The sequence below is a fragment of the Pseudomonas sp. LRF_L74 genome (assembly GCF_965644255.1).
Taxonomy (GTDB): domain Bacteria; phylum Pseudomonadota; class Gammaproteobacteria; order Pseudomonadales; family Pseudomonadaceae; genus Aquipseudomonas.
The window spans coordinates 115,344-173,014 of record NZ_CBFFRH010000010.1; the positions used below are offsets into that span (position 1 = coordinate 115,344).

Below are 57,671 nucleotides of genomic sequence, written 5' to 3' on the forward strand. Positions count from 1 at the left end.
GACCAGACAACGATGTACAAGCTGAACGTCACCGACCTGCACAAACGCTATGGCGACCATGAAGTCATCAAGGGCATCAGCCTCCAGGCCAAGGCTGGCGACGTGGTGAGCATCATCGGCTCCAGTGGTTCGGGCAAGAGCACCTTCCTGCGTTGCATCAACCTGCTGGAACGCCCGCACCAGGGTGAGATCAGGGTGGGCGACGAACTGCTGCAGACGGTGCGCGATCGCCGCAGCGGCGAGCTGATGGCACGCGACCCACGCCAGTTGCAGCGCATTCGCGCGCGCCTGTCGATGGTGTTCCAGAACTTCTGCCTGTGGTCGCACATGACCGTCCTGGAGAACGTGATGGAGGCGCCGATGCATGTGCGTGGCCTCAGCCGAGCGCAGGCCCGCGAGCTGGGCGAAAGCTGCCTGGCCAAGGTCGGCCTGCCGGTGAAAAGCTTCAGCCAGTACCCGGCGCACCTCTCGGGCGGCCAGCAGCAACGCGTGGCCATCGCCCGGGCCCTGTGCATGGAGCCGGAAGTGATGCTGTTCGACGAGCCCACGTCGGCGCTGGACCCGGAACTGGTGGGCGAAGTGCTCAAGGTCATGCAGACCCTCGCCGAGGAAGGCCGCACCATGGTCGTGGTCACCCACGAGATGGGCTTCGCCCGCAACCTGTCGACCCAGACCCTGTTCCTGCACCAGGGCCTGATCGAAGAACAAGGCCACCCGCAGGAGCTGTTCGACCGCCCGCGCAGCGAGCGCTTGCAGCAGTTCCTTTCCGGCCGCCTGAAGTGAGTGACTGAGCGATGAGCGCCGTCAGCCTGGACCGCATCGACCTGGCCATTCTGGAAATCCTGCGCCGTGAAGGCCGGATCAGTTACCAGAAGCTGTCCGAGCGCGTGTACCTGACGCCACGCCCTTGCCAGGAGCGTGTGCGCAAACTGGAACAGGCGGGCGTGATTCGCGGCTACAGCGCCCTGATCGACGAGCAGCGCATCGCCCCCAGCCTCAACCTGCGCCTGCTGGTGGCCCTGTCGAACCAGAGCGGGCGTACCGCCCAGCGCGCCTTCGAGGCGTGCATCCGCGACTGCCCGGAGGTGGTCGAATGCCACCTGGTCAGTGGCGCGTTCGACTACAGCCTGCGCATGCAGTGCCGGGACATGAACCATTACCTGCAGCTCACCGAGCAGTGGCTCAACGACCCGGCCCTGCATATCGACAAACTGGTCAGCCATCCCGAGCTGACGTGCATCAAGTCGGCCACCGGCCCGCCGCCTGGCCGCACTCATCCGCTGTAACCGCCCGTACTACGACAGGATCGGCTACCGCACGAGGCCTTCAACGACCGGTTTGGTACCCGGCGCGTGGGCATGCTGTTCGCCAGAAAAACCAGATCGCTCGCATTTTGAAGCTGCCACAACACAACGAACATCAGAGGAATCGCGCCATGCAATCACCTTTCACGAAACTGCTCCTTGCCGCTGCGCTGGTTGTCGCAGGCAGCACTGCTTCGGCCAAGGATCAGGTCACCATCGCCACCGACGCCACCTTCCCGCCGTTCGAGTCGGTGGATGCCTCCGGCAAGCTGGTCGGCTACGACATCGAACTGATGGAGGCCGTGTGCAAGGCCGCCGAGCTGAACTGCAACATCATCGGCGCCGCCTGGGAAGGCATGATCCCCGGCCTGCTGAGCAAGAAGTACGACGCCCTGATCTCGCAACTGACGGTCACCGATGCGCGCCGCAAGATCATGGCATTCAGTGACATCTACGAGCTGCCGACCTTCCGTTTCGTGGCGCGCAAGGACAGCAACCTCGACACCAGCCCGGCCGGCCTGAAAGGCAAGACCATCGCCGTGCAGACCGGCACGCCGATGGACGCCTACATCACCAAGAACTACCCGGACAGCACCATCAAGCGCTACTCCGGCGGCAGCGAGCCGTACCTGGAACTGAACGCCGGCCGCGCCGACGTCCACCTGAGCTACGAGGCACAGATCATCCACAGCTTCCTGCGCAAGGACGAAGGCAAGGCCTTCGAACTGGTCGGCCCGCGCCTGACCGGCAAGGACGCCCCCGAGTTCGGCGAAGGCGTGGCCATCGCCCTGCACAAGTCCAACAAGGAACTGCTCGAACGCATCAACGCCGGCCTGGAGGTCGTCCGTGACAACGGCGAGCTCGACGCCCTCAACACCCGCTATTTCGGCCAGTAAGGGGCAACGGCGATGCTGAGCGACTACATCACCACCGTCCTCGCGGCGGGCTGGATCAGCCTGCGCCTGGCCTTCCTCGCCCTGCTGCTGGCGGTGGTGCTGGGGTTGCTCGGCGCACTGGGCAAGCGCTCGGGGAGCCGCCTGCTGCGCTGGCCGGTGGAGGTCTACACCACCGTGGTGCGCGGCGTTCCCGACCTGGTGCTGATGCTGCTGGTGTTCTACAGCCTGCCGGCCCTGCTCAACCAGGGCCTGGAAAGCCTGGGCTGGGACTACTACGTGGAATTCAGCCCGTTCGCGGCCGGCTGCGCGACCCTCGGCCTGATCTTCGGCGCCTACATGACCGAAACCTTCCGTGGCGCCCTGCAAGGTATTCCCCATGGCCAGATCGAAGCCGCCCAGGCCTACGGCCTCGGCCGCGCCCGCACCTTCTTCGGCATCGTCCTGCCACAGATGATCCGCCTCGCCCTGCCCGGCTTCACCAACAACTGGCTGGTGCTGGTCAAGGGCACCGCGCTGGTGTCGCTGCTCGGCCTGCAGGACATCATGTTCCGCGCCCGTGGCGCCGCCGAGGCCACCGGCAAGCCCTTCACCTTCTACCTGATCGCCGGCGGCTTCTACCTGGCGATCACCGTGATCTCGCTGCTCGCCCTGATGTGGCTGGGCAAGCGCTACTCGATGGGCGTACGGGAGCTGAGCCAATGAACTGGCAAGTGATTGCCGAAAATCTCGGCCGCTTCGCCGACGGCGCGCAGTTGACCCTGGTGCTGACCGTCGTCGCCCTGGGCATTGCCTTCGTCCTGTCGATCGGCCTGGCCCTGCTGCGCAACTCGCACAACCCGTGGCTGCGCGGCCTGGTCGCTGGCTACACCCTGGTGTTTCGCGGCACGCCGCTGCTGATCCAACTGTTCCTGATCTACTACGGCCTGGCGCAATTCGAGGGGCTGCGGCAGAGCTTCGTCTGGCCATGGCTGTCGAGCCCGCTGGTCTGCGTGCTGCTCGCCTTCGTGCTCAACACCACGGCCTACACCACGGAAATCTTCGCCGGCGGCCTGCGCCATCTGCCGCCTGGCGAGATCGAGGCGGCGCGGGCCTACGGCATGTCGCCCTGGGTCCAGGCCCGGCGCATCCTGATTCCGGCCATGCTGACCCGCTCGCTGACCCTGTACGGCAACGAGGTGATCATGATGCTGCACGCCACCTCGCTGGCCAGCACCGTGACCCTGATGGAGATCACCGGGGTCGCGCGCAACATCACCCTCAACTACTACATCCAGTTCGAGCCCTACGTGACCGCGGGGGCCATCTACCTGGCGCTGACCTTCATCCTGGTCGGCCTGTTCCGCATCGCCGAATACCGCTGGGCCGCCTACCTGCAGCCCCGGCGCGGCTGACTTCAACCTGCAGAAAGAGTTTTCATCATGAGCACTACACGTGGTTTCGATCTCTGGGGCGTGCCTTTCGACGGTGAATCCACCCTCGGCTGGCCCGGTTCGCGCTTCGCCCCGGCCAAGGTGCGCGAGTGCATCAAGTGGATCAACATGCGCATCCAGCAAGGCAAGGTGTACTGCCTGGAGACCGACAGTTTCATGGAGGTCGGCGACAACCTGCTGGACGACAAGGGCGACGTGGCGGTCATCCCGCACGACACCCAGAAGACCTTCGACGCCACCAGCGCCGCCGTGCGGCAATCGATCGCCAGCGGTCGCGTACCGATCGTCATCGGTGGCGACGACAGCCTGCTGTTCCCGGTGGCGCGCGGCGTGCACGACGCCCTGCCCGGCCGCATCGGCATCATCCACTTCGACGCCCACCTCGACCTGATGGACGAAAGCCCCAAGCAGGGCCGCTACAGCCAGTCCAGCGGCATGCGCCGTTCGCTGGAACTGGAGCGCATCCAGCCGGCCGACTGCGTCCAGGTGTGCGAGCGGCACTTCAACTTCCCCGCCTCGGGGCAGTTCAAGCACGACACCGGCCTGGTCCACATCTCTGCCCGCGAAGCCCTGCGCCTCGGCCCGGTGGCCACGGTGGAGAAGATCCTCGAGCGGGTGAAAGGCGCCGATCACCTGTACCTGTCGTTCGACATCGACGCCATCGACCCCTGCTACGCACCCGGCGCCGGCGCCCACGAGCCGGGCGGCATCAGTTCGGACGAAGCGCTGCAGATGATCGAGCTGCTCGCCCCGCATTGCGCGGCGATGGCGATCACCGAGGTCAACCCGACCACCGACGTCGGCACCATGACCTCGACCCTGGCGGCCTACCTGGCCTTCACCTTCGCCGTATACGGCAGCCAGCCGCGCACGTGACAGCCTGCGCCGATGAGCGTCGCTACCACGCCATCCGCAACAGAATCTGCGCCGGATCGATCAGCAGGTCCGGCGCCTTTTCCTCTGTCTCCTTGCAGCAACGCGCCAGCACCGCCTCCAGGCGTTTGTCCGGCATGGCGTGTTGGCGCAGCGCATGGGCGGTACGCTCGACGTATTCGCGGGTCGTGCCGGAGTGTCCGCAGGCCGTTGCCAGCACCTGTTCCACCACCTGGTCTGGCAGGTTGCCGGCGAAGCATGGCGTGTCTCGGCTGAGCACGAAGACCAGGGCGTTGACCTTGCGACCGTCGTCGAGGTGGCAGCTAAGCCATTTCGGCAGATAGGCCGAGTCGAGCATTTCCCGTTGCCACAAGGCTTGCAGGTGCTCGTCGAGCTTTTCCTGTGGCAGGCGGTAGGCGAAGCCGTTGCATGAACCGCCACGATCCAGCCCCAGCACCAGGCCAGGTTGGTCTGGCGTACCGCGATGGTTGTGCGACCACAGGTACAGGCCCCGATGGTAACCGTGCAGGCGCGCGCGACGCACCTCCACCGACGGACATTCCGGACGCCAGATCAACGAGCCGTAGGCGAACAGCCAGAAGGGCCGGTCCGCACATTGGCCACGGACCTGCGCCAGGGAAGTGTCATTCGCCGGACTGTCATCGATCTTCAGTACGGCGCTGCTCATGGCTGCGCCCTCCACGCCAGCTCAGGCGCCTCGCTGCCTGGTCCGCCACTCACGGTACGACGTTCGTTCATCCAATCTCCGCAATCACCAGCTGTAGCTCAGCTTGGCGTAGTAGAAAGCACCGCTGTAGCCATACGGCGAGAAGGTGCTGTATTTCAGGTTGCCGCCCGAGGAGTTGGCGAACAGCAGGCGCTCGGGCTTGACGTCGGTGACGTTGTCGCCGCCGACGGTGAGCTGCCAGTTGTCCAGGGTGTAATCCACGGCCAGGTCGAGCAGCCAGGCGGCGTCGAAGGTCTGGTCGAGGGCGGCGTTGGTCTGGTAGCTGGTGTATTTGCCGTAGCGCACCAGGTTGCTGCGCAGGGTCCAGTTACCCAGGTTGAAGTCGTTGCCGAAGGTGATCTTGTGCTCGGGCGTGGTATCGCCGAGCAGGCCCAAGCGCTCGCGACGATCCAGGCGCAGCAGGTTCAGGCCCAGGCTATCGAGTACCGCCGGGTTGGCCTTGACGTCGGTGACCTTGGAGTGGTTGTAGTTGTAGCCGAGGGTGGTGTTCCAACCCAGGCCGCTGTCGAAGCGGTAGCGGTAGTTGGCCACCAGGTCGAGCCCGGTGGTGCGGGTGTCGGCGGCGTTGGTGAAGTAGCGGGCGGTGGTGTAGTTGATATTGCCGACACCATTGGCCTGCAGATAGGCGATGGCGGCCGGGTTGAGCGTGAGGTTGGACGACAGGGTGATGCGATCCCGGATGTCGATGCGATAGACATCGGCGGTGATGTGCAGGTCGTCCACCGGATTGAGCACCAGGCCCAGGCTGTAGCTGCGGGATTTTTCCGCTTCCAGGTCTTCGGCACCGAGCAGTTGCGCGACACGCGAGTCGGCCGGAAATGTGCCGGCCTCCTGGATCACGTTGCCGACCAGTTGCGACGAGGTGTAGGTGAAATGCTGCTGGGCCAGCGACGGTGCCCGGAAGCCGGTCGATACACTGCCGCGCAACGCCACGCGCGGGGTGAACGCGTAACGGCCCGACAGCGCGCCACTGACGTTGGAGCCGAAGTCACTGTAGTCCTCATGGCGCGCGGCTGCCGACACGGAGAATGCTTCGGTCAGGTTGGTTTCCAGATCGATATACTGGGCAAGGTTGTGGCGGCTCCACGTGCCACTGTCAGCCTCGCGGAATCCCGCAAGCCCCGAGCTGCCGCCGCCATAGAACGACGCCGCATCACCGGCCTCGATCTGGTAGCGCTGGCTCAGGTACTCGGCACCGAACGCCACGCTCACCGGGTACGGCAGCCAGGACACCTCGACGTCCTTGGCCAAGTCGAAATTGAGCTGTTTCTGCTCGTTGCTCAGGGTGCCGTTGTAGAACGAACCGGGCGTTGATCCGGTCGCGCGATACAGATCGGGGTTGATGGTCTTGGTGTTGATCTCGTAGTCGTTGCGGCCGTAGTTGAGCGACAGGTCGTAGCGCCAGTCATCCACCCAGTCGCCACGCAGGCCAAGGGTCAGCGAAGCATCTTCGAGCTCGCCGCGAATCAGCGGCAGGTAACCGTTCGGGTTGAGTGCCGGGATGTTGTTGGAGGCATTGCTCGCGCGGTAGAACGCAGCGGTTTCGCCTTTACGCTTGCTGTATCCAGCGAATCCATACAGCTCGGCCGCGTCGCTGAAGCCGTAGCCGCCGTTGAGGAAGATCTTGCCTTCCTGGGTCTCCGGCTCGCCCTGGCGGAACACCTGCTGGCCGTAGGTGGTCGAGCCGACACTGGCGCTGCGGTAATCCTTCCCCGCGCGATTGGTGTAGTCGTTGTCGGCACCCTCGCCGCTGAGGTTGAGCCAGCCATTCTCGCCAAGCTCGACGCCGGTGTTGCCGCTGACCTGGCGCTGGATGCCGTCGCCCTTCTTGTACTGGCCGAACTTGGTGGCGACGCTGCCGCCGGAGCTGTCCTTCTTGAGGATGATGTTGATCACCCCGGCGATGGCGTCGGAACCGTAGCGCGCCGAAGCACCGTCGCGCAGCACTTCGATGTGATCGACGGCACTGAGCGGAATGGCGTTGAGGTCGGCCGGTGCCGAACCGCGCCCGGTGGCGCCGCCGAGGTTGACGAAGGCACCGGTGTGGCGGCGCTTGCCGTTGACCAGCACCAGTACCTGGTCCGGCGACAGCCCGCGCAATTGCGCCGGTCGCGCCAATTCGGCACCGTCGACCAGGCTCGGACGGGCGAAGTTGATCGACGGGATCAGCCGCGACAGCACCGTGCCCAGCTCATCGGAGCCGCTGGCGCGCAGGCTGTCGCCGCTGACGATATCGATGGGCGACAGCGATTGGCTGGCGGTGCGCTCCTGGGCGCGGGTACCGGTGACGATGACGTTCTCCAGGCGCGGTGCCTGGGCCGGGCTGGCACTCGTCGCGGCCGGTGCGGCGGCGCGGCCGATCACCACCTCGCCCTGCTGGCGGGAGAACTGCAGCCCGCTGCCGTTCAGGGCGGCACTCAGTGCCTGGTCAACACTCAAGTCGCCGTTCACCGCGGCAGCCTGGCGCCCCTCCACCAGCGCCGGGTCGAAGGAAATCAACTGGCCGCTCTGCCGGGAAATCCCCAGCAGCACCTGGCCCAGGGTGCCGGCTGGCACCTGGAAACGCTGGGTTTGCTGGGCCGCGCCGCTCTGCGCGAAAGCGGGCGTGGCGACGGCGCCGCCCAGGGCAATCATCAGGGCCAGATATGAGGGTTTGAACAGCGCTTCATTAGACATGGCAGATCACTCATCCGTGGTTTTGCCTAATGAGCGATGAGCGCGGAAAAACCTGCAGCCGCCGCTTGGATCGTTTCGGCATGAGCTTATGCATCCGGCCATATCCGCAGCGCGACACGGGGAGCCTCGCGGGACAGGCTGGCGATTGGGCGCGCGTCGATCCGCACCCAATAGTCACTGAAGCGGCGCACTTCGATCGGCAGGCTGCGCTCCAGCAAACTCAGCGCGCGCGGGCTGTCATCCAGCGGGAACAGGCCGCTGGTGCGCAGGTTCGCCGCCTCCCTGGAGACCTGCAGCACGCCGTGGTGATAAGCGCGCAGCGCATCGATCACCTGTGCCAGCGGCTGGTCATCCACCTCCAGCAGGCCATCCACCCAGGCACTGTCGCCAGGAACCACGCGCCCGATGCTCAGCACACGACCATCGGCGATACGCGCACTCTGCCCAGCCGCAAGCGGCTGACCATCGACCAGGCGTAGCGGCCCGTCCAGCGCCGCGACCTGTAGATGGCCATCCTGCAGGCTGCGCAGCGACAGGCGTCCCCCCAACGAGCCCAGGCTGCCTGCCGTGCTGTCGAGCCGGAACGGCTGGTTGCCGGCACGCACCTGCAGCAGCAGCGCGCCCTGGTGAAAACGCAGCCCACGCCCATCGAGCGGGCGCACGCGGCTCTGCGCATCCAACGTCAGGCTGCTGCCATCGGCCAGGGAGAAGGTCTGTCGTTCGCCAACAGCGGTGTACAGGTCGCCCGGCAGAGCCAGCCCATGCAGGGCGAGTCGGGTTCCCAGGGCGCCGAGGCCAAGCACCGCCAAGGCGCCGAGGCTGCCACGCAGGAATGCGCGACGACTGGACGGCGCATTGAGCGCCTCGATCACCTGGCCGTCCGACAACCCGTACAGCGGCGCCTGGCTGATACTGCGCACACCGCCCTGCATGCGCTGGAACACCTCGGCATGGCGCGGATCGGCAGCCTGCCAACGGGCGCAGGCCTCGCGTTCTTCCGGGCTGACCTCACCCGATTGCAAACGCATCATCCAGTGCGCCGCCTGCTCGATCAGTCGTTCGTTCATTCCGCCAAGGCTCCGTAGCAAAGCTTGAAGGCCTCGGTCATGTACTGCTGCACACGACTGAGGGAGATACCCAGCCGCCCGGCGATCTGCGCATAGGTCAGGCCGCCGATCTGGCTATGGATGAATGCGGCCTTGCCCTGGCCGGGCAAGGTGTCGAGCAGTTGGTCGATACGCAGCAGGGTTTGCAGAAGGATCTGCGCGTCTTCCGGCGATGGCTGGACCTGCTCGGGCATGCCCTGCAGCACGTGCAGGTAGGCCCGCTCCAGGTCACGCCGGCGCCAGCTTTCCTGGGCCAGCCGGCGCGCCACCGTAGTCAGCAGCGCACGCGGTTCGCGAACCTGGTCGGGATCGGGCATCGACAGCACACGCAGGAACGTCTCCGAGACGATGTCATCGGCCGCGTGGCGGCAGTTCAGCCAGCCGGCGAGTCGCGCGTGCAACCAATTGCGGTTTTCGCTGAACCATTGCGCGACCAGGTGTGAAGAGTTCGGTGTGCTCACGTGAGTCCCCTGCTGAGGGCTTCACTGTGCAGGAATCAGTCACGACTAAAAAAGAATAAAAAGTTAATTACTTATTCCTTTCAATGACGCGAGAATTCCCTATTGCCGGGCTACAGACCCTACTCACCTAAGCTTCGTCGTTTTTCTCATTTCTCATGCCCCTCGCCGATCAGTAGCGTGGCTCGCTCAGTCGGCGCCTGCGCGCCCGTTATCACGAGAGGAACCATGAGCCAGTCCCGCAAATCTTCCGGCAGAACCTGGGCAACCCGGTTGCTACTGCTGCTGACCCTGTCCGGCCTGGGCCACGCCGTGCAGGCCGATGAACAGGAGCGCCCCGACACCATCCGCATCGGCGCGCCGGCGCTGTCCGGCGATACCCAGGGCGTCTGGGGGGCGATGGGCGTCGCGCGGGCCAAGGGCTGGTTCGAGGATGAGTTCGCCAAGGACGGCATCAGCGTCGAGTTTCCTGGCTTCAAGGGTGGCGGGCCGATGGTTGGCCAGGCGCTGGCCAATGGGCAGATCGACTTCGCCGGCAATGGCGACATGATCTCGCTGATCGGCCGCGCATCCGGCATCAAGAGCCGGCTGATCCTGCCCACCGGCAAGATGGAGAACGCCTACCTGCTGGTGCGCCCGGATTCGAACATCCGCTCGGTGCAGGACCTGCGCGGCAAGAAGGTCGCCTACTTCAAGGGCAACTACATCCAGCTCCAGGTGATCCGCATCCTCGCCAGCGAAGGCCTGAGCGAACGCGATATCCGCAACGTCAGCCTGCGCGGCGCGGCAGCCGCCAGCGCCCTGCTCAACGGCAAGATCGACGCCATCTTCGGCGGTTCCGATTCGCTGGAGGGCGTGACGCGAGGCATCTTGCGCGAGGTCTACAGCACCCAGGGCAAGTCGCTGGCGCAAACCGCGCAGTCCGGGCTTCTGGTGCGTGAAGACTTCGCCGAGCGCCATCCCGAGCTGACCCAGCGGGTGGTCAACGTACTGGTGCGCGCCGCCGACTGGGCCTCCGAGCCGGGCAACCGCGACGAGGTGCTGGCCATCTGGGCCAAGGGCGGCAAGTCGGTCGCGGCCCTGGAGCACAACTATTCCGACCGGCCGCTCGCCGACCGCCTGAGCCCCTTGCTCGATCCGTTCTATGTCGGGCGCTACGCGGACACCCAGCGGTTGGTTGGCGAACTGGGATTGCTGCGCGGCCAGCCCGAACCTGTCGAACAGTGGTTCGACCGCCACTACCTGGATGCCGCGCTCAAGCAGTTCGGCCTGGAGGATCGCTGGGCGCCGCTGGATACCAACGGAGAAAAAGTGGTGCAGTGAATTGATTTCTGATCGTTCCCACGTCGAACCGTCCGCGTGGGAATGCCCTGCTCGTCACTCCCGCGAAGGCGGCCTCTTGTGGGTTCCCGCCTCCGCGGGAATGACGGTAGATCGAAACGCTCGCGCTCCTTGAGTCATGCGTTTGAACTGGAGCCTAATCGGCGCTTCGGCCAGTCCAGCCCCAGGTGTTCGCGCAGTGTCGTGCCCTCGTACTCGTGGCGAAACAGCCCGCGCGCCTGCAGGATCGGCACCACCTTGCTCACGAAGTTGCGCAGGTTGGCATGGCCGGTGGAGAGCAGGATGTAGCCGTCGGCCGCCGAGTACTCGAACACCTCTTGCAAGCGGTCGGCGATGGCTTCTGGCGTACCGACGAAGCCTGGCCGCGTGCCGGCGGCATGCAGGGCCAGCTGGCGCAGGGTCAGGTTCTTCTCGCGGGCGACCTTCTTGAAGTGCTCGGCGTGGGAACGGAAGCTGTCGTTGCCGATATCGCCCAGGTCCGGCAACGGCTCGTCCAGCGGGAACTGGCTGAAGTCGAAGAAGCTGAAGAAACGGCTGAGGTACTTCACCGCGTGTTCGATATCGATGTACTTCAGGCTTTCCTGGTACAGCTGCTCGGCCTCCTCCGGCGTATCGCCAACGATGGGCGTGATGCCTTGCAGGATCAGCACCTGGTCAGGGTTGCGACCATGGGCCTGCACTCGCCGCTTGACGTCGCGGTAGTACTCGGCGACGTCTTCCAGCCGGTCGAACTTGCCCAAGGTGTCGGCGAAGATCGCATCGGCATGCCGCGCCGCCAGGTCGCGGCCGGGTTCGGAGGCGCCCGCCTGGAAGCGGATCGGCCGGCCTTGCGCCGAGCGCTCGATGTTCAGCGGCCCTTGCACCGAGAAGAACTCGCCCTGGTGATTCAGGGTGTGCATCTTGTCGAAGTCGACGTACTGGTTGGTCTCGCGGTTGCGTACGAAGGCGTCGTCCTCCCAGGAATCCCACAGGCCCTCGACCACCTGCAGGTACTCCTCGGCGATACGGTAGCGCTTGGCGTGGTCGTAGAGTTTTTCGTGGCCATGGTTGCGGCCCAGCCCTTCCAGGGCGGAGGTGACGGCGTTCCAGCCGGCACGGCCGCCGCTCACCTTGTCCAGCGCCGCCAGTTGCCGGGCGGTGGTGAAAGGCTCGCTGAACGAGGTGGTCAGGGTGCCGACCAGACCGATCCGACGGGTCAGCGCGGCTACCGCCGACAGCGCCACCACCGGTTCCAGGCGGCTGAGAAAGGCCCAGGTCGAGTCGCGGCTGATATAGGCGGAATCGGCGATGAAGGCGAAGTCGAAACGCCCCTCCTCGCCGATCCGCGCATATTCCGCGTAGGACTGGATATCGGTGACCGCACCGTCCGGGATCGCCGGATCGCGCCAGTGGCCACCGCCTCCCTGGATACTGATGCCGAACTTCATCTGGCGGGGTGACTGGGGCATTGCGCGCTCCTTCGAATGATCAGTCGAGCAGGTCCGGGAACTGGCCGACGATGCTCTGGTAATAGGGTTGGAAGTTCAGCCACGACTGCTGCGCGTGGCTGCGTTCGGAAATACGTCGCGCGGTGACCTCGTCGATACGCCGCGGCTCGACGCCGGACGCCTCGACCAGCAGGTGAACCTGGCAGACCTTTTCCGCGAGGATGAACAGGTAGGCGGCCTCGTCCACCGACTGGCCGACGCTGAACAGGCCGTGGTTCTTGAAGATGATCAGGCGGTTGTCGCCCACCGCCTCGGCGAGCTTTTCCCGCTCGCCATCGCGGTAGGTGTCGTACAACGTGTGGCGCCCGTAGAACACCGCCGATTCGGCGCTGATCGGCTGCAGCGTCCGGTCCAGCGTCGACCAGGCACAGCCATGCACCGAATGCAGGTGCGCCACGGCGTTGAGCTGCGGATTGGCGCTGAGGATGCACACATGGGTGTTGATCCCGCCGGGGTGGACGAAGCCCTCACCCTCCAGCTTCTGCCCGTCGAAGCGGATGCGCAGCAGGTCGCTGGCCTTGATCCGGTCGAGGCTGGCGGCGAAGGGATTCATCCACAACTGGTCGGCGAACTCCGGATCGCGCACCGAGATATGGCCCATCACGCCCTGTTCGAAGCCATAGCGACCGGCCAGGCGCAATGCCGCCGCCAGCGTCGCCTTGCGCTGCTCGCGCTCGGCGGCGAAAGAGGTGAATGTCGGCGGCAGCGGCCGCGGCAGTTTGCTGGTATCGATCAGGGTCGCCATGGCTTTTCCTCAGGTCACAGGAACTGGTATTTCAGGCCCAGCGACACCTGGCGCTCGCGGTTGTAGAGCACGTTGTCGTAGCCGGTCGTGGCGTTGTAGGAGCCGGGCAAGGCGTAGTCGCGGTCGAACAGGTTCTTCACCGTCAGCGAGTAGGTCCAGCGACCGTCGCCCGTGGTGTAGTAGCCGCCCAGGTCGACGTAGGTCTGCGCCGGGCTCTTGGTCATCTCGCGGTCGGCGGAAACCGAGCTGTAGGATTCGTCCTCGTAGCGCAGGCTGGCGCCCAGGTCGAAGTCGCCGCCGCTCTTCAGCGGAATCCGGTAGGTGGCGTCCAGGCGGCCGCTCCAGCGTGGCGAGTTGGGCAGGTCATAGCCGACGAAATTGCTGTTGGCCGCGCCGGTGGGGTTGAGGTATTCGTCGAAGCGCGTGCGCAGGTAGGCCAGGTTGAACGCCAGCTCCAGGTTCTGCGTGGCCTTCAGCGCCGAGGAGAACTCGAAGCCCCAGGTATGCGCCTTGCCGGCGTTGACGATCACCGCGCCGGAAACCTGCTGGCCGTCGATCACCGCGTTGGTGACGCTGGCCTGGTAGTCCTCGTAGTCGTTGTAGAACAGCGTGGTGCTGGTACGCAGCCGGCCATTCCAGGCGGTGTTCTTCAAGCCCACCTCGTAGGCGGTGATCTTGTCCGGCTCGACCGGAACCAGGGCAATCGCCCGGCTCGCCGCCGCCGAGTTGTAGCCGCCGGCGGTGGAGCCCCAGGCGTAGGAGGCGTAGGTCAGCAGGTCCGGCGTCCACTGGTAGGCGATGGCGAACTTGGGGTGGACCTTCTCGTCGGTGTCCTTCAGGCCATTCACCGAGTAGGTGGTGGTCAGACGCTGGCCCTGTACGTTACTGCCGTAGGCCGCGCTGTCCATCTCGCTGATCTCGCGGCTGTAGCGCAGGCCGGCGGTGAGGGTGAGCTTGTCCACCGGGCGATAGTCGAGCTGGCTGTACACCCCATAGCTGGTCGACTGCACGCTGCTGTCGATGATCGAGAAGCGGTTGTTCGACCAGCTCAGGCGCTCGTGATCGAAGTCCTCGCGGAAGTAGATCAGGCCGCTGACGAAGTTGATCTTGTCGTATTCGCCGAACAGCTGGAATTCCTGGCTCTGCTGGTGCATGTCCAGGTCCTGGATAAAACCGTTGAGGTAGGTCGCCTTGCCATCCGTATCGGTCGGCATGCTCACCTGGCCATTGCGCACGGCGGTGATCGACTTGACGCGCAGGTGGTCGTCCAGCTCCTTTTCCAGGGTCAGCGAGCCGCCATAGACGTCGTTGTCCTGGGCCGGGTCGATATCCGAGTAGGTGGTGCGCTTGCGCGCATTGGCCGAGCGATAGGCGCTCAGGGCATACGGGGTTTCCGCCTTGAGGCCGTCCAGCGACAGGGTGGCCTTGAAGTCCTCGGTGGGTGTGAAACCGAGGATGCCGCGCAGTTGCTGGCCTTCGGCACGGTTGACCTTCTTGCCCAGCACCGGGTTGTCGGTGTCGGCATAGGTTTCGTCGTGGGCAAACGCCAGGCTGCCGTTGAGCACGCCAGGCACCAGCGCGCCAGCCAAGTAACCGCGCGCCTCGTTGGTCTTGTTGCCGCCGCCGATGCTGGCCCAGCCCACGGCCTTGTCGGTTGGCTGGCGGGTGACGAACTTGACCGCGCCACCGCCGGTGTTCTTGCCGTACAGTGTGCCCTGCGGACCGCTGAGCACCTCAACCCGCTCGATGTCCGGCAGCGCGCCGTACAGGCCGGCGCCGAACGGCCGGGCGATGTACACGTCGTCGAGGTAGATGCCCACCGACTGGTTACCGATCGGCCGGGTCGAGCCCACGCCACGGATGAAGATCGCCGGCGTGTAGGTGCGCGTGGCGATGGTCACGCCGGCAGCCTGCCCGGCCAGGTCGTTGATGCTGTGGATGCGCTTGCGCTCCAGCTCTTCGGCGGAGATCGCATGCACGGTGGTCGGGGTTTTCTGCAACGAGGTTTCACGTCGCTCGGCGGTCACCACCACTTCGGACAGACGCGCCTCATCGTCCTGCGGCTGGGCAGGTGCCGCGAACGCACTGCCTGCCGCCAGGGTCACCAGCACACTCAACGAGCTGAGCGCGTGCCCTGCCAGCCTCGGCGTCACCAACGCCGGATAAAATCGCTTTGCCTGTTTGCCGACCGCCATTTCCGTCTCCACATCTTGGGTTTCTATGGGGAGCGCAGGCTACGTCGGAGTTCAGGCATGGCGAACCGATATTATCGCTTTAGCAAAGTCGTACAGCGCATATGCCCAGAGCCAGGCCGTTTCGCCATGGCAGCGACCTAGCTCACTGGCCATCTATGCTTCGTCGTTTTTCTCGTTTCTCATCGTTCCGGGCGCGCAGTAGCGTGTGCCGATCCGCTCCGCTGATCGGAGCGCCCATTCGTGTGTGCGAGGACTCATGGCCAGTTTCAGAGGCAGGATTTACGACAGCATCATCGACACCATCGGCGCCACGCCGCTGGTGCGTTTCAGCCGATTCGCCGCCGACGCGGGCGTCAACGCCCAGATTCTCGGCAAGCTGGAGTTCTTCAACCCGCTGGCCTCGGTCAAGGACCGTCTGGGCATCGCCCTGATCGACGACGCCGAGCGCGCCGGACGGATCGAGCCTGGCTCGACCATCATCGAACCGACCTCGGGCAACACCGGCATCGCCCTTGCCTTCATCGCCGCCGCACGCGGCTATCGGCTGATCCTGTGCATGCCGGAAAGCATGTCCGAGGAGCGGCGCAAGATGCTGCGTTTCCTCGGCGCCGAGCTGGAGCTGACCCCGGCTAGCCAGAGCATGACCGGGGCGATCAACCGTGCCCAGGAATTGCAGAAGGAAATCCCCGGTTCGATCGTCCTGCAGCAGTTCGAGAATCCGGCCAACCCGGCCATCCACAAAGTCACCACCGCCGAGGAAATCTGGAACGACACCGCAGGCGAAGTGGACATCGTCGTCTCCGGCATCGGCACCGGCGGCACCATCACCGGCGTTGGCGAAGTGCTCAAGCGCTACAAGCCCTCGGTGCGGATCGTCGGCGTCGAACCGTCCGGCAGCGCCGTGCTGTCCGGCGGCAAGCCCGGACCGCACAAGATCCAGGGCATCGGCTCGGGCTTTCTGTCGAAGATTCTCGACCTCAAGCTGATCGACGAAATCATCGCCATCGACGACGACGATGCACTGACCACCGCCCGCCGTATCGCCCGCCTCGAAGGCGCGCCGGTCGGCATCAGTTCCGGCGCGGCGCTGGCCGCCGCCGTGCAGTTGGGCAAACGCCCGGAGAACGCCGGCAAGGTCATCGTCACGATCATCCCCAGCTTCGCCGAACGCTACCTGTCCACCGTACTGTTCGACGAGGTCTGAGCCATGCCGCAGATCCTCCCCTGGCCGTTCGCCCCGGCCAACGACACGGTTGCGACGCCCTACTTCGACTACGCCGCCACCACGCCGGTGGACGAGCGCGTCATCGCGCGCATGGTCGAGTGCCTGGGCAAGAGCGGCACCTTCGGTAACCCGGCATCCAGCTCGCACAGCTTCGGCCAGCGCGCCCGCGAGCAGGTCGAACAGGCGCGCCGCCAGGTCGCCGGGCTGGTCGGCGCCGAGCCGCAGCAGTTGGTCTGGACCTCCGGCGCCACCGAGTCGAACAACCTGGCGCTCAAGGGCGTGGCCCAGGCACGCGGCGCAGCGAAGGGCCATATCATCAGCAGCCAGATCGAGCACAAGGCGGTGCTCGACACCCTGGCGCAGTTGCAGGGCCAGGGCTTCGCGGTGACCTACCTGGCGCCGGACAAGGATGGCGCGATTACCACAGACGCCGTGCGCCAGGCCTTGCGCGACGACACCTTTCTGGTCTCGCTGATGCTGGTCAACAACGAGCTGGGCAGCGTCACCGATGTCGCGGCGATTGGCGACCTGGTGCGTGAACATGGCGCACTGCTGCACGTCGACGCCGCCCAGGCCAGCGGCAAGGTCGTCATCGATCTCGGCACGCTGGCGGTCGACCTGATGTCGTTCTCGGCGCACAAGACCTATGGCCCCAAGGGTATCGGCGCACTGTATGTCGGCCCGTGCGCCAACGGCCGGTTGCAGGCGCAGATACATGGCGGCGGGCACGAACAGGGCCTGCGCTCGGGAACCCTGGCCACGCACCAGATCGTCGGCATGGGCGAGGCATTCGCCCTCGCCCACGAGCTTTTCGCCGAGGAGCAGGCCCGCATCGCCAGCCTGCGCGAGCGCCTGCTCAAGGGCTTGCAGGGCTTGCCACTGGCGTTCAACGCCGCGCGCACGCGGCAGATTCCGCACACGCTGAGCATCACCGCCTACTCGGATTTCGCCCTGGGCAACGCGCTGGCCGTGTCCTCGACCTCCGCCTGCAACTCGGCGAGCAACGCGCCCTCGCACGTACTGCTGGCGCTGGGCCTGAACCTGGCCGAAGCCACCCGCACCCTTCGCCTGAGCCTGGGGCGCTTCACCACCGAGCAGGAAGTCGACCAGGCGGCGCGGGCGATTCGTGACGCGCTGCTGGTGCCGGTGCCCTGAAGCACCTTGCGCAGGAACAGGCTTGCCTGCAATGCGTGCCCAACAGCACCCGCACGGTTTGAAAGCCTGCTCCTGCGACAAGCAAACAGTCCGTCACTTTTGCTGTTCCGACTATCACGCGATGGAGGCAACGCTCACTCACGTAACGCGGGGTCCATCCATGAGTTCGTCATCCATCCAGCAACTTCAACTGCATCTGAACGTGGTAATACGCGGCAGCGGCCATCACGCGGGCGCCTGGCGACATCCGCAGGCCCGACCGCAGGATGAGCTGAGCCTCGGCTACTACACCGAGCTGGCGCAGATTGCCGAGCGCGGCCTGTTCGACGCGATCTTCATGGCCGATGGTTTCTTCGGCCTGTCGCGGCGCCTGGAGCCGTTCACGCTGCTCTCCGCACTGGCGGCCGTCACACGCCATATCGGCCTGATCGCCACCGCCGATACCACCTACAACGAGCCTTTCCACCTTGCCCGCAAACTGGCCTCGCTGGACCATATCAGCGGCGGTCGCGCGGCCTGGAACGTGGTCACCGGCGCCTATTCCGCCAGCCAGCATTTCAACCGCAAGGAACACCCGGCCATCGATGAGCGTTACCGCATCGGCAACGAATTCCTCGCCATCGTCAAACGCCTGTGGGACAGCTGGGACGAAGACCTGGACTACCTCGACCCGCAGGCGCCCACGCAACTCGCCCATAGCCGGCCGCACGCCTTCCGCCATGCCGGGAGCTACCACGATGTCAGCGGCCCGCTGAACATCCCGCGCCCGCCCCAGGGGCATCCGGTGATCGTCCAGGCCGGGGCCTCCGAAGGCGGGCGCGACATGGCCGCGCGCTCGGCGGACATGGTGTTCAGTGCCGAACAATCGCTGGGCACGGCCCAGCGTTTCTATGCGGACATCAAATCACGGATGCAGGGCTACGGCCGTCAGCCACACGAGCTGCTGATCGTGCCGGGCTTCGCGCCCATCGTCGCGCGCAGCGCAGCCGAAGCCCGGGAGATCGCCGAAGACTTCAATGCACGAACCCACTTCACTGCCCTGCTCGCCCAGTTCTCGCCCTGGTTCAACGTCGATCTCGCCGAGTATCCGCTCGACCATCCGGTGCCTCTTGAACACCTGGCAGTTGAACCACCGCCAACGACTGGTATTACCAGCAAGCGCCAGAGTTGGCTCGACGCCATCCGCGAAGAACGCATGACCATCCGCCAGATGCTCGAACGCAGCGCCGGTGGCCACGGCTTCATCACCGTGGTCGGCAGCCCGGTACAGGTGGCCGATGTGATGCAACGCTGGCTGTTCGAGCACGCCGCCGATGGCTTCAACCTGATGCCCCACGTGTTCCCCGCCGGACTGGAAAGCTTCGTCGATCTGGTGATTCCCGAATTGCAGAATCGTGGCATCTACCGCCAGGCCTACGCGGGCGACACGTTGCGTGACCGCCTGGGCCTGCGCCGGCCCGAACGCATCACTGGCTGATACGGCAGCGCCCGTGCATACCCGTTTATCGGCTTTGCATTCCAGATAATTTCAGTTCGTCGAGAGCCACCGGCTGATTACTCTGCCACTGCCGTCGCCAAGCGGCACCAGCGACCCACTATCACGAGATGGAGGTACTGCCGACACCCACATGATCAGAGGAAATTCCATGCAGCGCCTGTTCACCGATCAGCAGTCCATATCGCGCCACGCTCACCTGCGCAATGCCGTCAGGCTGGCTCTTTTCGCCGGCGTCACCGGCCTCGCCTCGCCCAGCCTGGCCGAGACGCCCGAGCCTGCCGACGACGCCCGACTGCCCGAGGTCAAAGTCACCGCCGAGCGCCGCGAGACCACCCTGCAAAAGACCCCGGTAACGGTCAACGTGGTCGACGCCAACGAGCTGGAAAAACGCGCGGTGACCAAACTCTCCGACCTCGCCGGCCTGGCCGCAGGGGTGAATATTCCCAACCAGTGGCCGAACACCCAGAGCGTGTTCATCCGTGGCATCGGCTCGTCGCGCCCGATCGGCAACCCGTCGGTGGGCTGGTACATCGACGACGTCTACGTGCCCCGCTCGTTCGGCAGCAGCTTCTTCGGCAACCTGCCGGACATCGAGCGCGTCGAAGTGCTGCATGGCCCGCAAGGCACCCTGTACGGTCAGAACACCAGCTCCGGGGCGCTGAAGCTGATCTCGCGCCAGCCCACCGCCGACACCCGCGCCTGGGCCAGCCTCGGCCTCGGCAACCAGGGCCAGGTGGAAACCCGTGGCTACGCCAACGGCACCCTGGCACCGGGCCTGCTCACCGCCAGCGTAGCCTTCGCCAGCAGCGAGATCGACGGCGACGTGCACAACGTCTACCTCGGCAAGGACGTCAACAGCTACGAGAACAAGCAACTGCGCACCATTTTCCACCTGACGCCTTCCGACAGCTTCGACGCCGTACTGAGCATCGACGGTCTGCACGGCCACGCCACATCTGGCTCCACGCCGCTGAACCAGGCCGGCACCGGCACTCGACGCAATTTCTCCGACATCGGCGAGGAGCAGAACTACGACAGCGGCGGCGTCTCGCTGAAGCTGCAAGCACAGCTCAACGACCAGCTCAGCGTGAAGTCGGTGAGCGCCTACCGCAACTTCGATGTCGACATGCCGTCCGACGACCCCTACCCGACCTTCAAGTCCGGCTTCGACCAGGACCTGAACCAGGACCAGTACTCCCAGGAATTCCAACTGATCGGCGACTACGGTCGCTTCAACTTCATCACCGGCCTGATGCTCTGGCACGAAGTGTTCGAGATGGATCGCCTGAGCTGGAGCAACAACGCCTTTAGCATCATCGACAGCAAGAGCACCACCGACAGCGTCGGCCTCTACGGCCAGGGCACCTACCACTTCACCGACGCCCTCGCCCTGACCCTCGGCCTGCGCCTGAACAAGGAATGGCGCGAGATGGACAGCGCCGCCTACACCAGCAACGTCAACCGCCAGCGCATCAGCCAGATCTATCGGGTCGAGGGATTGAAGGAGGAATACCAGGCAGTCACACCCAAGGTCACCCTCGACTACCAGTGGACGCCCGAGTTGCTGACCTACGCCACCTACGCCATCGGTGAAACCTCCGGCGGCTGGAACCCGGCCTCCGCGTCGCTGGCTATCGCCCAGATACCGGTCGATCCGGAAAAGGTCACCTCCTACGAGATCGGCCTGAAAAGCACTGCCTTCGGCGGTCGCCTGCGCAACAACGTCGCGCTGTTCTACAACGACTACGAGGACTACCAGGCGTCGATCAGCAACCCGGTGATCAATGGCCAGACCATCACTGGCGCGGTGATCGCCAACGCCGGCCAGGCACATACCTGGGGCGCGGAATGGGAGTCGACCTTCAAGGCCACGCGCAACCTGGAGTTCAACCTCAACCTGGCCTACCTGCGCACCCGCTTCGACGAATTCCTCAACCCCACCGGCGCCGCCAGCACCGACTTCACCGGCTATGAACTGCCCTATGCGCCACGCTGGAGCGGCAGCATCGGCAGCACCTACAGCATTGCGCTGGGCAATGGCGGCGACCTGCGCCTGAACGCCAACTATCGCTCGGAAAGCAGCTCGTACTCGGCGGTCAGCGCGACCAACGAGTTCACCAAGTTCCCGTCCACCCACTACCTCGACGCCGGTGTGTTCTACACCACGCCCGAAGGCGGCTGGACCTTCTCGCTGACCGGCAAGAACCTGCTGAACAAGACCTTCGAGCTGCCCGGCTACTACGTCCCCGCGCTGAACTACTACTCGCAGAACTACAACCGCGAGCGGCAACTGTTGCTGACTGTGCGCCGCGACTTTTTCTGATCATCCAAGGAGACCGACATGGCCCGTTCCGACAACCGCAAGCTGCACCTGGCCGCCTTCCTTTCCGGGATCGGCGCCCACGTCCAGGCCTGGCGCCATCCGCAGACCAGCAGCAAGAGCGCGGTGGATATCGCCACCTTCATCGAAGCGGCGCAGATCGCCGAGGCCGGCAAGTTCGACTTCGGTTTCATCGCCGACTCGACCTTCATCAGCAAGGACTCGACGCCCTACTTCCTCAGCCGTCTGGAGCCGGTCACCGCGCTCGCTGCCGTGGCGGCGGCGACCCGGCACCTGGGCCTGGCGGCGACCATGACCACCTCGTTCAGCGAGCCCTTCACCACCGCGCGGCAACTGGCCTCGCTGGACCTCATCAGCGGCGGCCGCGCGGCCTGGAACGCGGTGACCGGCGCCCTCGAAGGCCACGCGCGCAACCACGGCGGCGACACGCTCTACGACCACGCCAAGCGCTACCGCATCGCCGACGAGTACATCTCGGTGGTCAAGGGCCTGTGGGACTCCTGGGAAGACGACGCCTTCATCCGCGACAAGGCCAGCGGCCAGTACGTCGACTTCGACAAGATGCACCGCCTCGACCACCAGGGCGAGCACTTCGCCGTACAGGGCCCGCTGAACATCGAGCGCTCGCCCCAGGGCCGGCCGATCCTGTTCCAGGCCGGCGCCTCGGAGCCGGGCCGCGACCTGGCCGCACGGGAGGCCGACGCGATCTTCTCCGGCAAGGTCGACGACGTGCCCAGGGCCAAGGCCTACTACGACGACATCAAGCGCCGCGCCGTGGCCTTCGGCCGCCAGCCGGGCGACGTGCTGCTGTTCCCCTCGATCACGCCCATCATCGGCGCCACCGAGGAAGAGGCGCTGCGCAAGCACCGCGAGGTCAGCGAGTTGCTGGATATCGAGGTCGCGGTGAAATACCTCAGCCGCTATTTCAGTTTCTTCGACTTCAGCCAGTTCCCGCTCGACGAGCCGCTGCCGGAGCTGGGCGATATCGGCAAGGACAGTTTCAAGTCCACCGCCGAAGGCTATCTGCGCATCGCCCGCGAGGAGAACCTGACCCTGCGCCAGCTCGCCCTGCGTGCCTCCAGCCCCGGCCTGCAATTCGTCGGCACCGCCGAGCAGATCGCCGACCGCCTGCAGAAGCTGTTCGAGGACGAAGTGGTCGATGGCTACATCCTCCACTCCTACCTGCAACCCCAGGGCCTGCGCGAGTTCGTCGAGCAGGTGGTGCCGATCCTGCAGGATCGCGGCCTGTTCCGCCGCGAGTACGAAGCCGACACCCTGCGCGGCAACCTCGGCCTGGCGTTCCCGCAGAACCGCCATGCCAAGGCGCGCGAGGAGCGTTCATGAGAAAGCTGCTGTGGCTGGCCGCCCTGCTGCTGGTTGGCAGCGGCCTGCATGCCGAGGAAAAACCCGAGGTGATCCGCCTCGGCGCCCCGGCGATCCAGGGCGACACCCAGGGTATCTGGGGCGCCAGCGGCGTGGCCAGGCTCAAGGGCTGGTTCGACGAGGAATTCGCCAAGGACGGCATCAAGGTCGAGTTTCCCGGCTTCAAGGGCGGCGGGCCGATGGTCGGCCAGGCCCTGGCCAACGGCCAGATCGAGTTCGCCGGCAACGGCGACATGATCTCCATCATCGGTCGCAGCTCCGGGATCAAGAGCCGCCTGCTGATGCCCGGCAGCCGCCTGGAGAACGCCTACCTGCTGGTCGCGCCGGATTCGCCGATCAAGTCGGTGAGCGACCTGCGTGGCAAGCGCGTGGCTTATTTCAAGGGCAACTACATCCAGTTGCAGGTGATCCGTATCCTCGCCACCGAGGGCATGACCGAGAAGGACATCCGCAACGTCAGCCTGCTCGGCGCCGCCGCCACCAATGCTCTGCGCAACGGCAACGTCGATGCGATCTTCGCCGGCTCCGAGGGCCTGGAAAGCGAAGCCAAGGGGCTGACCAAGGTGGTCTACAGCACCCAGGGCGCTTCGCCGCGCCTCACCGCGCAGTCGGGCATCCTGGTGCGCGAAGACTTCGTCCAGCGTTACCCGCAGATCACCCAGCGCGTGGTCAACGTGCTGGTCAAAGCCGCGCACTGGGCCTCCGAGCCGGCCAACAAAGACGACGTGTTCGCCCTCTGGGCCAAGGGCGGCCGCAGCCTGGAAACCCTGCAGCGCGACTACGGCGATCGGCCCTTGGCCGAGCGTGTCAGCCCGCTGATCGATCCGTTCTTCGTCGCCCAATACGCAGACACGCAACGGCTGGTCAACCAACTCGGCCTGCTGCGCGGCGGCACCTTCGACATTCAGCAATGGTTCGATCCGCAGTACCTGAACAACGCGCTGAAGGCACAGGGGCTGGAGCACTACTGGACACCCCTGGACGCCAACGGCAAGCGGACCGACTGATGGCTGGCATCGATGGAACGCAAGCGGTGCCGGCGGTAAAGGCGCGCCCCGCCCTGGCCACTCGCCTGCGCGGCCGCTACAGGCGCGGGCCGGTGGCCAACCTGGCACTGGCCTGGCTGGTGCCGCTGCTGTTGCTGGGCCTGTGGTGGCTCAGCGCCGAACGGCAATGGCTGAGCCTGCAAACCCTGCCGCCGCCCGGCCAGGTGTTCGACACCCTGGGCGCGATGCTGCGCAGCGGCGAGCTGTGGGATCACCTGAGCATCAGCCTGCTGCGGGTGCTCGGTGGTTTCGCTCTCGGCGCGAGCCTGGGCCTGGCCCTGGGTTTCGCCATGGGCCTGTCGGCGATCCTGCGTGAACTGCTCTACCCGACCTTTCGCCTGCTCGCCTGCGTACCGCTGCTGGGCTGGTTGCCGCTGCTGATGCTGCTGCTCGGCATCGACGAAGCGCTCAAGGTGGTGCTGATCGCCAAGGCGGCGCTGATCCCGGCGACGCTCAACACCTACCAGGGCCTGCGCAATGTGCCCAAACAGTACCTGGAGCTGGCCCGGGTGTATCGCTTCGGCCGTTGGCAGATTCTCTGGCGGGTGCTGCTGCCCGGCGCATTCCCGGCGATCTGGAGCGGCCTGCGCTATGGCCTCACCCATTGCTGGCTGGTGCTGGTGCTGGTCGAACTGCTCGCCGCCTCGGAAGGCCTGGGCTACCTGATGTCCAACGGTCAGCAACTGATGCAGATGGACGTGCTGCTGGTGGCCGTGCTGGTCGTCGGCGCCATCGGTTTCACCCTGGACAAGCTTCTCGCCGCCATCGAGCGCCACCTGCTGCGCTGGCGCCATCAGGAGCAACGCTCATGACCACTACAACCTGGCGTCCTTACTTGCTGGGTGCCACGCCGCCCGTGCTGGCCCTGCTGGTGTGGGGCGTGATCGCGACTCAAGGCTCGCCAGGCCCGCTGTTCGTGGCGCCAGGCCAGGTTATCGATGCGGCACTGGAACTGAGCGACAGCGGCGAGTTATGGAGCGCACTGTTCACCAGCCTGGCACGCTACCTGGCGGGCCTCGCCATCGGCGCCTGCGCCGGCCTGGTGGTCGGCCTGTTGCTGGGGCTGTCGCGCCTCAGTCGCCTGCTGTTCGGCCCGACGCTGCGCACCTTGCAGCAAATCTCGCTGTTCGCCTGGATCCCGCTGATCATGGCCTGGTTCGGCCTGGCCGAGACCAGCAAGCTGGTGTTCATCGCCCTCGCCGCGTTCTTCCCGGTGCTGGTCAATACCTTCGAAGGGGTCGGCAGCGTGCCCGCCACCCTGGTGGAAGTGGCCCGCGTGCACAAGCTGACGCGCTGGCAACTGCTCAGCCGGGTGGTGTTGCCCTCGGCGGTGCCATCGATCTTCACCGGTTTCTACCTGGCCCTGATCTACGCCTGGCTGGCCACCCTCGGTGCCGAATACATGCTCACTTCAGGCGCCGGCCTGGGCAATCTGCTGGTCGATGGCCAGGAGCGCTACCGCATGGACCACGTGCTACTGGGCATCGTCCTCGTCGCCGCTGTCGGCTTCAGCCTCAACGTGCTCGCCAATCGCCTGGAAACCCGCCTGCTACGCTGGCGTCAGCCTAACTGAACAAGGAGATTCCCCCATGCAGTACAACCGACTGGGCCGCACCGGCCTGCAGATTTCCCGCCTCGGCATCGGCACCATGACCTTCGGCCTGCAGACCGAGGAAGCGGTGTCGCGCAGCATTCTCGACAAGGTGCTGGATGCGGGGATCAATTTCGTCGACACCGCTGACGTCTACCCCATCGGCGGCAGCCTGGAGACCGTCGGCCGCACCGAGGAGATCATCGGCCGCTGGTTGCCCGGCAAGCGCGACCAGGTGGTCCTGGCGACCAAGGCGGTCGGCAAGGTCGGCCCCCAGGCCTGGGACCAGGGCGCCTCGCGCAAGCACCTGATCGACGCCCTGCATGCCTCGCTGCGGCGCCTGAACACCGACTACGTCGACCTCTACCAACTGCACTGGGACGACCCCGACACGCCGCTCGACGAAACCCTCGAAGCGCTGGACAGCCTGGTGCGCGACGGCAAGGTGCGCTACATCGGCGTGTCCAACTTCCTCGCCTACCGCCTGGCCCTGGCGCTCGGCCGTTCGGAGGTGCGCAACCTGGCGCGCTTCATCTCCGTGCAACCGCGCTACAGCCTGTTGTTCCGCGAGATCGAACGCGAACTGCTGCCGCTGGCCGCCGAGCAGGACCTTGGCGTGGTGGTCTACAACCCGCTGGCCGGCGGCCTGCTCAGTGGCAAGCACAAACCCGGCGCGCCGACCGAAGGCACCCGTTTCACCCTCGGCAGCGTGGCCTGGCGTTATCAGGAGCGCTACTGGCACCAACGTTATTTCGAAACGGTGGAAGCGCTGAAACCACTGGCCGCCGAACACGGCGTCGACCTGGTCACCGCCTCCATCGCCTGGGTGCTGGCCAACCCGACCGTGAGCAGCGCGCTGATCGGCGCCAGCCGTCCCGAACAGCTCGACCAGACCCTGGCCGCCGCCGACCTGGCGCTCGACCCGGCGTTCAAGCAGCAGCTCGACGAGCTGACCCATGAATACCGCTTTGGCGATGCCCAGCGCTGAAACTTGCAAGCATGATCGCTCCCACACGGAGCGTGGGAACGATCTACAGGATCTACAAAAACGTCATTCCCGCGAAGGCGGGAACCCAGATGACTGACTCCCCATAACCCCTCACCCAGCGGACCACCGCAGCCGGAGGACTGAACCACCACACAGAGAACCCCCATGGCATCACTGTCCCTGCTGTTGCCCTTCCTCACACCGCAACGCCGCTCCCTGGCCATCGCCTTCGGCCTGATGCTCTGCGAGGCGCTGGTCGAACTGTCCTACCCGCTGTTCATGGCCCTGTTGATCGACCGTGGCATCCTCGGCCAGGACCTGTCCCAGGTCCTGCTCTGGGGCGCGCTGATGGTCGGCCTGGCGCTGTTCAGCTTCGCCTGCGGCATCAGCAGCACCTTCTTCGCCGCCGACGCCGGGCAGAGCTTCGCCCGGGCGATCCGCCATGCCCTGTTCCAGCGCATCGCCCGGGCGCCCATGGCGACCTTCCAACGCCACGCGCCCGCCAGCCTGATGACGCGCCTGATCGGCGACGTCAACCAGATGCAGAACGCCGTGTTCATGTGCGTGCGCCTGTACCTGCGTGCGCCGCTGATCATCATCGGCGCGGTGCTCATGGCGCTGTGGGTGGACGCCTGGCTGGCGCTGGTGCTGGCCCTGGCCACGCCGGCCATCGGCCTGGCCCTGGGCTGGACGCTGCAACGCGGCATGACGCTGTTCCGCATCGCCCAGGAACGCCTGGATCGCCTCACCGGGCTGCTGCGCGAGAACTGCAACGGCATGCCGCTGATCCGAGCCTACGGCCGGGCGCCCCATGAAACCGAACGTTTCGCGGCGGCCGGCGAACACTTCCGGCAACGCACCGCCAGCGCCATGCAGCTTTCCGAAACCGTGGTGCCGGGCCTGATCCTGCTGCTCAACCTGTGCATCCTGTTCATCCTCTGGTCCGGGCAGCAGCGGATCGCCGTCGGCGCCATCAGCGCCGGCGCCGTGGTCGCGATCCTCAACTACGCCACGCGCATCATCGGTGAGTTCGCCTACCTGTCGATGATCCTCACCAACCTGAGCATGGCCCGTTCGGCGCTGGGTCGGACCGCGGAAATCCTGCGCGCGGACATCGAGCAGCAAGCCCACGGCACGCCACAGTCACGCCAGCCGGCGGCCATCCGCGGCGAGCAGCTCGCCTTCGCTTATCCGGGGCACGGCCAGCAGGTGCTGCACGACCTGTCGTTCGACATCCACCCCGGCCAGCGCGTGGTCGTCATCGGGCCCACCGGCTCGGGCAAATCCACCCTGCTGCACCTGCTCATGGGCTTTCACCGGCCCAGTGCCGGCCAGCTGCGCATCGACGACGACGAAGACCCGCGCCCACGCATCGGCTACGTACCACAGACACCCATGCTGGTGGCCGGCAGCATCGCCGACAACCTGCGCTGGGGAAATCCGCAGGCCAGCCAGGCCGAGCTGATCGATGCCGCGCGCCGCGCCCAATTGCACGACCTGATCCTCAGCCTGCCCGATGGCTACGACACCGCCCTGCAAGCCAGGGCCGGCAACCTTTCCGGCGGCCAGCGCCAGCGCCTGTCGATCGCCCGCGCCCTGCTGCGCAAGCCCGACCTGCTGCTGCTCGACGACTGCACCAGCGCCCTGGACGCGGCCACCGAGGCGGCTGTGCTCGATGCCCTCGCCGAGCTGCCGTGCAGCGTGGTGCTGGTGACCCAGAAGATCAGCGCGGCCCAGCGCGCCGACCACATCCTGCTGCTCGACGACGGCCGCCTGGTCGCCCAGGGCCGGCATGCCGAGCTGCTGGCCAGCCAGGCGCTGTACCGCGACATCGTCGAATCCCAGGTCCATGCCCATGGAGTGCCCAGCCATGCCTGAGCGTACCCTGTCATCCCGTTACGGGCGCATGCCCCTGCTGCGTCTCGCCGCCGCCCAGGCCAGGAGCGCCAGCACCGCCTGGGCCAGTACCTTGCCGCGCATCTGGCGCTACCTGGCCGTGTACCGCATCCGCCTGGCGCTGATCGCCTTCAGCGTCTTGCTCTGCGCGGCGCTGGTGCTGCTCGGGCCGTTCCTGCTCGGCCGGGCCATCGACGACCTGCTGCTGGAGAGTCAACGCAGCGCCTCGTTGTGGCTGCTGGGGCTGCTGGCGGCGGTGTACCTGCTGCAACTGCTGGTCAGCGCCGGGCAGAGCCGGGCCATGATCACGCTCGCCCAACGCACGGTGATGAACATCCGCCAGGATGTGTTCGCCCACCTGCACCGCCTGCCCATGACCTACTTCGCCGACCGCCACGCGGGCGAGATCGCCAGCCGCCTGACCAACGACCTGGAAAACCTCGGCCAGACCCTGAGCCAGGCGGTGCTGCGCATCGGCACCAGCCTGGTGGTGTTCGTCGGCATGCTGGGGCTGATGTTCTGGCTCGATCCGATCCTGGCCCTGGTCAGCCTCATCGTCGTGCCCATGATGTTCGCCGGCCTGCGCTGGATCGGCGCGCGCACGCCCCTGCTGTTCAAGCGCCAGCAGACGGATGTCGGCGCCCTCGCCGCCTTCATCGACGAGGCGCTGTCGGTGCATGCCGCGAGCAAGGCCTTCGCTCGCGAACAGCAGAGCATCGACGACTTCGAAGCGAGGAACGCGCGCCTGCATGTCTCCAGCTACTGGGCGCAGACCTACTCGGGCTTCATGTCGAAACTGATGTACATCTGCGACAACCTGAGCTTCTCGCTGATCCTGGTGGTCGGTGGCGTGCTGGCCCTGCACGGGCACACCAGCATCGGCGTGATCATCACCTTCAGCGAATACGCCCGGCAGTTCTCGCGCCAGCTCAACCAGGTCTCCACCCAGATCAGCCAGGTCCTGGCGTCGGTGGCCGGCGCCGAGCGGGCCTTCGAGATACTCGATGAACCGGTGGAACTGGATGGCCAGGTCGCCCTGGACGAACTGCGGGGCGATATCCGTTTCGAGGGCGTCGGCTTCGCCTACCCGGACGGTCCGCCGGTGCTCACCGATGTGGACCTGCACATCACGCCGGGGCAGACCCTGGCCCTGGTCGGCCCCACCGGGGCCGGCAAATCGACCGTGGTGCAATTGCTCACGCGCTTTCACGACGCCAGTGCCGGGCGCATCCTGATCGACGGCCAGGACCTGCGCGCGCTGCGCCGTGCCGACCTGCGCCGGCAGATGGGCTTCGTCCTGCAGGAGCCGCTGCTGTTCAATGCCTCGGTGCGCGACAACGTGCGTTATGCCCGCGCCGCGGCCAGCGACGCGGAGGTCGAACACGCCTGCCGCCTGGCCAATGCCCACGCCTTCATCGAGAAACTGCCGGAAGGCTACGACACCCTGTTGCGGCATGAGGGCGGCGACATCAGCCAGGGCCAGCGCCAGTTGCTGACCATCGCCCGGGCGATCCTCGCCGATCCGCGCATCCTGATTCTCGACGAGGCCACCAGCAGCATCGACACCCTGACCGAGGCGCGGATCCAGGAGGCGCTGAAACGCCTGATGCGCGGGCGCACCTGCCTGATCATCGCCCACCGCCTGCAGACCATCGAACGGGCCGAGCAGATCCTGGTACTGGATCAGGGCCGGGTGGTACAGCGCGGCAGGCACGATGAGTTGCTCGCGGTCGAGGGCTTGTACCGCAGCCTGTACCGCAGCAATCCGGCTTAACACGCTGCCGCTGCGTTTGCCGTCCATGCCTGAAATCTGGTTATTTCCATATGCCATCTGGCCTGTCGCCGAGCGCGCGCGGTTCGGCTAGCCTGCGCACTTTTCCTGTCCGACGAGGGCCATGAAGATGTCCGAAGTTCGTGTGCTGAACCTGCCGGGGCGGGGCGATTCCGGCGACAAGCACTGGCAGACATTCTGGGAACGCAGCCACCCGGATTATCGCCGTGTGATCCAGGCCGAATGGGACAACCCGGACATCGATGAGTGGGTCGAGACCCTGCATGTGGCCATCGTCGCCGAGGACTCGCCGGTGGTGCTGGTGGCGCATTCGCTGTCGGTCAGCCAGGTCGCCCACTGGGCGGCCCGGCATGCCTTCGCCGCCGATTATCGGGGCCAGGTCAAGGGCGCGTTGCTGGTGGCGCCAAGTGACGTCGAGCATCCCAGCTACCCACCCGGCGCGCGCGGCTTCGCCCCGATCCCGCTGCTGCGCCTGCCGTTCGCCAGCATCGTCGTGGCCAGCACCGACGACGTGCGCGTGTCCGTCGAGCGCGCCCGCCTGTTCGCCGCAGCCTGGGGTTCGCGCCTGGACCTACCGGGCGCCTACGGCCACCTCGGCTCCGCCGCCGAACTGGGCGACTGGGCCTATGGCAAAGCGCTGTTGCAGACACTGATCGATGGCGCGACCTGAACGTCGTCACTCGAATTCGATATGACCTTTCCACCCATCTAACCCCGATAAGATCAGTTCGCGCCCATACGCCAGGTGTATACCCTCGGCTCAAGTGGCTAGAGCCTGTTCAAAGACTCGCGAGCTAGCGCAATGCAAGGCGGAAACAGGCGAGGACGCGCAGTTTACGAGCCGTAAATGAGCAGTCCGAAACTGTTTTCAACGTAGCAGTGCCGACGCGCAGCAGGCTTTGAACAGGCTCGGAGAACCACCCGCGAATCGCATCTAGCACACTCACTTCCCCACCTCCGTACCACCCACCAGTTGGCCGGAAACAGTCGCGAAGGCTTCGGCCGGCGCGTCCGCCAACCGGAAGTGGCACGGCCTGCGATCGATCCATTATCCCGATCATTTGAAGTGAGGTATGAAATGGGGAGCCCCCTGCGCGCAGCACCTTTCACCCATCGACCGCTGGCCTTGGCCCTGGCGTCCGTCCTGGCCCTGTTCGCCGGCAGCGCCGTTGCCGACGAAGAACCGCTGGCCAAGAAGGAAAAAGACGCCAAGCTGGAAACCGTGACCGTCACTGCCGAGCGCCGCAGCAGCGACGTGCAGAAGACCGCCGTGGCGGTGAGCGCGGTCAGCGAGAGCCAGTTGCAGGAGCGCCAGGTGCATAGCCTCGCCGACCTGGCTGGCCAGGCCGCCGGCCTTACCCTGCCCAGCCCGTACATCAACCAGCAGTACGTGTTCATTCGTGGCATCGGCAACTCGCGCCCGGCCGGCAACCCGTCGGTTGGCGTGTACCTGGACGACGTCTATGTCGCCCGCCAGTTCGGCAACGCCTTCGCCAACCTGCCGGACATCCAGCGCGTCGAAGTGCTGCGCGGCCCGCAAGGCACTCTTTACGGGCAGAACACCAGTTCCGGTGCGATCAAGATCATCAGCCGCGAGCCCAGCGAGGAATTCACCGGCTCCGTGGAAGCCGGCGCAGGCAACTTCGGCACCTACGAAACCAAGGGTTACTTCAGCGGCGCGCTGATTCCCGAAAAACTGCTCGGCAGCCTGGCCCTGTCCAGCCGCCGCAGCGATGGCTACGCCTACAACTACACCTTGCGCGAACACGTGAACGGCTTCGACACCAATCAGGTGCGGGCCAAGCTGCAACTGCGCGCCAGTGACAGCCTGCGCTTCGACTTGAGTATCGACGAGGCGTACGACAAATCCGACAACGCCGGTCCGTCGCCCCTCTCGCCACACCTCAAGGACAACCGCACCCTGGCCTCCTGGGACACCGAGACCGACCAGAAGAATGGCGGCCTGTCGTTCAAGGTCACCGACGAGTTGAACGACAACCTGACCCTGAAGTCGGTTACCGCGTTCCGCCGCATCAAGGATGGCCAGCCCTGGGACAGCGATGGCCGCGAGACCTACACCTACTTCAAGTTCTACCAGGACGTGAACCAGCGCCAGTTCTCCCAGGAATTCCAATTGCTCGGCGAATACGAGCGCTTCGATTTCGTGAGTGGCGCGACCTTCTTCCACGAACATTTCGACTTCGACCGGCTCAGCGCCATCGGCGCGGCGCCCACCTGGCAGTTCACCCAGTCGCGCAACGAAAAAGAAAGCAAAGGCGTGTTCGGCCAACTGCACTACAAGATCACCGATGCCCTCGGCATCACCGGCGGCCTGCGCTACTCCCGTGAAGAGCACATCCTCGATGGCGCGGCCTACAGCAGCAACGCCAACAGCGATCGCCTCACGCAACTGCTCAGTTTCGAAGGCTGGAAGCAGAACAACAGCGGCACGACCCCCAAGGTCACCGTGGACTACACCTTCAACCCTGGCCTGTTCACCTACTTCACCTGGGCCAAGGGCGAGACGTCGGGAGGCTGGAACCCGGCGCCGACCAACCGCCTGGACCTGATCCAGCGCCCGATCGACCCCGAGGAAGTCACCTCCTACGAATGGGGCTTGAAGTCCACGGCGTTCGATAACCGGGTGCAGAACAACATCGCGCTGTTCTACAACGACTACCAGAACTACCAGACCAACCTGTCCAATCCGGTTTTCAACGGCACCCCGGTGGTCGGCTCCGTGCTGGCCAATACCGACTCGGCCCACACCTATGGCGCCGAGCTGGAAACCTCGATCCAGATCACGCCGAACTGGAAGACCAGCTTCACCGCGTCCTATCTGAAAACCAAGATCGACCAGTTCCTGCCCAGCGACGTGACCTCGGTGGCCGACTACACCGGCAACGAACTGCCGTTCGCACCGCGCACCAGCTATAACCTCAATACCGTCTACGACCTGCCGGTGCCCGGCGGCGACCTGCGCCTGAACGGCAACGTGAGGCGTTCGAGCAAGTTCTACACCGGCGTGGAAAACACCTACCAGACGCCGTCGCAGACCTACGTCGACCTGGGCGCTTTCTATACACCCAGCGGCACCCAGTTGACCCTGTACGTCACCGGCAAGAACCTGCTCAACAAGACCTACGAGACCCAGGGCCAATACGGCTACACCTACAACGCACCGCGCACTTGGCTGGCTGGCGCGCGCTACGACTTCTAAGCCCCTGTTCACGATCTTTTCGAGCGCGTTCGAATGGCGGCTTCGAGGCAACAGCGGACATTCGTTATTCCTCCGTCATTCCCGCGCAGGCGGGAACCCAAATAAAAAAGCGCTTCTGGGTTCCCGCCTGCGCGGGAATGACGGCTAAACACACCGCGTAATAATGCTCATCGCCCGAACGTCCGCTCCTGCCTCAACGCTGCCTGAAGAGCCGATCTGAGATCGTGAACAGGTTCCAAGTCCCCTTTTGAACCTTCGTCCGCGCGGACGAAGGCTTATGCGCGAACTGACTTTGCAAAGCACTTTAAATCGGTTCGTCCACCTCTCCCGCTCCCCTAGCATGCCCTGAACCCACACACCCGTGAGGCGTGATGGTTGGCATCGCCCTCACCCACCAGCGTCAGAGGAAACCAAGATGACAGATGTACGTGTTCTGCTCCTTCCGGGTCGTGGCAATTCGGGAGACGGGCATTGGCAGACGCATTGGGAGAAGCGCAATCCATCCTACCGCCGCGTGTTGCAACAGGAATGGCAGAACCCCGACCGCGACGACTGGGTAGCCGCCCTGCAGGCCACCATCAGCGAAGACGATACGCCCGTGGTGCTGGTCGCCCATTCGCTGTCGGTGAGCCTGGTCGTCCATTGGGCCAGCCTGCACCAAGGCCCGGTGAAAGGCGCGCTGCTGGTCGCCCCGAGCGACGTCGAAGCCCCCGACTACCCCGAAGGCACCCGTGGCTTCGCGCCCATCCCGCAACAGGCGCTGCCCTTCGAAACCATCGTGGTGGCCAGCACCGACGATCCGAAAGTCACCCTGCCCCGCGCCCGGCAATTCGCCGAAGCCTGGGGTGCGCGCCTGGAAATCGCCGGGGCCCACGGCCACCTCGGCGCGGCCTCGAACCTCGGCGACTGGGACTTCGGCAGCAACCTGCTGGACGGCCTTATCACTCGCGCACAGGCCGCGGTGTAAATCGGGAATAACAGCAAAACCTCTTCGTATTTAGAGATCGCCGTCGCTGGTGATAACTTTTAGGCTCTTCAGCGGCAAATCCTTGCCACTTTTCTGCATAAGAAAGCCTGAATTTATCGATTCCAGAACCCTGGGCACTTTCGTAGCCTGGGGTCGCCAACCGCGCTCACCCTGCACAGGACAGCCGCCATGAAACAGACATCCGCAGCGCCGTCCCCCCCATCCCGGTCGCTGCCCAACCTGCAGGACAAACGCCATGGCACGTACCGACAAACGCACCATCCGCTTCGGCATCGGCATCCAGGGAGGCGGCGGCCACTGGCGTGATCCGCAGATAGCGGACGGTGCCGCCGCCGACATCCGCAGCTACATCAGGCTCGCCCAGTTGGGCGAGGCGGCCAAGTTCGACTTCGCCTTCATCGCCGACTCCGCCTACATCACCAAGGATGCCACCTGGCCGTTCCTCAGCCGCCTGGAGCCGGTCAGCGCACTGTCCGCCGTGGCGGCGGTAACCGAACGCATCGGCCTGGTCGGCACCATGACCACGTCCTACAGCGAACCCTTCACCACCGCCCGCCAACTGGCCTCGCTGGACAAGATCAGCAATGGCCGCGCCGGCTGGAACGCGGTGACCTCGGCCCTGGAAGGCGTGGCCAAGAACCACGGCCACGACAAGCTGCACGACCATGCCCTGCGCTACCGCATCGCCCAGGAGTACGTCGGCGTGGTCAACGGCCTGTGGGATTCCTGGGAAGACGACGCCTTCGTGCGCAACCGCGAGACCAACCAGTACGCCGACCTGGACAAGATGCACACCCTCGATCACGTCGGCGAATTCTTCTCCGTACAGGGCCCGCTGAACATCGAGCGCTCGCCCCAGGGCCGCCCGGTGCAGTTCCAGGCCGGCGCCTCGGATGCCGGCCGCGACCTGGCCGCGCGCTATGCCGATGCGATCTTCTCCGACTTTTCCAGCATCGGCAGCGGCGATTTGAGCGAAGCGCAGAACCAGTACCAGGACATCAAGCGCCGGGTGCAAAGCTACGGGCGCGACCCGGAGCAGGTGCTGATCCTGCCCTCCATCGGCCCCATCGTCGGCGACACCGAGGAAGAAGCCGAGCAGTTGTACCAAGAGTCGCTGCAATACATCGACATCGACTTCGCGGTGAAATACCTGAGCCGCTACTTCAGTTTCTTCGACTTTTCCCAGTTCCCCCTCGACGAGCCGCTGCCCGACCTCGGCGACATCGGCAAGGACAGCTTCCGTTCCACCGCCGAGTACTACAAGCGCATCGCCCGCGAGGAAAACCTGACCCTGCGCCAGCTCGCCCTGCGCGCCGCCAATCCGCGCGGCGCCTTCGTCGGCACCGCCGTGCAGATCGCCGACAAGTTGCAGACGCTGTTCGAGCAGCCGGTGGTCGATGGCTTCATCGTCTTCGGCAACTACAAGCTGACCCAGCGCTTCATCGACAAGGTGATTCCAATCCTGCAGGAACGCGGTCTGTTCCGCACCGAGTACGAGTCCGCGACCTTTCGCGGCAACCTCGGCCTCGACTTTCCCGAGAACCGCTATGCGGCGGCACGTCGGCTCGGCGAGAGGAAACAGGCATGAGCAACGCCCCGCAGTCCGATATCGAGCGGCGCTTCCACAAGGCCATGAGCTATCCCAAGCCGCAGCCGCCGGTGTTCGCCACGCTCGAGGAAGAGCGCGCTCATCGCAAACACAAGCTCGCCGCCGCCTTTCGCATCTTCGGCAAGCTCGGCTATGACGAAGGCGTGATGGGCCATATCTCGGTGCGCGACCCGGAGAACCCGGAGCACTTCTGGATGAACCCGTTCGGCCTCAGCTTCAACCTGATCACCGACAGCGACCTGCTGCTGATCGACCTCGACGGCGATCTGGTGGAAGGCGACGGCTATCCGCATCCAGGCGGTATTCCGCTGCATTCGGCGATCTTCACCCGCCGCCCGGATATCGCCTCCATCGCCCATGTGCATTCGCTGTACGGGCGCACCTGGACCACCAACGGCCGCCTGATCCCGCCAGCCAGCGCCGAGTCGGCGGTGTTCTTCGGCAAGCACGCGATCTACGACAGCCACGCCAACGGTGAAGGCGACCTGCTCGCCGATGCACTCGAAGGCAACCGTGCGCTGCTGCTGAAGAACCACGGCCTGCTCACCGTCGGCCAGAGCGTCGACGAAACCGCCTACCTGTTCATTTCCCTGGAGAAGGTCTGCCAGTCGCAGATCGCCGCCGAATCCATGGGCTCGACCCTGACCATGGAAGAAGAGCATGCGCGCAAGAGTGCCGAACGCTTCAGCCCCTACTCTGGCTGGCTGAACTTCCAACCGTTGTACCAGAGCATCGTCCGCGAACAACCCGACCTGATCAGGAGTGTGCAGTGAAAGCCCTATTCTCGTTGCGTGCCCTGGTCGTGGGCCTGTTGTGCCTGGCCTCGACCCTGGCCATCGCGGAAACCCCGCCGAAGGAAATCCGCCTTGGCGGCCCCGCTCTCGCCTCGCCCGGCAAGGACTACTGGGGCTGGGGCCTGCTCGGCATCGCGCATGCCCGTGGCCTGTTCCAGGAAGAGTTCAAGAACGACGACGTCAACTTCAAATTCATCGGTCTCAACACCGTGCCGATGGTCGGCGAGGCGCTGGCCAGCAACCAACTGGATTTCGCCGGCCAGGGCGACCTGATCTCGCTGATCGGTCGCTCCGCCGGGAGCAAGACACGCTACATCCTGCCGGTGAGCAAATTCAGCAACGCCTACCTGGCGGTGGAAGCGGATTCGCCGATCCAGTCGATCCAGGACCTCAAGGGCAAGCGGGTCGCCTACCTGCGCGGCAACTACATCCACCTGCAAGTGATCCGTATCCTCGCCGCCAACGGCCTGAGCGAGCGCGACGTGCGCCAGGTCAGTCTCGACGCCGCCACCTCCGGCAGCGCCCTGGGCACCGGCGACGTCGATGCGGTGTTCGGCGGCGCCGAACTGCTGCTGTTGCGCGACAACGGCAGCGCACGGATTCTCTACACCACCCGCGACCGCGACACCCACGCCACGGCCCAGACCGGCCTGATCGTGCGGGACGACTTCGCCAGCCGCTACCCGGACACCACCGCGCGGATCGTCAAGGTCCTGGTGCGCGCCGCCCAGTGGGGCTCGGATGAAGCCAACAAAGAACAGGTCTACGGCCCCTGGTGGAGCTTCCGCCTGCAGGATGCGATTCGCGAAGACAGCGGCACACGCCCGTGGAAACAGCGCGCCAGCCCCCTGTTCGATCCGTTCCTGGTGGCCCAGTACCACGACACCTATCGCCTGGCCAAGGAGCTGAAACTGCTGCGCGGCAAGGACTTCGACCTCGATCAGTGGATGGACCACAGCTTCCTCGACAAGGCGCTGAAGGACCTGCACCTGGAGCACTACTGGCCTGAGCTGGATGCCCAGGGCAACCCGATCAAGGTGCCGGACCCAGCATGAGCCGCGTTCTCGTGTCCACCTCAAGCACGTCACTGCCAGGCATTGCCTGGCGCCGGCTCGCCGGCCAGGCGGCGTACTTCGCCTGGCCCTGGCTGTTGCCGGTCGGCCTGATAGTGGCCTGGTGGCTGAGCGCACGTTTCGAGCTGGTCGCCTCCCAGGTCTTGCCCGGCCCCGACGCGGTACTGGACACCGCCCTGGACATGCTCGACAGCGGCCTGTTGCTCGAGCATGTGTGGGTCAGCCTGCAACGGGTGCTGCTCGGTTTCGCCCTCGGTGGCGTCATCGGCCTGACCCTTGGCGTGAGCATGGGCCTCTCCGAACGCGCCAGCGACTACCTCTACCCGCTGATCCGCATCGTCGCCTATGTGCCGCTGCTGGGCTGGCTGCCGCTGCTGATGATCTTCCTCGGCATCGGCGAAACCCTGAAGGCCGTGCTGGTGGCCCAGGCGGCCCTGCTGCCGGTGGCGTTGAACACCTGCAATGCCATCCGTGGCGTGCCGAAGGGCTTGATCGAGGTCGGCCAACTGTACGGTTTCAGCAGGCGCCAGTTGCTCTGGCGCGTGATCGCCCCGGCCGCCTTTCCGTCGGTGTGGAGCAGCGTGCGTTATGCCTTGACCAAGAGCTGGCTGGCCCTGGTGGTGGTCGAACTGCTGGCGTCCTCGGAAGGCCTCGGCTTCCTCATGGTCGATAGCCGTCAGTTGTACCAACTGGACGTCATGCTGGTGGCCGTTGCCGCCATCGGGGTCATCGGTTTTCTCCTCGACCTGGGCCTGGCCCTGATCGAAAAACGCATCCTGCGCTGGCGTCGGCCCGCTTTTTCCTGAGGTCCACTCATGCCTGCAATCGCCTTGCGCCGCCTGCGTCGCGGCCTGACGCTCCCCGTACTGTTGCTCGTCGGCTGGTGGGCCGCCTATGCCTTCGACTGGACACAGACCACGCTGTTCGTCGCGCCCGGCAAGGTGCTGGATGCCGCCTTCGACCCGCAGACCGCCAATGCGCTGCTGAGCGCACTGTGGCAAAGCCTGTTGCGTGGCGCCGCCGGCCTGGTGATCGGTGCCAGCCTGGGTTTGCTGTTCGGCGTGCTGCTGGGCGTATCGCGCCGCACGGAACGCTTCTTCGGCCTGACCCTGCACTCGATCAAGCAGGTCTCTCTGTTCGCCTGGCTGCCGCTGCTGTCGCTGTGGTTCGGTTTCGGCGAAGGCAGCAAGCTGGCGTTCATCGCCTGGGCGGCCTTCTTCCCGGTGCTGCTCAACAGCTTCGAAGGCGTCAGCGGCGTACCCCGCGAGCTGGCCGATGTCGCTCGGGTCAGCGGCTTCTCGCGCACGCAGATGTTCACCCGCCTGGTACTGCCCGCCGCCCTGCCGTCGATTTTCAACGGTTTCTACCTGGCCCTGATGTTCGCCTGGCTGGCAACGCTCGGCGCCGAGTACCTGCTCGGTTCCGGCGCCGGCCTGGGCGTACTGCTGATGGAGAGCCGCGCGGAATACCGCGTCGGCCAGATGCTGCTGGGCATCGTCCTGGTCGGCACGGTCGGCTTCGTCCTGGACATCCTGGCCAAGGCCCTGGAACGCCACCTGCTGCGCTGGCGTACGCCGTCATGAGCCGCCTTCACTCTTTTTTCTCACCTGTTCGAGGATGAGCACCATGTCCCATGCTGCCGCTCTGGAAATTCGTCATCTGCAAAAGCGCTACTTGGTGGAAAACCGCCCGATCACCGTCCTCGAAAACATCGACCTGAGCATCCGCCCCGGCGAGTTCATCAGCGTCGTCGGCTCCAGCGGTTGCGGCAAGTCGACCCTGCTGCGCCTGATCGTCGGCCTGGAGGACGACTACCAGGGCGACATCCTGGTCGACGGCTCGGCGATCTCGGGCACCAGCCTGGAGCGCGGCATCGTGTTCCAGGAACACCGCCTGTTCCCCTGGCTCACGGTTGCCGAAAACATCGGCATCAGCCTGCTCAACGCCGAGCTGCCGGCCATCGAGAAACGCCAGTTGATCGAAACCCACATCGACATGGTCGGCCTTAAGGGCTTCGAAAACGCCTACCCGTCGCAGCTATCCGGGGGCATGAGCCAACGGGTCGCCATCGCCCGGGCACTGGTCAGCCGCCCGGAAATCCTCCTCCTCGACGAACCCTTCGGCGCCCTCGATGCCCTGACCCGCAGCCACCTTCAGCGCGAGTTGCAGAACATCCTGCTGCAGGAAGGGATCACCGCGATCATGGTCACCCACGACGTCGAAGAGGCGGTGTTCCTCGGTGATCGCGTGGTGGTCATGGAGCCACGCCCCGGCCGTATCAGGCGCGTGGTCGAGGTGCCGCTGCCGCGTCCGCGAGACCGGGCGAACCCGTTGTTCACCGCGATCCGCGACGATGTGATGGAGGACTTCTCCGAAGCGCCGGGCATTGCCGCCGTCGCCGCCGTGCAATCCAGCCCGAGTACCTGGAGCCTGACCTGGTGAGCAACGAGCATGCTCTCGCCAGCCATGACCTGATCAACCAACGCAGCCTGCTCCTCGGATTCCTCGGCCTGAATGCCCTGGCCGGGCTCAGCGTCGGCGTGGCCAAGGTGATCCTGTCGCTGTACGCCATCGCCCTGGAAGCCGACGCCACCCAGCTCGGCCTGATCGCCGGGGCCCAGAGCGTCGGCATCCTGCTGATGAGCCTGCCAGCGGGCGTGCTGGTCGACCAGTACGGGCCGCTGCGCCTGTTCACCATCGGCACCTTGTGCAGCGGCGCGCTGTACCTGCTGATGCCCCTGGTCGATTCGGCCGCCCTGCTGTGCCTGACCATCCTGCTGATCAGTTGCTTCATGCCGCTGCGCATCGTGTCGCTCAGCGCCATGTTCATGCAGCAGATCGGTCGGGTCGGTGTCGGCATGGCCGGCTGGTTCCGCGCCACGCACATGGTCGGCATGCTGCTGCTCGGCCCGATGGCCGCCGCCTGGCTGCTCGACAGCGTCGGTTTCGCCGGCAGCTACCTGACCATCGGCGCCACCTTCTTCCTCCTGGTCCTGCTGGCCCCCGGCATCCTGCGCCGCTACCAGCGCCCCAGCCAGCACGTACGCACCCTGAGCCTGGACGAGTTGAAGGCACAGGTCGCCCTGCTGCGTCACGACCTGCTGTTGCGCCATGCCTGCCTGCGCGAGTTCTGCATCCAGGGCGCCAATCAGTTCTTCAGCTTTTTCATCGTGGTCATCGCCATCCAGTCGTTTCATTTCGAACATGCGGCCGCCGCCGGGCTGATTTCCGCCCAGGGCACCAGCTACGTGCTCGCCCTGCTGGGCATGGGCAGCCTGGCCTGGCGCATGGACGAGCAATCCTTCTCCCGCTGCGCCTGCCTCGTCATCGCCGGCGCGCTCTTCGCCCTCGGTCTGAGCAGCAGCGCCTGGGGCCTGTGGGGCGGGGCCATCGCCCTGGGGCTCGGCCTGGGCATGCTGCAGATCGTCAACATCACCTGGTTCGCCAAGGCTGGCGAGCGCCGCGGGCAAGGGCGTATCGCCGGACTGACCACCTTCGTCGGCCCGGCAGGCGGCCTGGCGGGCAGTGTCCTGGGCGGCGCGCTCGGCCACTGGCTGGGATTGCAGAGCGTGTTCTTCGTGCTGATCCCGGTGTTCATCGCCTTCCTCGCGGGACGGGCGGCGGATGCTCGCGCTCATATACACTAAAGAAATAACAAAATAATCATTTATAACTTCAAGCGCTTAGTCGCATTTCTTATCATGCTCTCCGAACCAGCCCCGTACCGCTGTGCGATTTCGCCGCTGTCAGGAGGCCGGGGCCTATCGAGGAAGCACAATCATGAATTTCCAGCAATTGCGTTCGGTCCGTGAAGCTATCCGCAAAGGGTTCAATCTCACCGAGGCCGCCGATGTGCTGTGCACGTCCCAGTCCGGCGTATCCCGTCAGCTGCGCGAGCTGGAGGAGGAACTGGGCGTGGCGATCTTCGAGCGCCACGGCAAGCGCCTGACGGGGCTCACCGCACCGGGACGCGACATCGCGCGGATCATCGAGCGCATCCTGGTGGAAAAGGACAACCTCAAGGACGCCGCCGACGAATACCTGGGATTCGCCAGCGGGCGCCTCACGGTGGCCAGCACCCACGCCCAGTCGCGCTACCGCCTGCCCAACGCCGTCGCCGCGTTTCGCGAGGCCTTTCCCAATGTGAAGCTGGCGCTGCACCAGACCTCGCCCGCGCAGATCGTCGAGATGATCCGCGACGGCCGCGCCGACCTGGGCTTCGCCACCGAGTCGCTGTCCAAGCAATCCGACTTCGCCCTGTTCAAGGCCTACAGCTGGTGGCACCGCGTGGTGGTGCCGGTCGGCCATCCGCTGACCCAGGTCGAGAACCCTTCACTGGTAGACATCGCCGCCTATCCGATCATCACCTACGAAGAAGGCATGACCGGTCGCGGGCGGATCAACCAGGCCTTCTACGACCAGGGCGTGACGCCGAACATCGTGCTCACCGCCATCGACTCCGACGTGATCAAGACCTACGTCGAACTGGGCCTGGGCATCGGCATCGTCGCGGAAATGGCCTTCAACCCCGAACGCGACAAGGGCATCATCTGCCTCAACCAGGGCAACCTGATCCCGCCGAACATCGCCAGCATCGCGGTGCGCCGTGGCACCTTCCTGCGCGGCTATGCCATCGCCTTCATCCAGACGCTGATCCCCGACCTGTCCGCCGATGCCATCCGCGCCGAGGTGGAAGGCCATGTCTTGTAGGCCCGGGGCTTTATTCATCGCCGGAACAACTAAACAAGCTCTTATTCCACAGAGCGATTAAATGGATGAAATCGTTCTTTCCCTATAACCCGGCACTCCCGCCAGAATCGGCCTGCCAGCGAGCCACCCTCCTGGCCTCGGCGGATGCGACCTCACCTGGTCTCGTCCGCCCCTCATAGAACGGAGCCTCGTCACGAGGACTCCATCAGGAGCCGCAAGCCCATGCACAAACTCACTGCCATCACCGCCCTCACCCTCGCCGTCCTGTCCGGGCTGGCCCATGCCGACCGCCTCGCAGACATCAAGCAAGCCGGCGTGCTGCGCGTCGCCGCCTTCGACAGCAACCCGCCCTTCGGTTTCGTCGATGCCAAGAGCAAGCAGATCGAAGGCCTGGACGTCGACTACGCCAAGGCCATCGCCGCCAAGCTGGGGGTGAAGCTGCAACTGCAACCGACCAACCCGGCCAACCGCGTACCGCTGCTGGTGGCCAACAAGGTCGACCTGGTGCTGGCCAACTTCACCATCACCCCGGAGCGCGCCGAACAGGTCAATTTCAGCATCCCGTACTTCTCCTCGGGCCAGCAGTTCATCGTCAAGAAAGGCACCCTGAAGGCGCCGGAAGACCTGAACAAATGGCGCGTCGGCGTCGACAAGGGCACGGTCAACGAAGGCGTGCTGCGCGAGAAATTCCCCGGCGCCAAAGTGGTCGCCTATGACGACACGCCGTTCGCCTTCACCGCCCTGCGCAACGGCCAGGTGCAGGCCATCACCCAGGACGGCCCCAAGCTGATCGGCCTGCTGGCCAACGTGCCGGACAAGGACAAGTACGAGGTGCCGGCCTTCACCATTTCCGATGACCTGATCGGCGTCGGCATTCCCAAGGGCGAGACCGCGCTGACCGAGGTGGTCAACCAGACCCTGCGCGAACTCGAAGCCGACGGCCAGGCGCAGAAGATCTACGACACCTGGTTCGGCCCGGACACCAAGACCCCGCTGGCCCGCCTGTTCAAGATCGGCGACAAGAGCTGACAGGCTGTTGAAAAACTACCTGCGTTGGTAATCCTGCCTCGCCTACGTTTTTCAACGGCCTGCTAATCCTATCGCCATACAACTCTGGCGCGCATGCCTGTATGGATGCGCGCCTTGTCGTTTTCGGATGGACCGTTTTCGATGTTCGGTGAACTGCTCGCTCCGCGTTACCTCCAGTGGCTGCTGGATGGTTTCGTCCTCACACTTGGCCTGTCGCTTCTGGTCTGTGTATTGGCCACCGGGATCGGTGCCCTGGTCGCCATCGCCCGTGTTTCGCGTTCGCGCTGGCTGACCTGGCCGGCGCGCGGCTACCTCTCGGCGCTGCGCAACACGCCGCTGCTGGTGCAATTGTTCTTCTGGTACTTCGGCGTGCCCTCGCTGCTCCCGGAAAGCCTGGTGAGCTGGCTGAACATGCCGCACAGCCTGGAACTGGGCAGTTGGCAGATCGAATGGCCGTCCTTCGAGTTCATCGCCGGGGCCTGGGGCGTGACGCTGTACACCAGCGCCTTCGTCGCCGAAGAGTTGCGCGCCGGCATCGCCTCGGTGCGCCCGCAGCAGCGCCAGGCCGGCATGGCCCTCGGCCTGCGCGACAGCCAGGTGTGGCGCTACATAGTGATGCCACAAGCGCTGCGCACCGCGCTGCCGCCGCTGCTCGGACAGTACATGAACGCATTGAAGAACACCTCCCTGGCCATGGCCATCGGCCTCGCCGAGTTGTCCTACGCCTCGCGCCAGGTCGAGACGGAAACCTTCAAGACCTTCCAGGCCTTCGGCATCGCCACCCTGCTGTACATCCTCGCCATCGCGCTGATCGAGGTGGTCGGCCAGGTGATCCAGCACAGCAAGCGTTATCGCCAGGGAGGCGCCTGAGCCATGGACTTCACGGTCATCCAGGACAATTTCGCCTACCTGATGCTCGGTGCCTATCCGGACGGCCCGCTCGGCGGCGCCGCGCTGACGCTGCTGTTGTCATTGCTCTCGGGAATCATCGCCGGCGTGCTTGGCCTGGCCCTCGGTATCGCTCTCAGTACCTTGCCGAAAAAACCACGCCTGGCCCTGGTGGCGGTACTCGGTTTCTTCCGCGCGATCCCCGTGCTGATGCTGATCTTCTGGAGCTACTTCCTGCTGCCGGTGCTGTTCAAGGTCGATGTGCCGGCGTTGGCCACCGTGGTCTGCGCGCTGTCGCTGATCGGCGGCGCCTACCTCGCCTATTCGGTGCACGCCGGCATCCAGAGCCTGCCGGCCGGCCAGTGGGCGGCCGCCCGCGCGCTGGGCATGCGCCCGGTGCAGGTGCTGACGCTGATCATCCTGCCGCAGGCGCTGCCGATCATGCTGCCGTCGTTCCTCAATGCCTGGATTTCGCTGATCAAGGACACCTCGCTGGCCTACGTGATCGGCGTCGGCGAGCTGTCGTTCGTCGCCACCCAGGTGAGCAACCGGGTGATGGTGCATCCCACGGAAATCTTCCTGTTCGTCGCCGTGGTCTATTTCATCTTCTGCTGGTCGCTCGACCTGCTGGCATCACGGCTGACGCCCAAACCTCAGCGCGCAACCTGAGCCGCCGCGGGCAATGGGCGCGACTCGCCGGGCAACAGGAAGGCGAGCGCGCCGAGTAACGGCAGGCAGGCACAGGCCTGGAAAACCCAGGCGATGCCATGGCTGTCGGCCAGCACCCCAAGCGCCGAGGCCGCGATGCCGCTGACGCCGAAACTGAGGCCGAAGAACAAGCCGGTGACCAGGCCGATGCGCTGGGGCAACAGCGCCTGGGCGTAGACCAGAATGGCGGCGAAGGCCGAAGCCATCAGCAGGCCGATCAGGCCGCCCAGCACCAGGCACAGCGTCTCGCCGACATGCGGCAGCATCAGGGTCAGCGGCGCGCTGCCGAAGATCGACAGCAGAATCACCGGGCGATTGCCCAGGCGGTCGCACAATGGCCCGCCGAGCAGGCTGCCGACGGCAATCGCCGCGAGGAACACGAACAACTGCAACTGCGCCTGGGCCATATCCATGCCGAAGCGCTCCAGCAGATAGAAGCTGTAGTAGTTGGCCATCGCCGCCAGGTAGACGTACTTGGACAGCAGCAACACACCGAGAATCGCCATCAGCCTCACCACTCGCCCACCAGCGGGCGCCACGCCAGCCGCGCGCGGCGGCCTCTGCGACGCCGGCAGGCGCCGGGTGATGAACAGCAACCAGGCAGCACCGAGCACTGGCAGCGCCAGCAACCAGGAGGCATGCGCCAGCCCCAGCGGGATGATCCACAACGAAACCAGCAACGGGCCAAGTGCCGAGCCCAGGTTGCCGCCCAGTTGGAAGATCGATTGCGCTAGGCCGAAACGCCCGGCCGAGGCACTGCGGGTCAGTCGCGAGGCTTCAGGATGGAAGATCGCCGAGCCGACCCCGATCAACGCGGCCGCCGTGAACAGCACCGCGAAACTCGCCCCGCTCAGCAACAGCAGCAGGCCGATGCCACTGGCGACCATGGCCAGCGGCAGCCAACGCGCCAGCGGCTTGCGGTCGCCCAGCCAGCCCACCAATGGCTGGCACAGCGAGCCGGTCAGGTGAAAGGCGAAGCTGATCAGCCCCAGTTCGGTATAGCTCAGCTGATGCTGGCTTTTCAGCAGGGGGTAGAACGACGGCAGCAAGGCTTGCAGCAGGTCGTTGAGCATGTGTGCGCCAGCGACGGCGAGCAGCAGCCGGTAGTTGATCGAATGGTTGCAGGTCATGGTGCGCTTCACGCCGGACGGGCGATTGGACGGCAAATCTTGCGACCTTCCGTTACCCCTGCCCAATGCGTTCTCTTCATAGTTTTTTTGCTGGCCGCGCATGATCGCTGCAACCCGCGCGGCCACTCGCTTATTCCATATAGACTCAAAAATCTAATTTTTTAATATTTATTGAAAGGTCCGGTTTTCATCGAAGGTGCGCCTGCCGGGCCCATGCCCGCCTCGAATCCACCATGAGTAAGCCACGATGAACCTGCCGCGCCTGCCCCGTCCGATCCGTTCCCGCCTTTGCCTGCTGGCCGTCGCCTGCTGCATGGCGTTGCCGGTCCAGGCGGCGACGCAGATTCGCATCGCGGTGTCGGACATCGGTTCCAGCAAGACGCCGGCCGGTGGCGGCCTGGTCGATGTACTGCATGGCCAGCGCCTGCTGGAGCAGGCCTTCGCCAAGGATGACGTCGAGGTCGAGTGGGTGTTCATCAAGGGCGCTGGCCCGCTGATCAACGAGGCCTTCGCCAACGGCCAGGTGGACATCGCCTACCTCGGCGACCTGGCCAGCATCGTCGGCAAGTCCGGTGGGCTGGATACCCGCGTGGTGGCTGCCGCCGCCCGTGGCGTCAACCACTACCTGGCGGTACGTCCGGGAGCGGATATCCACAGCCTGGATGACCTGCGCGGCAAGCGCGTCGGCCTGTTCCGTGGCACCGCCGCGCAACTGTCGTTCATCAACGCCTTGCGCACCGCCAACCTGAGCGAGCGCGACCTGAAAGTGGTCAACCTCGACTTCGCCGCCTCCACCGCGGCGTTGGCCGCCGGGCACATCGACGCCACCTGGGGCGGCAACAATGCCCTGGCCTTGAAGCAACGCGGCCTCGCCGAATTGCCGGTGTCGACCAAGCAGACCGAGGGCAACGCAGGCCAACTGAGCGGCCTGGTCCTGGCCACCCAGGCGTTCATCGACCAGCATCCCGAACTGCTCCAGCGCCTGCTGCAGGTACAGAGCGACGCCGCACGATGGGCCGCGCAGAACCGCGAGGCCTATATCGTCCTGCAGGAGCAGCAGAGCGGTTATCCACAAAGCCTGATCCGCGAGGAACTGGGCGACCAGGACCTTGCCGAGCTGCTCTCGCCAGCCCTGGACCCGCACTTCGTCGCCAATCTCGAACGGGCCGCCAGCGCCGCGCGGGAGGCCGGGCTGATCCGCCGCCCGGTCGACGTCGGCCAATGGCTCGCCCCGGAATTTCTCGACCGCCTACGCCGCGAAGAGCGAGCGGTCACCGCCCAACCCTAAACAGCCAACACTCCAATCGCCATCTCCACCGCCAGGCCGACCCGGCGGCCAGTGGCTCATTGCGCATCGAGGAATCGTCCATGAAAGTGTCCCACTCCACCTGGCTGATCGGCCTGGCCCTGCTACCGACCCTCCTGCCCGCCGCGGAAAGTACCCAGGCCGCCGAGGAAAACCGTCTCAAGACCGTGCGGGTCGAGGCCGATCGCGCCATCGACCCACAGAAAACGCCGAGTTCGTCCACCGCCATCGACGGCAAGGAACTCGAACAGCAAGGCATCCAGCGCCTGGAAGATCTGCCGCAACTGGCCCCCGGCCTGGACGTGGCCATCGTCGACCCGTACGACACCCGCCTGACCATCCGTGGCATCGGTGACGGCGGCGGCACCGAGATCAACATCGGCATGCCCAGCAGCGTCGGCCTGTTCCTCGACAACGTTTACCTGAGCCGCCCCGGCATGCTCTCCAACGACCTGCTGGACATCGACAGCGCCACCGTCCTGGCCGGCCCGCAAGGCACCATCTACGGCTACAGCACCACCGGCGGCGCCATCGACATCCGCACGCGCAAGCCGACCTTCGAGCCCGAGGGCTCGTTCAAGCAGTCCTTCGGCCAGCGCGGCTACACCCAGACCCAGGGCATGCTCTCCGGCCCGTTGAGCGAAACCCTGGCCGGGCGCATCAACTTCTCCCACACCGAGCGTGGCGGCTACGTGAAGAACCAGGATTCCGGCCATGAACTGGGCGGCAGCATCCAGGACGGCGTGCGCGGTCAACTCTACTGGGTGCCGAACGACGACTTCAGCCTGCGCCTGATCGCCGACTACAACGACGCGCGCAACGACCCGGTGTCGGTGCTGGAATCGGCCAACCCGATCAACGGCGTCGACCTGTTCCTCAACCGCGCCCGCACCGCCGGGGCGAACCCCGTAGTGGGCGGCGTCAATACCGACGACGAGAACCACACCCGCCTGCAGCAGGGTGGCGTTTCCGCCGAGGCCAACTGGTCCCTGGCCAATGGCTACAACCTGCGCTCGACCACCGCCTTCCGTTATTTCGGCTACAAGCCGAGCACCACCGACACCCTCGACATCCCGCTGTACGCCGACAGTGGCGCGGACGTGCGCGACCGCATCTGGTCCCAGGAAGTACGCCTCGACTCGCCACGCGGCGAACACTTCGACTACGCCATCGGCGCCCTGTACTTCGGCGAGAACCTCGACACCTACGCCCACGATAACTACGCCAACAACGCCCAGGCGACGACCTGGTACGGCAACAGCGCACTCAACGGCAAGCTGGTGCAGCGCTGGGGCGAGATCGACGAGAACGTCTTCTCGCTGTTCACCCAAGGCACCTGGCACGCCACCGATCGCCTCGATGTGACGGCAGGCGTACGCGCCACCTACCAGGAAAAGTCCGGCTCCTTCGTGCGCGTCAACCGCAACGATTTCAACTCCGGCAACCTCAAGCAGTACAACACCCTGCCCGCCGGCCTGCTCAACTTCAGCTACTGGTTCCAGCCCAACCTGCAGGGTTACCTGACCCTGGCCTACGGCGAGAAGGCCGGCGGCCTGAACATCTCCTCCGGCGCCGCTGGCCGCGCCGGCTACGACAGCCTGTTCATCGACCCGGAACAGACCCGTAGCGCCGAGATCGGCATCAAGAGCAACTGGCTCGACCAGCGCGTGAGCTTCGATGCCGCGCTGTTCTACTCCAAGATCGACAGCTTCCAGACCACCGCCTACGACGAGGAATTCCAGACCTCGTACCTGATCAACGCCGGCACCATCCGCTCGCGCGGCGTCGCCGCCGACCTGACCGTCCGCCCCATCGACGGCCTCACCGTAGGCCTCAACGGCACCCTGCTCGACGCCCGCTACATGGAATTCAGCAACGGCCGCTGCCCGGCGGAAGTGACCCTGGCCGGCAACGCCCCGGCGACCTGCGACCTCAGCGGCGAACGGGTGTTCCGCTCGCCCAAGGTCACCTACAACCTGACCAGCCGCTACGAGTGGGGCCTGGGCGACGGTCTCGATGCCTTCGTCTCGGCCCGCTGGAGCTACCGCAGCTGGGCCTACGGAACAGTCGAGAACTCGCGCTTCACGCGTATCCCTGGCTACGGCCTGCTCAACCTGTCCACCGGCCTCAGCGGCCAATACAACGACGGGCGCTGGAACGCTTCGCTGTGGCTGAACAACGCCCTGAACAAGACCTACTACCGCACCCTCAGCGCGGGCAGCTACGGCGAGGTCTACGGTAACAAGGGCGAACCGCGCACCCTGGGCGTGACCCTCGGCTACGACTTCTAAGTGAGCGAACGATGAACGAACTGCCCCTGACTCGCCGCCATTTCGTGCAGATCGCCGGCCTCGCGCCGCTGGCCATGCCACTGCTGGGTGGCGCTGCCCTGGCCGACGATGGCATTGCCGGTGTGCGTGCGCCCACGGGCACCGAACTGCACTGGCTCGATGGCAAGCTGCCGAGGGCGTTCGCCGGGGTCACCTGGGGCACGCCCTGGCCCCAGGGCCAGGTGCCGGGCGACAGCGCCTTCGAACTGAGCGATGCCGACGGCCGTCGCCAGCCATTGCAAAGCTGGCCGCTGGCGCGCTGGCCGGACGGCTCGCTGAAGTGGAGCGGCCATGCCCTGGCGCCACAGGCAGGCGTCAGCGAACGCTATCGCCTGCATCCGGTTCGTCCAGGCAGACGCCAGGGCCGTGATCTGCTCAGCGCTACGGCAAACGCCTTCCACATCGATACCGGCACGCTGCGTTGCACGGTGCCGCGTGGCGGGCCACTGCTGATCGAACGCATCCTGCGCGACGGCCAGCCAGCGCTGGAGAACGGCGCGCTGACCCTGCTGGTGCAGAACGATCCAGACGACGGCAGCATCAGCACACGCCGCTACCGCAGCCAGGTGAACAGCGCCGAAGTCGAGCAGAACGGCCCGGCCCGCGCCCTGCTCACCCTGCGCGGCGAACACCGCGCGGAGGATGGCAGCACACTCTTGCCCTTCATCGTGCGCCTGTATTTCCATGCCGGCTCCAGCGCCTTGCGCATCCTGCATACCCTCGTCTATGACGGCAGCGAGAAGGACTTCATCAAGGGCCTTGGCCTGACCTTCGATGTGCCGCTGGAGGCGCCGCTGCATGACCGCCATGTGCGTTTCGTCGACGAAGAGGGCGGCCTGTTCGCCGAGGCCGTGCGTGGCCTCAGCGGGCTGCGCCGTGATCCGGGACCGGGCGTGATCGCAGCGCAACTGGCCGGCCAGGCCGTGCCGGAACTGACCGAGCCCGTGGCCTCCGGCCTCGACTACATTCCCGCCTTCGGCAGCTATCGCCTGGTGCAGGCACACAGCGATGCGTTCAGCATCGCCAAACGTACCCACGCCGGCCAGGGTTGGCTGCACGCCGCCAGTGGCGGTCGCGCGGCAGGCACCGGCTACCTCGGCACGCCAAAGGGCGGCGTGGCGTTCGGCATCCGCAATTTCTGGCAGAGCTATCCGGCGCAACTGGACATCGACAACGCCCACAGCGAGCGCGCTCAGGTCACCCTCTGGCTGTGGTCGCCCCAGGCCGAACCGATGGACATGCGCGCCATTCACGACGGCCTTGGCCAGGACAGTCATGAGAAACAGCGCCAGGCCCTGGAGATCACTTACGAAGACTACGAGCCCGGCTTCGCCACGGCACTCGGCGTGGCGCGCACCAGTGAGTTGCAACTGGAGGTGCTCGACGCCACGCCATCGGCCGAACGCCTGCTGGCCATCGCCGAGCGTATCGCCCAACCGCCACTGCTGATCGCCACGCCCCAGCGCCTGCATGCCGCAGGCGTGTTCGGCCCCGGCTGGTCGCCAGTGCGCCCCGGCGAAGACGAGCAGGAGCGGCAACTGGCCTGGTACTTCGATTTCTACCACGGCGAAATCGAACAGCGGCGCTGGTACGGGTTCTGGGACTACGGCGACGTCATGCACACCTACGACGGCGACCGCCATGTCTGGCGCTACGACGTGGGCGGCTATGCCTGGGACAACTCCGAGCTGAGTACCGACCTGTGGCTCTGGTACTACTTCCTGCGCAGCGGTCGCGCCGACGTGTTCCGCATGGCCGAGGCGATGACCCGGCACACCGGCGAAGTCGACGTGCATCACCTCGGCCCCTTCGCCCCGCTCGGCTCGCGGCACAACGTGCGGCATTGGGGCGACAGCGCCAAGCAACTGCGTGTGTCCACCGCCGCCAACCGACGCTTCCTCTACTACCTCACTGCCGACGAGCGTACCGGCGAGCTGCTGCGTGAACAGGTGGAAGCCTTGCGCACCCTGCGCGACATCGTCCCGGCGCGCAAGATCGGCCAGGTCGCGCCGAGCGATCCAGCCTACGTCAACCTGTTCTTCGGCATCGACTTCGGCGCCGTGGCGGCAGCCTGGTTGACCGAGTGGGAACGCACCGGCGACACGAAGATCCGCCAGCGCCTGCTCAATGGCATGACCTCCATCGCCGCCCAGCCCCACGGGTTCTTCACCGGCGAGGCGGACATGCACATCGACAGCGGCGCTTTCCGCCGCAACGACAGCGGCAAGCTCTACGTGCTGCACCTGAGTGCCGTATTCGGCCTCGCGGAAATCTGCGCCGAGTTGCTGCAGGTGCTGCCGGATGCCGGTTTCGAACGCGCCTGGCTGGATTACTGCCGCCTGTACAACGGCAGCGCCGAAGAGCAGCGCCAGGTCCTTGGCCAGGCGCTGCCTGCGACCAACCTGACCCAGGCCCACGCGCGCCTGACCGCCTTCGCCGCCTACCGCCAACACGACCCGGCCCTGCGCCAGCGGGCCTGGCGCGAGTTCGTCACCGGCCTGGGTGGTATTCCCAAACCCAACCGCACGACCCGGCGCGTCCTGCCGCCCCAGGTCCTGCGGCCTGTCGACGAAGCGGAACCGGTCTCGGTGATCGACCAACGCTCGGGCAGCACAGCCAACGCCAACCTGTCGACCAACGCCGTGGCGCAATGGGGCCTCACCGCCATTGCCCTGCTCGCCCTGGCGGGGCCGCCACCGTCGAATTGAAGGGGCAGCCCACGAGCCGCCCCAGCCATGAACTCCATCCTCAGAGAATTGCGTGCATGACCAACCGATCGCTCTCGGCGGGGCTAGCCGACCACGGCTCCCGCCCCCAGCTTCTGCTCGAAGACGACTTCCACGCGCTGTCGCCGTCACGCTGGACAATCGAAGCGCAACATCCCGCCACCAAGGTCTGGGTCGAGGGCAATCAATTGCTGATCGACAGCCCTGCGGGGGTCACCGTGTGGCTGAACGAAGCGCTCGAAGGCGACTACCGCATCGAATTCAAGCGTCGCGTACTGCTGGCCGAAGGCGCCAACGACCGCCTCTCCGACTTCAACCAGTTCTGGGCCGCCCGCGATCCGCGCAACGCTGAATTGTTCACCCGCGACGGCGTGCTGGAAGCCTACGACGACCTCGACCTGTACTACGTCGGCTTCGGCGGCAACGGCAACAGCACCACGCGTTTTCGCCGCTACGACGGCAGCGGCGAACGGCACATGCTTGGCGAGTACCTGGATGCGGCGCACCTGTTACGGGCCAATCACGACTACGCCATTCGGATCGACATGACGGCAACGGATACGTCCTTCTGGGTCGATGGCGAGCGCTTCTTCCAGGCTCGCCACCACTCAGCCCCTCGATCCGGACACTTTGGCTTGCGCTCGGTGCTCTCGCGCCAGGCGATCTCGGACTTCAGGGTGACGCGGACCTGATGGTCCACGCCATTGCAAGGGCGGAGCCTTTCAAGCAGGCAGCGCTGAGGCAGAAGCGGCCGTTCAAGATTATTAACCGTCACTCCCGCGAAGGCGGGAGCCCAAATAGAAGGCGCTTCTGGGTTCCCGCCTTCGCGGGAATGACGGAGGAATAACGAACGTCCGCAATTGCCTCGATGCAGCCATTCAATCCAAAGCGGCAACAGATCCGGATCTGATCATCACCGTTTCAGATGGCTATCGAGGAACTGCAACGTGGCCTGCAGCGATTCGCGGTTGTAGCGCTGGGTGTTCTCGAACATGGGTGCGACGAAGCTGTGGCTAACGCCTGGAACTTTTTTCAGAACCACAGGCACCTGCAAGGCACTCAAGCGCTCGGCCAGGCGCCGCGATTGATCGAATGGCACGACGCGGTCTGCATCACCATGAATCAACAGCGTGGCTGGCGCCTCGGCAGTCGCCCACAAGACCGGGCTGGCATCCTGCAAGACGGCTGCCGAGCAGGCTGTTTCACAACCGAGCATATGCCCGGTGGCGCTGGCGATATCGGGATATCCCTGTGTTGCGAGCAAGGCAGGCAGATCATAGATGCCGAACCACCCCACGAAAGCTGAAACTCGCGACTGCGCCTCGAACGCCGCCAAGGCCGCCAAATGAGCGCCTGCGGAAACGCCCCAGAACGCCACGCGATCAGGATCGATGGCGTACTCGTCAGCGTGTTCATGCAACCATCGCTGCGCCGCATGCAGATCGTCCAGCGCGGCCGGAAACGTCGCCTCGCCGCTCAGTCGGTACTCGACCGAAGCGACCCCGTAACCCGCAGCGGCAAAGCGCGCCAGCACCTCGGGAAAACGCGCCAGCGCGCCACTCGTTCGGGTATTACCTGCCGACCAACCGCCGCCGTGCACGAACACCAGCAACGGCCGGGGCTTTTCGGATTCTGCTGGCAGGTACAGATCCAGGGTCAGCGGGCGAAGCCCTTCCCTGCTCACATAGATCAGCCCAGGCAAACCACGCACGCCAGCAGGGAAGCTCAATGGGTAGGCTGTCGATGCCACCGGTCGTGGCGCCACCTCTACCTCCTCGAAAGTCCCTGTAGCCAATGCAGGAGCACTCAGCAGCGCCAGGGCCAGAATCGCAGCCGACTCAAACCTCACGGGCCTGCCGATCACGCGCCTGCAACTCGCGGTCGGCCTCCAGGAAACACTCCATCAACGTCTGTGCCGCATAGGACAAACGAAACCCCGCACGGCTGATGATGCCGTAGTGGGTGAAGAACTCTTCGGCCTGCTGATCCAGCCCCTCGACATCGAGCAAGACCAGGCTGCCATCGGCGAGGTGAGGGTTGCACGGGCTGGCACTGGTGGTGCCGATGGCATCGGAGTTGAGCACGACGGGCACCAGGCTGTAGCCGTTCTCACACTCGATGCCAGTCTTGAAATCGGGCCGTCCGCTGAGTTCGACCAGCGCCTTGCGCAGGTTGGGCGGGCGCACCGTGCCGGCAATCGGGTAGCGGAGCATCTGCTCCACCGTGACCCGCTCCTGCGCCGCCAGCGGGTGGCCGCTGCGGCAGCAGAACGCCCAACGGTGCTGGCTGAGATTCTGCACCTGGTAGTCCGGGTTGAACTCGAAGTAGCGACTGTCGGCAATGATGAACTCGAAATCATCGCTCAGCAGGCGCTGGCCCAGGGCCTGCCAGTTATCCACCTGGAAATGCAGGCGCACCTTGGGCAGGCGCTGGGTGAACAAGCCAACCGCCTGCGGCATCAACCAGGCAGCGGGGGCTGGACCGCAGGCAAAACGCATCTCCACTTCTTCGCGCTCGTTGAACTGGCTGACGTCGTTGACCAGTTCCTGCGCGTTACCGATCAGGCGCCGCGCGTGCTCGAGCACCACCAGTCCCTTGCGGGTCGGCTCCAGGTTACGGTTACGGTCGATCAGGCGTGCGCCAACGCTTTGCTCCAGCGCCTGGATGCTACGGCTGAAGGCTGATTGGGAAATGTTGGAGCTTTGCGCTGCCTGGGTGAAATTGCGGCACTCGACCAGCGCAATGAAATGCCTGAGTTGGCGCAGGTCTACGAACATGAAAGAAATCCGGCCGGACACAAAGGACGTGGATCATGCCGAAGGAACGGGGCCGGTAAAAATCACCAATTCGCATAACCATATGCGGTTCCCTATCCAAGTACCACGGGAATTAAACCACTACGCCTTGGTTCAGGTGTCGTACTTGGTCTCTGGGACAGTCCTGTCGAAAATATGGAACTGGTTCTTGCCCTTGCGCTTGGCCTGATACATTGCTTGATCCGCCTGCCGCAGCAGATCCAAGGCCGATCCGCCCTGCCCCTCATAGATGACTCCGCCGATACTGGTCGTACACCTATAGTCGCCACCCGGTAGTGCATAAGGCAAAGCCAGACTTTCTCTTACTTTCTCTATGACTATGCCCAGCCATTGATCGCTCGGGGTTACGGTTTGGCTGGGAGATATGAGCAAGACGAACTCGTCACCGCCAAGGCGGGCCGCCAAATCTGTTTTTCGCAAACAGCCAAGTAGACGACTGCCGGTCTCGGCAAGCAGTGCATCGCCGGCTTCATGCCCGAGGGTATCATTGATGGTCTTGAAGTTATCGAGATCGAGAAAAACAACAGCGAAGCCAACGCTGTCACGTTCATAGCGATCTATGTTTTTGCTCAGGATATCTATCAATAACCTGCGATTTGCCAGCCCGGTAAGCGTGTCATAAAAGGCAAGGCGCTGAATTTCAGCTTCGGCCGCCTTAATACGGGTGATATCGCGCGCGATCTTTGAAGCACCAATAATCTTCCCTGATTCGCTATAGATCGGTGAAATGCTTACCGAGATATCTATAAGGTGACCATCACGGTGCTGGCGCTGGGTTTGAAAATGTTCAACTTTCTCGCCGCGGGAAATCTTTTCGAGAATGTCGTCCTCTTCAAAAGCCCGATCCTCAGGAACGATTCTGCGTATCGAGTTACCGATCATCTCCTCGACGCTGTACCCGAAAATACGCTCGGCGCCGACATTCCAGCTCGCGACGATACTGTCTGTAGTCTTGCTTATGATCGCGTCCTCCGATGACTCGACGATGGCTTTGAAATGCATCAGATTCAGTGTCGCCAACTGACGTTGCGTGCTCGCGACCCAGGCCAGCACGCTGTTGGGCTCTTTGGCCTTGATCGGAGTGAGGAAGTCTCCACGGCCTAACTGATCCAATGTGCTTTGCAGGTCTTGCATCGGGCAGCCTATCAGCCTGCGAATCTCACGCCCCAGCAACGGTGTCAGTACAACCAGGGCACCTGTCATCAAGAAAAGGAAAAGCGTTGAGATCGAGAGACGCCGTTTAGCAATATCCACCGCAGCTTGAGTGCGGTTTATCACCATTTGCTGTGTTTCAATGATTGGTAGCATTACCTGCGCTTTGAGGTTAATGAACTTCTCGTCTGCCAGAGTCGACAAGGCAAGATCACGTTGTTGATTATTACGTGAATCCATATCGACACGCACGATGGCTTCTCTTTCGATTTCCACCAGCCGGTCCGAGCTGGCCTTGGCTTTTATGAGTTTTGCCAATTCGTCGTTGGTAAAGCCTGCGCGGCGCATCAACTCAATCAGTGCTACCGCCTCGCCATCCCGGTATCCAGTGTAAGAGGCACTGTGCCCCTCGGTATTTTTAAGTTCCCAGTAGGCAAGGCTGTAGTTGGTTGGTCGTCGCTGATGACCTTCACGGATTTCTACTACGGTATTGAAGTAGTCACGATAAACTGGATTTCCGGTTATCACGTAACTTCGCACCAGTCGCGCAAGATCCGTTGATGACTGACGTAGCTCTTCCGTCAGATATAGAGACAGTTCCCTGAGCTGGATGGCTTTCTGATATCTGCGCTGCTCCTGAAGTAAAACGAAAAACGCCAGCCCCAGCAATACGACCACAATAAACATGCCGTACAGATAAAGCTTAAATCGGTTCGGAAGTGCTTTATGATTCGACATTATTCACCTGGGAGACAGCTCCGTCTGATTACCCTTTAGCCTCAAGCCAGATCAGCGTATGACTTGCGCCTCACTCATAAAGCCTCTTTGTTAAGTTTTAGTCGGGTAGTGCCATTCGTCACGCCACATGCACGAATTTCGGCTATTTCACGGCCAGCCGCTGTTTTCAGTGCCAATAGGGCTTAACCAGACTAGTAGCATGATGGCAACTGGCAATCAAGCCAAGGACTCTGGCCCGCAGGACGATCCTTGCCCCCCGATGGAATCTCGCAAAACCAGC

47 protein-coding genes are annotated in these 57,671 nt (G+C 64.8%); 36 read left to right on the forward strand and 11 right to left on the reverse strand.

Features of this window, described 5'->3' with window-relative positions:
• The first annotated feature begins 12 nt into the window (after positions 1–12).
• The 6 genes from ACSZPK_RS22440 to ACSZPK_RS22465 all read left to right on the forward strand — a co-directional run bounded on the left by ACSZPK_RS22440 (position 13) and on the right by ACSZPK_RS22465 (position 4,506).
• The gene (locus ACSZPK_RS22440) at positions 13–783 is read left to right on the forward strand and encodes an ABC transporter ATP-binding protein (protein WP_437883813.1); all 771 of its coding nucleotides are present in this window, start codon (positions 13–15) and stop codon (positions 781–783) included.
• 11 nt (positions 784–794) lie between these two features.
• On the forward strand, positions 795–1,286 hold the full coding sequence (locus tag ACSZPK_RS22445) for an Lrp/AsnC family transcriptional regulator (protein WP_437883814.1): 492 nt from the start codon (positions 795–797) through the stop codon (positions 1,284–1,286).
• A 149-nt stretch (positions 1,287–1,435) separates the two neighbouring features.
• Positions 1,436–2,200: a transporter substrate-binding domain-containing protein gene (locus tag ACSZPK_RS22450; protein ID WP_437883815.1), complete on the forward strand. Its 765-nt coding sequence runs from the start codon at positions 1,436–1,438 to the stop codon at positions 2,198–2,200.
• A gap of 12 nt (positions 2,201–2,212) precedes the next feature.
• Complete coding sequence (locus tag ACSZPK_RS22455; RefSeq protein ID WP_437883816.1) at positions 2,213–2,902, forward strand: ABC transporter permease; 690 nt, start codon at positions 2,213–2,215, stop codon at positions 2,900–2,902.
• Entirely contained in the window at positions 2,899–3,591 is a 693-nt protein-coding gene (locus tag ACSZPK_RS22460) for an ABC transporter permease (protein WP_437883817.1), read from the forward strand. Before ACSZPK_RS22455 ends, ACSZPK_RS22460 begins: the two co-directional genes overlap by 4 nt.
• Positions 3,592–3,618: 27 nt before the next feature.
• Positions 3,619–4,506, forward strand: coding sequence for an arginase family protein (locus tag ACSZPK_RS22465; RefSeq protein WP_437883818.1), 888 nt, complete (start codon positions 3,619–3,621; stop codon positions 4,504–4,506).
• Between the two features lie 22 nt (positions 4,507–4,528).
• On the opposite strand, the gene ACSZPK_RS22470 is transcribed toward ACSZPK_RS22465, so the two are convergent.
• The 4 genes from ACSZPK_RS22470 to ACSZPK_RS22485 all read right to left on the reverse strand — a co-directional run bounded on the left by ACSZPK_RS22470 (position 4,529) and on the right by ACSZPK_RS22485 (position 9,494).
• Positions 4,529–5,191, reverse strand: coding sequence for a gamma-glutamylcyclotransferase (locus ACSZPK_RS22470; RefSeq protein WP_437883819.1), 663 nt, complete (start codon positions 5,189–5,191; stop codon positions 4,529–4,531).
• A gap of 84 nt (positions 5,192–5,275) precedes the next feature.
• On the reverse strand, positions 5,276–7,927 hold the full coding sequence (locus ACSZPK_RS22475) for a TonB-dependent receptor domain-containing protein (protein ID WP_437883820.1): 2,652 nt from the start codon (positions 7,925–7,927) through the stop codon (positions 5,276–5,278).
• Between the two features lie 86 nt (positions 7,928–8,013).
• On the reverse strand, positions 8,014–8,994 hold the full coding sequence (locus ACSZPK_RS22480) for a DUF4880 domain-containing protein (protein WP_437883821.1): 981 nt from the start codon (positions 8,992–8,994) through the stop codon (positions 8,014–8,016).
• Positions 8,991–9,494, reverse strand: coding sequence for a sigma-70 family RNA polymerase sigma factor (locus ACSZPK_RS22485; protein WP_437883822.1), 504 nt, complete (start codon positions 9,492–9,494; stop codon positions 8,991–8,993). The genes ACSZPK_RS22480 and ACSZPK_RS22485 overlap by 4 nt, the downstream gene beginning before the upstream one ends.
• Before the next feature lie 225 nt (positions 9,495–9,719).
• Between ACSZPK_RS22485 and ACSZPK_RS22490 the strand changes: the two genes are divergently transcribed.
• Complete coding sequence (locus tag ACSZPK_RS22490; RefSeq protein ID WP_437883823.1) at positions 9,720–10,814, forward strand: ABC transporter substrate-binding protein; 1,095 nt, start codon at positions 9,720–9,722, stop codon at positions 10,812–10,814.
• A 134-nt stretch (positions 10,815–10,948) separates the two neighbouring features.
• Here ACSZPK_RS22490 and ACSZPK_RS22495 read toward each other — a convergent pair whose 3' ends face one another.
• The 3 genes from ACSZPK_RS22495 to ACSZPK_RS22505 are packed head-to-tail and all read right to left on the reverse strand — an operon-like array spanning position 10,949 to position 15,259.
• On the reverse strand, positions 10,949–12,280 hold the full coding sequence (locus ACSZPK_RS22495) for an LLM class flavin-dependent oxidoreductase (RefSeq protein WP_437883824.1): 1,332 nt from the start codon (positions 12,278–12,280) through the stop codon (positions 10,949–10,951).
• Between the two features lie 19 nt (positions 12,281–12,299).
• Entirely contained in the window at positions 12,300–13,064 is a 765-nt protein-coding gene (locus tag ACSZPK_RS22500) for a class II aldolase/adducin family protein (protein ID WP_437883825.1), read from the reverse strand.
• A 14-nt stretch (positions 13,065–13,078) separates the two neighbouring features.
• Positions 13,079–15,259, reverse strand: coding sequence for a TonB-dependent receptor (locus ACSZPK_RS22505; protein ID WP_437883826.1), 2,181 nt, complete (start codon positions 15,257–15,259; stop codon positions 13,079–13,081).
• A gap of 256 nt (positions 15,260–15,515) precedes the next feature.
• Between ACSZPK_RS22505 and cysK the strand changes: the two genes are divergently transcribed.
• From cysK to ACSZPK_RS22630, 25 genes are all read left to right on the forward strand, one after another.
• Entirely contained in the window at positions 15,516–16,463 is a 948-nt protein-coding gene (cysK, locus tag ACSZPK_RS22510; protein ID WP_437883827.1) for a cysteine synthase A, read from the forward strand.
• A gap of 3 nt (positions 16,464–16,466) precedes the next feature.
• The gene (locus tag ACSZPK_RS22515) at positions 16,467–17,639 is read left to right on the forward strand and encodes an aminotransferase class V-fold PLP-dependent enzyme (protein WP_437883828.1); all 1,173 of its coding nucleotides are present in this window, start codon (positions 16,467–16,469) and stop codon (positions 17,637–17,639) included.
• 160 nt (positions 17,640–17,799) lie between these two features.
• Entirely contained in the window at positions 17,800–19,116 is a 1,317-nt protein-coding gene (locus tag ACSZPK_RS22520) for an LLM class flavin-dependent oxidoreductase (protein ID WP_437883829.1), read from the forward strand.
• A gap of 169 nt (positions 19,117–19,285) precedes the next feature.
• Positions 19,286–21,460 carry a TonB-dependent receptor gene (locus tag ACSZPK_RS22525; RefSeq protein WP_437883830.1) on the forward strand — a complete coding sequence of 725 codons (2,175 nt, stop codon included), beginning with the start codon at positions 19,286–19,288 and terminating at the stop codon, positions 21,458–21,460.
• 18 nt (positions 21,461–21,478) lie between these two features.
• The gene (locus tag ACSZPK_RS22530) at positions 21,479–22,822 is read left to right on the forward strand and encodes an LLM class flavin-dependent oxidoreductase (RefSeq protein WP_437883831.1); all 1,344 of its coding nucleotides are present in this window, start codon (positions 21,479–21,481) and stop codon (positions 22,820–22,822) included.
• On the forward strand, positions 22,819–23,868 hold the full coding sequence (locus tag ACSZPK_RS22535) for an ABC transporter substrate-binding protein (RefSeq protein ID WP_437883832.1): 1,050 nt from the start codon (positions 22,819–22,821) through the stop codon (positions 23,866–23,868). The genes ACSZPK_RS22530 and ACSZPK_RS22535 overlap by 4 nt, the downstream gene beginning before the upstream one ends.
• Positions 23,868–24,719, forward strand: a complete 852-nt coding sequence (locus ACSZPK_RS22540; RefSeq protein ID WP_437883833.1) for an ABC transporter permease — start codon at positions 23,868–23,870, stop codon at positions 24,717–24,719. Before ACSZPK_RS22535 ends, ACSZPK_RS22540 begins: the two co-directional genes overlap by 1 nt.
• The gene (locus ACSZPK_RS22545; protein WP_437883834.1) at positions 24,716–25,480 is read left to right on the forward strand and encodes an ABC transporter permease; all 765 of its coding nucleotides are present in this window, start codon (positions 24,716–24,718) and stop codon (positions 25,478–25,480) included. The genes ACSZPK_RS22540 and ACSZPK_RS22545 overlap by 4 nt, the downstream gene beginning before the upstream one ends.
• 16 nt (positions 25,481–25,496) lie before the next feature.
• Positions 25,497–26,486, forward strand: a complete 990-nt coding sequence (locus ACSZPK_RS22550; protein ID WP_437883835.1) for an aldo/keto reductase — start codon at positions 25,497–25,499, stop codon at positions 26,484–26,486.
• A gap of 165 nt (positions 26,487–26,651) precedes the next feature.
• Positions 26,652–28,364 carry an ABC transporter ATP-binding protein gene (locus ACSZPK_RS22555; RefSeq protein WP_437883836.1) on the forward strand — a complete coding sequence of 571 codons (1,713 nt, stop codon included), beginning with the start codon at positions 26,652–26,654 and terminating at the stop codon, positions 28,362–28,364.
• On the forward strand, positions 28,357–30,156 hold the full coding sequence (locus ACSZPK_RS22560; protein WP_437883837.1) for an ABC transporter ATP-binding protein: 1,800 nt from the start codon (positions 28,357–28,359) through the stop codon (positions 30,154–30,156). Before ACSZPK_RS22555 ends, ACSZPK_RS22560 begins: the two co-directional genes overlap by 8 nt.
• Positions 30,157–30,283: 127 nt before the next feature.
• Positions 30,284–30,844 carry an RBBP9/YdeN family alpha/beta hydrolase gene (locus ACSZPK_RS22565; RefSeq protein WP_437883838.1) on the forward strand — a complete coding sequence of 187 codons (561 nt, stop codon included), beginning with the start codon at positions 30,284–30,286 and terminating at the stop codon, positions 30,842–30,844.
• A gap of 408 nt (positions 30,845–31,252) precedes the next feature.
• The gene (locus ACSZPK_RS22570) at positions 31,253–33,394 is read left to right on the forward strand and encodes a TonB-dependent receptor (RefSeq protein WP_437883839.1); all 2,142 of its coding nucleotides are present in this window, start codon (positions 31,253–31,255) and stop codon (positions 33,392–33,394) included.
• A gap of 415 nt (positions 33,395–33,809) precedes the next feature.
• Positions 33,810–34,361 (forward strand): RBBP9/YdeN family alpha/beta hydrolase, encoded by a 552-nt coding sequence (locus tag ACSZPK_RS22575; protein ID WP_437883840.1) that lies wholly within the window; start codon positions 33,810–33,812, stop codon positions 34,359–34,361.
• Positions 34,362–34,617: 256 nt separating this feature from the next.
• Positions 34,618–35,970, forward strand: coding sequence for an LLM class flavin-dependent oxidoreductase (locus ACSZPK_RS22580; RefSeq protein ID WP_437883841.1), 1,353 nt, complete (start codon positions 34,618–34,620; stop codon positions 35,968–35,970).
• Positions 35,967–36,764, forward strand: a complete 798-nt coding sequence (locus ACSZPK_RS22585; RefSeq protein WP_437883842.1) for a class II aldolase/adducin family protein — start codon at positions 35,967–35,969, stop codon at positions 36,762–36,764. Before ACSZPK_RS22580 ends, ACSZPK_RS22585 begins: the two co-directional genes overlap by 4 nt.
• Positions 36,761–37,840, forward strand: coding sequence for an ABC transporter substrate-binding protein (locus ACSZPK_RS22590; protein WP_437883843.1), 1,080 nt, complete (start codon positions 36,761–36,763; stop codon positions 37,838–37,840). Before ACSZPK_RS22585 ends, ACSZPK_RS22590 begins: the two co-directional genes overlap by 4 nt.
• A complete protein-coding gene (locus ACSZPK_RS22595; RefSeq protein WP_437883844.1) occupies positions 37,837–38,664 on the forward strand; it encodes an ABC transporter permease in 828 nt (275 codons plus the stop codon). Before ACSZPK_RS22590 ends, ACSZPK_RS22595 begins: the two co-directional genes overlap by 4 nt.
• A 9-nt stretch (positions 38,665–38,673) precedes the next feature.
• Complete coding sequence (locus ACSZPK_RS22600) at positions 38,674–39,441, forward strand: ABC transporter permease (protein WP_437883845.1); 768 nt, start codon at positions 38,674–38,676, stop codon at positions 39,439–39,441.
• Between the two features lie 43 nt (positions 39,442–39,484).
• On the forward strand, positions 39,485–40,300 hold the full coding sequence (locus ACSZPK_RS22605) for an ABC transporter ATP-binding protein (RefSeq protein WP_437883846.1): 816 nt from the start codon (positions 39,485–39,487) through the stop codon (positions 40,298–40,300).
• Complete coding sequence (locus tag ACSZPK_RS22610; RefSeq protein ID WP_437883847.1) at positions 40,297–41,505, forward strand: MFS transporter; 1,209 nt, start codon at positions 40,297–40,299, stop codon at positions 41,503–41,505. The genes ACSZPK_RS22605 and ACSZPK_RS22610 overlap by 4 nt, the downstream gene beginning before the upstream one ends.
• A 133-nt stretch (positions 41,506–41,638) precedes the next feature.
• Positions 41,639–42,568 carry a LysR substrate-binding domain-containing protein gene (locus tag ACSZPK_RS22615; RefSeq protein ID WP_437883848.1) on the forward strand — a complete coding sequence of 310 codons (930 nt, stop codon included), beginning with the start codon at positions 41,639–41,641 and terminating at the stop codon, positions 42,566–42,568.
• A 222-nt stretch (positions 42,569–42,790) separates the two neighbouring features.
• Entirely contained in the window at positions 42,791–43,597 is an 807-nt protein-coding gene (locus tag ACSZPK_RS22620) for an ABC transporter substrate-binding protein (RefSeq protein WP_437883849.1), read from the forward strand.
• 141 nt (positions 43,598–43,738) lie between these two features.
• Entirely contained in the window at positions 43,739–44,467 is a 729-nt protein-coding gene (locus ACSZPK_RS22625) for an amino acid ABC transporter permease (protein WP_437883850.1), read from the forward strand.
• Positions 44,468–44,470: 3 nt separating this feature from the next.
• Positions 44,471–45,154 carry an amino acid ABC transporter permease gene (locus ACSZPK_RS22630; RefSeq protein WP_437883851.1) on the forward strand — a complete coding sequence of 228 codons (684 nt, stop codon included), beginning with the start codon at positions 44,471–44,473 and terminating at the stop codon, positions 45,152–45,154.
• Here ACSZPK_RS22630 and ACSZPK_RS22635 read toward each other — a convergent pair.
• The gene (locus ACSZPK_RS22635; protein WP_437883852.1) at positions 45,139–46,323 is read right to left on the reverse strand and encodes an MFS transporter; all 1,185 of its coding nucleotides are present in this window, start codon (positions 46,321–46,323) and stop codon (positions 45,139–45,141) included. The genes ACSZPK_RS22630 and ACSZPK_RS22635 overlap by 16 nt on opposite strands.
• 247 nt (positions 46,324–46,570) lie before the next feature.
• Here ACSZPK_RS22635 and ACSZPK_RS22640 point away from each other — a divergent pair, with 247 nt between their 5' ends.
• The 4 genes from ACSZPK_RS22640 (at position 46,571) to ACSZPK_RS22655 (ending at position 53,377) form a co-directional block, all read left to right on the forward strand.
• The gene (locus ACSZPK_RS22640; RefSeq protein WP_437883853.1) at positions 46,571–47,611 is read left to right on the forward strand and encodes an ABC transporter substrate-binding protein; all 1,041 of its coding nucleotides are present in this window, start codon (positions 46,571–46,573) and stop codon (positions 47,609–47,611) included.
• Between the two features lie 80 nt (positions 47,612–47,691).
• Positions 47,692–49,920 carry a TonB-dependent receptor gene (locus tag ACSZPK_RS22645; protein ID WP_437883854.1) on the forward strand — a complete coding sequence of 743 codons (2,229 nt, stop codon included), beginning with the start codon at positions 47,692–47,694 and terminating at the stop codon, positions 49,918–49,920.
• An 11-nt stretch (positions 49,921–49,931) separates the two neighbouring features.
• Positions 49,932–52,667, forward strand: coding sequence for a Tat pathway signal sequence domain protein (locus ACSZPK_RS22650; protein ID WP_437883855.1), 2,736 nt, complete (start codon positions 49,932–49,934; stop codon positions 52,665–52,667).
• A gap of 56 nt (positions 52,668–52,723) precedes the next feature.
• Positions 52,724–53,377 (forward strand): DUF6250 domain-containing protein, encoded by a 654-nt coding sequence (locus ACSZPK_RS22655; RefSeq protein ID WP_437883856.1) that lies wholly within the window; start codon positions 52,724–52,726, stop codon positions 53,375–53,377.
• A gap of 221 nt (positions 53,378–53,598) precedes the next feature.
• Here ACSZPK_RS22655 and ACSZPK_RS22660 read toward each other — a convergent pair whose 3' ends face one another.
• The 3 genes from ACSZPK_RS22660 to ACSZPK_RS22670 form a co-directional block, all read right to left on the reverse strand.
• On the reverse strand, positions 53,599–54,450 hold the full coding sequence (locus ACSZPK_RS22660; RefSeq protein ID WP_437883857.1) for an alpha/beta fold hydrolase: 852 nt from the start codon (positions 54,448–54,450) through the stop codon (positions 53,599–53,601).
• A 73-nt stretch (positions 54,451–54,523) separates the two neighbouring features.
• A complete protein-coding gene (locus tag ACSZPK_RS22665; RefSeq protein WP_437883858.1) occupies positions 54,524–55,462 on the reverse strand; it encodes a LysR family transcriptional regulator in 939 nt (312 codons plus the stop codon).
• 132 nt (positions 55,463–55,594) lie between these two features.
• Entirely contained in the window at positions 55,595–57,391 is a 1,797-nt protein-coding gene (locus ACSZPK_RS22670; RefSeq protein ID WP_437883859.1) for a diguanylate cyclase domain-containing protein, read from the reverse strand.
• Positions 57,392–57,671: the final 280 nt, after the last annotated feature.

Excerpts from the sequence above, each read along its gene's own strand:
- ACSZPK_RS22475 (WP_437883820.1), bottom strand. The coding sequence starts at position 7,927 with ATGTCTAATGAAGCGCTGTTCAAACCCTCATATCTGGCCCTGATGATT.
- ACSZPK_RS22440 (WP_437883813.1), top strand. The coding sequence starts at position 13 with ATGTACAAGCTGAACGTCACCGACCTGCACAAACGCTATGGCGACCAT.
- ACSZPK_RS22455 (WP_437883816.1), top strand. The coding sequence starts at position 2,213 with ATGCTGAGCGACTACATCACCACCGTCCTCGCGGCGGGCTGGATCAGC.
- ACSZPK_RS22665 (WP_437883858.1), bottom strand. The coding sequence starts at position 55,462 with ATGTTCGTAGACCTGCGCCAACTCAGGCATTTCATTGCGCTGGTCGAG.
- ACSZPK_RS22555 (WP_437883836.1), top strand. The coding sequence starts at position 26,652 with ATGGCATCACTGTCCCTGCTGTTGCCCTTCCTCACACCGCAACGCCGC.
- ACSZPK_RS22575 (WP_437883840.1), top strand. The coding sequence starts at position 33,810 with ATGACAGATGTACGTGTTCTGCTCCTTCCGGGTCGTGGCAATTCGGGA.
- ACSZPK_RS22630 (WP_437883851.1), top strand. The coding sequence starts at position 44,471 with ATGGACTTCACGGTCATCCAGGACAATTTCGCCTACCTGATGCTCGGT.
- ACSZPK_RS22655 (WP_437883856.1), top strand. The coding sequence starts at position 52,724 with ATGACCAACCGATCGCTCTCGGCGGGGCTAGCCGACCACGGCTCCCGC.
- ACSZPK_RS22580 (WP_437883841.1), top strand. The coding sequence starts at position 34,618 with ATGGCACGTACCGACAAACGCACCATCCGCTTCGGCATCGGCATCCAG.
- ACSZPK_RS22550 (WP_437883835.1), top strand. The coding sequence starts at position 25,497 with ATGCAGTACAACCGACTGGGCCGCACCGGCCTGCAGATTTCCCGCCTC.
- ACSZPK_RS22640 (WP_437883853.1), top strand. The coding sequence starts at position 46,571 with ATGAACCTGCCGCGCCTGCCCCGTCCGATCCGTTCCCGCCTTTGCCTG.
- ACSZPK_RS22515 (WP_437883828.1), top strand. The coding sequence starts at position 16,467 with ATGCCGCAGATCCTCCCCTGGCCGTTCGCCCCGGCCAACGACACGGTT.
- ACSZPK_RS22625 (WP_437883850.1), top strand. The coding sequence starts at position 43,739 with ATGTTCGGTGAACTGCTCGCTCCGCGTTACCTCCAGTGGCTGCTGGAT.
- ACSZPK_RS22505 (WP_437883826.1), bottom strand. The coding sequence starts at position 15,259 with ATGGCGGTCGGCAAACAGGCAAAGCGATTTTATCCGGCGTTGGTGACG.
- ACSZPK_RS22525 (WP_437883830.1), top strand. The coding sequence starts at position 19,286 with ATGCAGCGCCTGTTCACCGATCAGCAGTCCATATCGCGCCACGCTCAC.
- ACSZPK_RS22540 (WP_437883833.1), top strand. The coding sequence starts at position 23,868 with ATGGCTGGCATCGATGGAACGCAAGCGGTGCCGGCGGTAAAGGCGCGC.
- ACSZPK_RS22585 (WP_437883842.1), top strand. The coding sequence starts at position 35,967 with ATGAGCAACGCCCCGCAGTCCGATATCGAGCGGCGCTTCCACAAGGCC.
- ACSZPK_RS22495 (WP_437883824.1), bottom strand. The coding sequence starts at position 12,280 with ATGCCCCAGTCACCCCGCCAGATGAAGTTCGGCATCAGTATCCAGGGA.
- cysK (WP_437883827.1), top strand. The coding sequence starts at position 15,516 with ATGGCCAGTTTCAGAGGCAGGATTTACGACAGCATCATCGACACCATC.
- ACSZPK_RS22545 (WP_437883834.1), top strand. The coding sequence starts at position 24,716 with ATGACCACTACAACCTGGCGTCCTTACTTGCTGGGTGCCACGCCGCCC.
- ACSZPK_RS22670 (WP_437883859.1), bottom strand. The coding sequence starts at position 57,391 with ATGTCGAATCATAAAGCACTTCCGAACCGATTTAAGCTTTATCTGTAC.
- ACSZPK_RS22635 (WP_437883852.1), bottom strand. The coding sequence starts at position 46,323 with ATGACCTGCAACCATTCGATCAACTACCGGCTGCTGCTCGCCGTCGCT.
- ACSZPK_RS22450 (WP_437883815.1), top strand. The coding sequence starts at position 1,436 with ATGCAATCACCTTTCACGAAACTGCTCCTTGCCGCTGCGCTGGTTGTC.
- ACSZPK_RS22520 (WP_437883829.1), top strand. The coding sequence starts at position 17,800 with ATGAGTTCGTCATCCATCCAGCAACTTCAACTGCATCTGAACGTGGTA.
- ACSZPK_RS22595 (WP_437883844.1), top strand. The coding sequence starts at position 37,837 with ATGAGCCGCGTTCTCGTGTCCACCTCAAGCACGTCACTGCCAGGCATT.
- ACSZPK_RS22650 (WP_437883855.1), top strand. The coding sequence starts at position 49,932 with ATGAACGAACTGCCCCTGACTCGCCGCCATTTCGTGCAGATCGCCGGC.
- ACSZPK_RS22480 (WP_437883821.1), bottom strand. The coding sequence starts at position 8,994 with ATGAACGAACGACTGATCGAGCAGGCGGCGCACTGGATGATGCGTTTG.
- ACSZPK_RS22570 (WP_437883839.1), top strand. The coding sequence starts at position 31,253 with ATGGGGAGCCCCCTGCGCGCAGCACCTTTCACCCATCGACCGCTGGCC.
- ACSZPK_RS22620 (WP_437883849.1), top strand. The coding sequence starts at position 42,791 with ATGCACAAACTCACTGCCATCACCGCCCTCACCCTCGCCGTCCTGTCC.
- ACSZPK_RS22530 (WP_437883831.1), top strand. The coding sequence starts at position 21,479 with ATGGCCCGTTCCGACAACCGCAAGCTGCACCTGGCCGCCTTCCTTTCC.
- ACSZPK_RS22615 (WP_437883848.1), top strand. The coding sequence starts at position 41,639 with ATGAATTTCCAGCAATTGCGTTCGGTCCGTGAAGCTATCCGCAAAGGG.
- ACSZPK_RS22470 (WP_437883819.1), bottom strand. The coding sequence starts at position 5,191 with ATGAGCAGCGCCGTACTGAAGATCGATGACAGTCCGGCGAATGACACT.
- ACSZPK_RS22500 (WP_437883825.1), bottom strand. The coding sequence starts at position 13,064 with ATGGCGACCCTGATCGATACCAGCAAACTGCCGCGGCCGCTGCCGCCG.
- ACSZPK_RS22535 (WP_437883832.1), top strand. The coding sequence starts at position 22,819 with ATGAGAAAGCTGCTGTGGCTGGCCGCCCTGCTGCTGGTTGGCAGCGGC.
- ACSZPK_RS22560 (WP_437883837.1), top strand. The coding sequence starts at position 28,357 with ATGCCTGAGCGTACCCTGTCATCCCGTTACGGGCGCATGCCCCTGCTG.
- ACSZPK_RS22565 (WP_437883838.1), top strand. The coding sequence starts at position 30,284 with ATGTCCGAAGTTCGTGTGCTGAACCTGCCGGGGCGGGGCGATTCCGGC.
- ACSZPK_RS22490 (WP_437883823.1), top strand. The coding sequence starts at position 9,720 with ATGAGCCAGTCCCGCAAATCTTCCGGCAGAACCTGGGCAACCCGGTTG.
- ACSZPK_RS22460 (WP_437883817.1), top strand. The coding sequence starts at position 2,899 with ATGAACTGGCAAGTGATTGCCGAAAATCTCGGCCGCTTCGCCGACGGC.
- ACSZPK_RS22465 (WP_437883818.1), top strand. The coding sequence starts at position 3,619 with ATGAGCACTACACGTGGTTTCGATCTCTGGGGCGTGCCTTTCGACGGT.
- ACSZPK_RS22445 (WP_437883814.1), top strand. The coding sequence starts at position 795 with ATGAGCGCCGTCAGCCTGGACCGCATCGACCTGGCCATTCTGGAAATC.
- ACSZPK_RS22605 (WP_437883846.1), top strand. The coding sequence starts at position 39,485 with ATGTCCCATGCTGCCGCTCTGGAAATTCGTCATCTGCAAAAGCGCTAC.
- ACSZPK_RS22600 (WP_437883845.1), top strand. The coding sequence starts at position 38,674 with ATGCCTGCAATCGCCTTGCGCCGCCTGCGTCGCGGCCTGACGCTCCCC.
- ACSZPK_RS22645 (WP_437883854.1), top strand. The coding sequence starts at position 47,692 with ATGAAAGTGTCCCACTCCACCTGGCTGATCGGCCTGGCCCTGCTACCG.